Source organism: Mycobacterium simulans, from assembly GCF_900232995.1.
Lineage (GTDB): Bacteria > Actinomycetota > Actinomycetes > Mycobacteriales > Mycobacteriaceae > Mycobacterium > Mycobacterium simulans.
In genome coordinates this window covers 3,392,180-3,449,850 of sequence record NZ_OCVX01000003.1, presented here as the reverse complement: position 1 = coordinate 3,449,850, position 57,671 = coordinate 3,392,180, and the positions used below count along the sequence as shown (strand labels likewise).

Here is a 57,671-nt window from a genome sequence, read left to right as displayed (position 1 = left end):
GGCAGCCTCCGCGACCGCGTACGCGGCCCCCGCACCGGTCAAGTTCCGCATGAATTGGTCGCCAACCGCTGCGACCTGCCTGGCCACCGCCTGGTAATCGCCCGCGTGCTGGGCGAACAAGGCCGCGATGGCCAACGACACCTCGTCCTGGGCCGCCGCGATTACGCCCGTCGTCGCCGGTAGTGCCGCAGCAGTACCCGCGTTCAACGCAGAGTTGATAGCGCTGAGACCAGCCGCAGCGTCCGCCAGTGCTTCCGGTGCGGCGAAGACGAACGACATAGATGTCCCATTCTCAAGGTGCGGAATCGGCGATTACGGAAGCCTATACCATAAAGTATGTTATGGTCCTTGCTTAGCCCAAACAGATGGTCCCTAGTCGGCCCAAATGTTAGAAGCCAGTCCGCCGTTCGTCCTCGCTGCGAAAGCGGAGAAGCCCGCCGCGACCCGCAGGAGTGTTGTGCGATGAACTTTCAACTTCTACCGCCTGAGATAACTTCGATGCAGATGTTCAGCGGTTTGGGCCCGGAGCCGCTGTTGGCGGCCGCGGGGGGCTGGAGCGATCTGGCCAGCGAATTGAATTCGGCGGCAGTTTCTTTCGAGTCGGTGACGTCCGGGCTGGTGACCGAGGCCNCCGTTCGTCCTCGCTGCGAAAGCGGAGAAGCCCGCCGCGACCCGCAGGAGTGTTGTGCGATGAACTTTCAACTTCTACCGCCTGAGATAACTTCGATGCAGATGTTCAGCGGTTGGGGCCCGGAGCCGCTGTTGGCGGCCGCGGGGGGCTGGAGCGATCTGGCCAGCGAATTGAATTCGGCGGCAGTTTCTTTCGAGTCGGTGACGTCCGGGCTGGTGCCCGAGGCCTGGCAGGGTGCGGCGGCCAGTGCGATGACGGCCGCCGCCGCTCCCTACCGAGCGTGGCTGAGCGCGGCCAGCACGCACGCCGATACGGCGGCGAACCTGGCCCGCGCGGCGGCGACGGCGTTCGAGGCTGCCCAGGCGGCCACGGTGTTCCCGGCCGCTATCAGCGCCAACCGCAACCGGCTGGTATCGCTGATGATGTCGAACCTATTCGGGTTCAACGCCCCGGCCATCGCGGCCGCCGAGGCCGAATACGAGTTGATGTGGGCCCAGGACATCGCCGCGATGCTGGGCTATCACGGCGAGGCTTCGGCGATCGCCGCGGCATTGACGCCGATTGTCCAGCCGTTAGCCAACATCGCCAACGCGCCGGCCCAGGCGGTCGGCGCACTGGCTTCGGCCGTGGCCCCGCAGCCGTCCGGGCCGCAGCCCGCCGTTGCGGTGAGCCTGCCCGAACTGACCATACCGCCGATCCAGATCCCTAATTTCCAGCTGCCGTCAGTCAATCTTCTGAATTTGAATTTCTCCGACCTTACGTTGCCCGGGATTAAAATTCCGCAGATAAGTGTGAGTGGTTTTTCCTTGCCGCCGGTGTCGCTAAACATGTCGGCAAGTTCGTTGACAATACCGTCATTCACCTTCCCCGGATTCACGTCGCCGGGGATAACTCTCGGTGGATTCAGTACGCCGCAGCTGGCCACGGCCCCACTCGTGCTGCCCTCGGTCGCCATACCCGCCGGCGGATTCTGGATCCCGTCGGGCGGCGCGAACATACCCGCCAATATAGGCCAGCTGACGAGTCATCTTCCCTCGCTCAACTACATGAGCGTGGTAATACATGGCGTGCCGCAGATACTGTTCGATACGAAAATATGGCCAGTCAATGTTATCGACCTGGAACTACCGTCCACCATCTATATCAACTTCGCCCTCCAGGTATTGGGACCGACGGCGACACCCGGCATCTACATAGGCGACTTCAACCTGAGCACCGGACAATTCACCGGAAATACCGGCTTCGTCCTGCCCCCGATCCAGGTTTCCGGGTTGAGCATCCCGGAGATATCCATTCCCGCGTTCCAAACCCCAGAGATCACCCTGACGAATCCCGGTCTGACGATCGACATCGGATCGATCGGTATCTCGGAGAGCACGCTGGGACCGATTATCGTTCCCCCGATCAGCATCGGGCAATTCCAGATCCCGCAGATCTCCGTCCCCGGCATCGAAATCGGCGCGTTCACCACCCCGGGCCCGATCGTCGGCACCGGCTCGCTGGACATCGGCCTGTTCGACCTGATCCCACGTATCGGCATCGACTGGACGAATCCGTTCGAGGGGATCATCAATCCTCCCCCCAGCGGCCCCTACCTAGGGCCACTGGAGACGCCGGAAATCAGCGTCGCTATCGACGTGCCCCAAATAAACATTCCGCCGATCGCGATACCGCCGATGAGCCTCGGCGCGGTATCCATACCTCCGATAAGCCTGTCACCGTTCAACTTGGGTCAGATTTCGATACCCAACATCCAGGTGAACGGTGTCACTATCGGTGAGATCAGCGTGCCCAATGTCACCATCACCCCAACCCTGCCCAGCATCTCGGTCGGCCCCTTCACAGTGCCCTCGGTCTCGGTGAGCAACTTCAGTCTGCCCACGATCAGCTTCCCGAAATTGACGACGCCCGCGATATCGATCTACAACCCGTCCAATCCAGTGAACACCTTCGGAATCACCCTCGAGTCCTATGCATTCGTCGACCTAACCGGGTCAAGAATTACGATCGTCCCCAATCCTTTCACCACACTGATACAGTTCGGGGTTCCCGCAACCCAAATCCCGCCTCTGCAAATAGTGAACCCGGTCAATGCCAGCAACCCGGTCAGCTTTGTGATCGACGGCGCGGTCAATGCCATGACCCTGGGGCAGATCACAGTGGACGGTTTCAACCTGGCACTCAACGGCCCGGCCATACAGTTGGCAGACATCCTCGTCAGCCCCATCAATTTGGATGCCTTCAACACTCCGCCGGTGACCGTGTCACCCATTGCGGTCGGACCGGGCACCGGCTTCAATCTGCCGCAAATCGGCCTCAGCGGTATTCAGCTCGGCGGCTTCACCACCCCCGGCATTGCCATTCCGCCCATCAACGTGGCCCAGACAATCCTGCCAAGCTTCACCTTGATTCCGGCCATACCTCTGTAGCCAGTCTGCGACCCGCAGGAGTGTTGTGCGATGAACTTTCAACTTCTACCGCCTGAGATAACTTCGATGCGGATGTTCAGCGGTTTGGGCCCGGAGCCGCTGTTGGCGGCCGCGGGGGGCTGGAGCGATCTGGCCAGCGAATTGAATTCGGCGGCAGTTTCTTTCGAGTCGGTGACGTCCGGGCTGGTGACCGAGGCCTGGCAGGGTGCGGCGGCCAGTGCGATGACGGCCGCCGCCGCTCCCTACCGAGCGTGGCTGAGCGCGGCCAGCACGCACGCCGATACCGCGGCGAACTTGGCCCGCGCGGCGGCGACGGCGTTCGAGGCTGCCCAGGCGGCCACGGTGTTCCCGGCCGCTATCAGCGCCAACCGCAACCGGCTGGTATCGCTGATGATGTCGAACCTATTCGGGTTCAACGCCCCGGCCATCGCGGCCGCCGAGGCCGAATACGAGTTGATGTGGGCCCAGGACATCGCCGCGATGCTGGGCTATCACGGCGAGGCTTCGGCGATCGCCGCGGCATTGACGCCGATTGTCCAGCCGTTAGCCAACATCGCCAACGCGCCGGCCCAGGCGGTCGGCGCACTGGCTTCGGCCGTGGCCCCGCGGCCGCCCGGGCCGCAGCCCGCCGTTGCGGTGAGCCTGCCCGAACTGACCATACCGCCGATCCAGATCCCTAATTTCCAGCTGCCGTCAGTCAATCTTCTGAATTTGAATTTCTCCGACCTTACGTTGCCCGGGATTAAAATTCCGCAGATAAGTGTGAGTGGTTTTTCCTTGCCGCCGGTGTCGCTAAACATGTCGGCAAGTTCGTTGACAATACCGTCATTCACCTTCCCCGGATTCACGTCGCCGGGGATAACTCTCGGTGGATTCAGTACGCCGCAGCTGGCCACGGCCCCACTCGTGCTGCCCTCGGTCGCCATACCCGCCGGCGGATTCTGGATCCCGTCGGGCGGCGCGAACATACCCGCCAATATAGGCCAGCTGACGAGTCATCTTCCCTCGCTCAACTACATGAGCGTGGTAATACATGGCGTGCCGCAGATACTGTTCGATACGAAAATATGGCCAGTCAATGTTATCGACCTGGAACTACCGTCCACCATCTATATCAACTTCGCCCTCCAGGTATTGGGACCGACGGCGACACCCGGCATCTACATAGGCGACTTCAACCTGAGCACCGGACAATTCACCGGAAATACCGGCTTCGTCCTGCCCCCGATCCAGGTTTCCGGGTTGAGCATCCCGGAGATATCCATTCCCGCGTTCCAAACCCCAGAGATCACCCTGACGAATCCCGGTCTGACGATCGACATCGGATCGATCGGTATCTCGGAGAGCACGCTGGGACCGATTATCGTTCCCCCGATCAGCATCGGGCAATTCCAGATCCCGCAGATCTCCGTCCCCGGCATCGAAATCGGCGCGTTCACCACCCCGGGCCCGATCGTCGGCACCGGCTCGCTGGACATCGGCCTGTTCGACCTGATCCCACGTATCGGCATCGACTGGACGAATCCGTTCGAGGGGATCATCAATCCTCCCCCCAGCGGCCCCTACCTAGGGCCACTGGAGACGCCGGAAATCAGCGTCGCTATCGACGTGCCCCAAATAAACATTCCGCCGATCGCGATACCGCCGATGAGCCTCGGCGCGGTATCCATACCTCCGATAAGCCTGTCACCGTTCAACTTGGGTCAGATTTCGATACCCAACATCCAGGTGAACGGTGTCACTATCGGTGAGATCAGCGTGCCCAACGTCACCATCACCCCAACCCTGCCCAGCATCTCGGTTGGGCCCTTCACGGTACCCTCGGTCTCGGTGAGCAACTTCAGTCTGCCCACGATCAGCTTCCCGAAATTGACGACGCCCGCGATATCGATCTACAACCCGACCAATCCAGTGAACACCTTCGGAATCGACATCAGGACCTATGCATTCATCGACCTATCCGGGTCAAGGCTAGCGTTTGTCCCCACTCCTTTCACCACACTGATACATTTCGGGGTTCCCGCAACCCAAATCCCGCCTCTGCAAATAGTGAACCCGGTCAATGCCTCCAACCCGGTCAGCTTTGTGATCGACGGCGCGGTCAATGCCATGACCCTGGGGCAGATCACAGTGGACGGTTTCAACCTGGCACTCAACGGCCCGGCCATACAGTTGGCAGACATCCTCGTCAGCCCCATCAATTTGGATGCCTTCAACACTCCGCCGGTGACCGTGCCGCCCATTGCGGTCGGACCGGGCACCGGCTTCAATCTGCCGCAAATCGGCCTCAGCGGTATTCAGCTCGGCGGCTTCACCACCCCCGGCATTGCCATTCCGCCCATCAACGTGGCCCAGACAATCCTGCCAAGCTTCACCTTGATTCCGGCCATACCTCTATAACCAGTCAGCACCGGTCGACTCCTGCCGACACGATCGAGAAGCGGCCGCCCAGCGGAAGCTCCGGGCTGATGCTCGCGATGGGGCCCGGATTCTGCGCCGAGCTCGTGCTACTGCGCTGGCACTGAATCGCGGACTTCGACCGTCAGGCCTGGCCGCGGGCTGAGCGCGGCGAAGTTGGCGGCCCGGATACGTTGAGCGGGCAGCCTTAATGTGGTTCGCGCGACCAGCCGGGCCAGCATCGCCGTCATTTCGGTGATGACCATCACCGACCCGATGCACCGGTGCGAACCGCCGCTGAACGGAATGAATTCATGGGGTGCGGGTTTGTGGTAGTCCGGCGCTGCTGAGTCCCATCGCTGCGGACGAAATTCGGTTGGCTCCGGCCATAACTCGGGAATCCGGTGGGGACGTAGGCGCTGAAGGCGATCATGCGCCCCGCGCGGATCCGGTGCCCGTTGAACCGAAGATCGCGCATTACCCGGCGGCCCGAGATGACCCCGGGTGGGTAAGCCGAAGTGTCTCGTGCACAATGCCGTTCAGATACGTCAGGGCGGGGAGGTCTGCGGCGGTCGGAGTTCGACCGCTGAGCACCCGTGCCACCTCGGCGGCCGCGGTGTCCCAAGCGCCGGGCAACAGCGTGTAGGTGGCCCAGGCCAGTGCGCCGCTGTTGGTGTCATGGCGAACGGACGACGGAGCTGTATTCGACTGAAACACAACGATACTGGTTGGTTACTCCGGCTCACTTGTCCGCAATCAAGATTCCAGCGAAGGTATCTCTCTTGCCTGACTCCCCCTCTATGTAGGCCTCTCCGAGGATTACCGAGATGACGAAAGCGAGGCGCATTTCGAGAGAACCTCAGCGGGCCCGCTTGGAGCCTTCCGCAGCCTACGAGTGCACCATATAATGCGCTTGTTTATGCACTTAATAGCAGTGTAGGATATGTGTCATGAGTAAGCGAGTGAGCCTGATCCTCAAAGACGCCGATGAAGCAGTGGTCGCGCCGTATCTCAGCGAAGGCTCCGCGTCGTTCGAGGTGCTGCGCCAGTGGGCGAGTCAACGAGGCGGGAGCGACATCAAATCCGAAGCCGGCGCGCTTCGCGCACTGCTCCAGGCCGGGGCTGAAGCGCTCCGTGAACGCGTCCTCGACGCCGGATACGCCCAACTGGCCGCGGAGTTCAACAGCGAACCCGCCCGCGCCGAGCGGCAGGCGGCACGGGACCGCTACGCGCGCAGGACCGAGGCCGGTCTGTGAATCGCGGGATGCGGAGCCAGACATACCGAGTGGACCTCGGGCACGGCTCGAAGCCCTGGGTGGTCCTCAGCAACAACTCGCGGAACAGGAATCTGGACACGGTCTTGGCGGCTCGGATCACGACGACGAGCAAGAATGCGCACGTACCTACAGTGGTGCCCTTGATCGACGCCGACCCTCTCGTCGGGTTCGTCCTGGTCGACGACATCGTGCAGCTCTACCACGATGAACTCACCGAATCCCTCGGCATCCTTTCTCCACCGACAATGCAGGAAATCAGTAGAGCTCTCCGGATAGCACTCCCCTGAATGCACAGTCCGGAGGGAACGTACGACCCCAGAAGCACAGGAACAGGGGCATGAGCGACTACCACTACGATGCCTTCCCGGCGCAGCTCGAAGGCGCGACCGGGAAATAATTGGTGAGTCCCCGTTACTGGTTCCACTTGATCTGTCCCCGCCGTTCGAGCCGTGGTTATGCGAGTTGAGGGATCGAATAGGTGGAACCTGCGGTGATGATGAGCTGCGACTGCGCCGAGGTAGGGCCGACACGCCACGAGATAGTCCGGGCTGGGTCCACGAACGGTTCACCGCGACCTCCACCGAGCTCGGGTTCGGCCCTGTGGTGATCCGCCTGCAGTGGTCGGCGCTGGCCAAGGTGGCCGCGCTGGCCGGGCTGGCTGCCGAGCGGCTGACCCATCCGGTGATCGATGAGCAGCGAAAAGCGTTGATGGCCGCGATAACTCGTTACCGACCCGGCAGCCACGGCACCAAGGCGCTGAGCGCGGCGCTGTTCGGTGCGCAGACCACTTTGTTCCACCTCGGCGTCCTGGACACCGCGCCCCGCAAAACAGCCCAGACCGCTCGGCCGAGCGGGTCGCCCAGTGGGCAGCGGTCCCACCCAGGCTGGGGCCACCCTCACCGGCTACATCGCCCAGACCCGGCTGTCTGCCGCGGGCCTCGACAATGGTGCGCGTCGAGGGCGTGCTGCGCGAGTTCGCCGGCTGGCTGGCCGTCAATGCCCCCGAGGTGCTCTGCGTCGCCGACCTGCGTCGGGCGCACACTGAGGCCGCTGCACCTGTCTACCCGGCCCACCGCCGATCCGAATCGATGACAATTACCGTAACGAACTAATGGCGCGGGACATTAGTTGGCCACCAGCTAGGGATCGCCTGTTGAACTCAGCGCGCGCTATACCATACGTTTTGGTATTCTATTGGGGCTTAGGCGCGCCTACCACGATATGCGGATCCACTCGGCCCTCCTTGGAGTGCCCAACCTTGCGCAGCGCAGTCTTCCTTATCTGGGGTGCCCCTGATGGTGGACACGTAACTGGTGGGACTGCTGGTCCCGCGGGAAGGATGTCCGTATGTCGGGCCAAAGCGTCGCAAGTACACCCCGCGTCGCAAGTACACCCCGGAGTTTCCGTCATCCGCCGACGGCCGCCGTAAATCAGTTCGCGACCAACTGCGGAGGTGTTACTACGACGTCGCGTTGTCAGCAGACCCGGCGGCACTGCGCCTGGCCGCCGACGTTGTCGGGCCAGATCGACTGCTCTACGGGAGCGATTTCCCTTACTCCTGGGAGTTTCATTGTTCGCAACCGGAAGAACTGGGAAGGACCATTGGTGTCGGCGACCGATGACAAAGCGGCTCGGCTTTTCGATTCCCGGTCTGATTGCATGTAAGGATGCCAAAGGAGCAGAAGCGGACTTCGACCGCTACGACGAAGGACGCGTGGTTGCGGGTCGGCTACGCGATCCTGGCCGACGAAGGCTTCAAGGCCCTCAAGATCGATAACCTCACCGCGCAACTCGGGGTGACCAAAGGTAGCTTCTACTGGCACTTCACCGACATGGCTGCCTATAAGGCGGCGCTGGTGGCGAATTGGGCTCAGTGGCGAGACGACGACCACCAACAACTCAAGGACCTGGCGGCCCTCGAACCTCGGGCGCGGCTGATCGAGATGATGTCGTTCTTGGTGAGTCCACGCTTCTGGATGCTGGAACGCGCCATGCGCGAGTGGGCACGGTCGAACCCGCAAGCTGCTGCCAGCGTCGGTTCGTCCGATCGTCGCACTCGCCTTGCCGTGCGTCAGGCGTTCCTCGACCACGGGTTCGACGCACAGACAGCCGAACAACGGGCCAACTGGACGTTCGCCTTCGGAATTGGCGCGCTGCACCTGTCAAAATCCATACGCTCGCATGTTGCGGTCGCCGATCGCGAAGATCTTGTCGAATTCATGCTGCGCCCCTGATTCTCTGAATCCCATGTGCTTACGCGACTGATCCCAAACGCTGCCCTCCGGATCGGGCCCCGCAGTGGCAACATCATTTTGTCGGGTAGGACATGCTAGTTCGGCTTTTCTCCGCTAAGTCATTCGACGGTGTTGCGGGAGAGAGCTTTTCGGCACGCCTTCGGCCGGCTAGTGCGGGCCGACCAGTCGGATTCGCAGTCAGCGGCTCATCGATGCCGCGCTGTGCTCTCGGGTGTCGGTGGCTAGCTCGGCCTGCATCGAAACTTCCGTTATGCCAGGTTGTAGGTTGGTTTTTCGCAGGTGATGCGAATACCTCTGCTTATGATACTGCCCTGCTCGTGGAGTGATTTGCGCTGTCGTACAGGGCGATTCGTTGGTGGTGACGGGCGTCGGCCAGCGCTAGCGGTTCGACATCGGGCGCATTTGTGGGCACGTCTCCGAGTGGTTCTGACCTGCGCGTTTTGGGGCTCCAGTTCCGGTCCGCCGATGATGGCGTGCAGCGATCGCCGCCCGATGTTCCCGGTGGTCGACTGGATCACCCGCAGGGGACTGTCTGCGCTGGTTGTGATCCTCAATGCTCCTTTGCGCCGGTGCCGACCACCTGCTGGGGAGCCACTATCGCTGCAATGGTTTATTGCAGCTGTCGCTGGTCAGTGGTTGCCCTGACCCAATGCAAACATGGCACCGGAGAGGATCTGCGAAAAAGGATCGGCGCCGCCGCCAAAGGTGGCCTGAGTCGCCGGTGCAGTGACGGCCGCGGGATCGAAGCCTCGCACCGGGTCCACTTCAAGCGGAGCGGTCAGCGGATCGTCGTTTCGCGAATATCCCGCAGCCACCATGGGCGTCAGTTCAGCATCGAGCTGATTCAGCACGTCTTCCGGCACCCCGAGATAGCTGAGGGGCAATATCAGCGGGAGATGTCGTTGGGGAATCAGATATGTCGTTGTCGACGCACCCCTGGAGTTAACGGTTGTTCGGATGTTTTGCGGCGGAACCATGCTCGGGTTGGTGAAGGCAACCGCAGTATGACCAGTAGCGAGGCCCATGAACGTGTTGGCGAGGGCTACCAGGTTGTCCGGCCGGTCGGGGAAGTCGGCGATCGAGTCGTATGCAGCGATGAACATCTTGGTGTCGTATTGGCTCTCCACCGGAGGCGGGATCCGGTAGTCGAGTGCAGGAACGACGGAGCCAACGGGAAACATCGCGGTGAGGAAACTCTCACCGAAGGCGTGGCGCGCGATTGGGTCACCAAATGTGGCGAAGGTCAACTGATCTGGCGGTGGAGCGGTGGGATCATTGGCAAGCCCGGCCTGCACTGCGTCGAGCACGAGCGAGCCCTCGGATAAGCCAATCGCGGTACCCCGACCACCTCTGCGGATCGCCGCATCCAGATTGTCTGCTCCGGCGACGACGGACTCGCCGACGCTGGGGCCGTCCATACCCAAGCCTGGAAAGCTTTCATCCAGTCGGCCGATGCCTGGGAAGAGTCGTTCTAGCACGTGGCCCTGAACCTGCCCTGCGGGGTAGTTGACAATTTGTCGATTCAAGTTTGGGAACCATTCGGCACCCTCGCGACGTATGTACTCGTCGTAGGGGATACCTAAAACGCGCGCGCCCCCCAGCGCGTATGCCGTCCCGCCGCCCGCCGTCCCGTCTCCCGGAGCCTCGCCGATTGGCGTCTCGACAGCTGGCGTCTCGTCGGCTGTCGCGATCCCAAATCCGAAACATCCTGTGGCGCTGACAGTTACCAGCGCGGTAACTCCTGCGAGTAGTTTCTTCATTCCTACTCCCCCGCCCGCCCGCTCGCTTGGTCTCGTAGTTTTGCTTACATCACGCGTCCGAACTAACCCGGACCTTACTCCGCCGGCCCGGCCGGTGACCGCGACCGCAAGCTCGGCCGTGACGGCCACCAGTTCGCCCGCCCGACCAGCGTGGCGATGGCGGGCACCGTTACGGTGCGCACCACGAAGGTATCCAACAAGATTCCGACACCGATCACGAAACCGGCCTGGATCACGGTGCCGATGCTGGAGAACAGGAGACCGAACATCGACGCGGCGAAGATCAGACCTGCCGCGGTAATCACACCGCCGGTCGAGGTCAAGGTGCGGATGACGCCGTAACGCATGCCGTGCGGAGACTCGTCACGCATTCGCGAGATGAAAAGCAAATTGTAATCGGCTCCCACCGCGACTAACACCACGAACGCTAATGGAGGCACACTCCAATGTAAGTGCCCGCCAAGTACGAATTGAAACATCAAGACGCCAATACCGAGCGCCGACAGATACGAAATCACGACCGAACCGACCAGATACAGGGGAGCGACAACCGCTCGCAACAGCGCCATCAAGGTGAGTAGCACAACGACGATGGTCACCAGGATGATGAATCGGATGTCGTGCTCATAATAGTTGCGCGTGTCCCGCAGCGTAACGGGATATCCAGCCATCGATACCGAGGCATCGTTCAATGCGGTGTTCGGTAGGGCTCCCCGGGCGGTATCGCCGATTGTATTGACCTGATCCATCGCTTCGGCGCTAAACGGATTGAGTTTTGTTTGCACCAAGTACCGCACCGAGTGGCCATCCGGCGAAATGAACATCTTTGCGGCCTTCATGAACTCGTCCATGTGCAGTAGCTGACGTGGAATATTCAACCCCGCCATTGACGGCCCTGCCGCGTCGTGTTTCATCGCCAGTAGGAACGCCGATGCCTCGCCGAGCCCCGCACCCAGCTGTCTGATTTGGTCGACGAGTTGTTCCACGCCGTCAGCCACCTGCCGACTGCCGCCGGCGAAGCGGTCGGCGCCTTGTTGGACGTTGGTCAGGCCCGCCTGTAGCCCTCCGGGTCGGTCCAGCCCCAAGGAATGTAGCGCCTTAACCAAGGTGGTGAGCGCAGCACGCAGACGGTCTACCGTTGCGTTGAGGGTTTGCCTGTCTTGGAACGCCTCCAGTTGTCGAGACAGATCGTTGATCTGGTCGAGGCTTCCGTCACCACGCGCACTGACCAGCCGCTGAAAGTGGTCGCGGGTAGTGGTGCAGGAGGGATCGGCGTCGCAGACCGGGTTGGCCTGCAGTGCCGTCAACACCGGGGCTATCCAGGCGAACATGTCCTTGACGGCCACGAAGTTCACGCCCATGGTGGCGCCTAGCGAATTGATGCTGCTTACCAGCTTGGCCGCGGTGGTGACTTCTTTGACGAGCTTGTCTCCACCGTATTGGCTTTTCATTGAAGAGAAAGCATCGATCAGACTCTGGATACTGGAAACCATCTGGTTGACTTGGCCGCGCGCATCGACAAGGTTGTCGGCCAGCGTGTTGGCCCCTTTGACCAGTCGGTTGAGGTCATCGTCGTGGTCGCTGATCACACCGGATGCGCCGCCCAGCCGAGCGCCGATAGTGCCCGCCTGATAGGTGGCTCTGAACTGTTCCGGCACAACTCCCATAGGTCGAGTGATGCCACTGACCAGAGCGATATCCGGCAGTTGGCTCACTCGGTCGGCCATTTGCTCCAAGTCTGCAAGGGCCTGCGGTGTGCGCAAGTCGTGCGGTGACTGGACGAGGATGTACACCGGAATGGACTGATTCACCGGGAAATGATGTTCGAGCGCGGCATATCCGACCGAGCTCGGGGCGGACGATCGCAGGACCTTGCGATCGTCGTAGTTGAAGCGCACCAAGCCGGCGCAGCTAGCCAGAATGATCAACACAAGCGCACTGGCAACCAAATGAACCTTGGGCCGGCGCACAATGCGTATCCCCGAACGCCGCCAAAATCGAGCGGTGAGTTCGCGCCGCGGCGTGACCCAGCCGCGTGGCCCGGCTATTACCAGAATGGCCGGCAGCAACGTGATCGCGGCAAGGAATGCCACACCGATCCCAATCGCCGACGACACGCCTACCGTCGAAAACACCCCCATCCGGGAGAAGCTTATTCCGAGAAAGGTGATTCCCACCGTGGCTGCGGAGGCGGTGATAACTTTTCCGATCGAGATCAATGCGAGCTTTACCGCTTTATCGAAATCTGCGCCGAGTCGCAAATGGTCGTGATAGCGGCTAATGAGAAAGACCGCATAATCCGTGCCCGCGCCGGCTATCATTGCGCTCAGAAATACGATGGACTGGTTCGAAACGGCGAAGCCGGTCAGTTGGGAGAATCCAGCTACCACGGCCTGTGCGATCAGCAAGGACAGCCCGATCGCTATCAACGGCAGCAGCATGGTGACGGGATTGCGGTACACCAACAGCAGGACCACGAGCACCAGGACGGCGATCGCTAGCTCAATCGGAAGCCGATCGCGTTCGCCCGCGGCGGTGAGGTCGGCGACGGTGGCCGCGGGCCCGGTGAGGTTTGCTTTCAGCGACGTTGCCGCAGGGGTTCGTTCCAGGGTGTGTTTGACGACGTCGGCAACCCTCATAAAGGCGGCGTAGGACCGTGGCGTGCCCAACTCACCCGAAATGCCGACGGGCAGCACCCAGGATTTGTGGTCCTGGCTGGTCAAGGCCGGACGCAGGGACGGTGTGCTGAGGAAATCCTGCAACATCACGACATCCCGCGTGTCCTGGCGGAGCGCGTCCACCAGCTTGCGGTAAGCGGCTTCGTCGGCCGGACCAAGCCCGTTCTCGTTGGTCAGGACCACCAACAGGAGGTCGTCTGTGCCCGATTCGTGAAACGCTGCCGTCATTTGTCGGGCGGCAACGCTCGACGGCGCGTCGCTGGGCAAGATGGCGAGCGGATGTTTCTGGGCCATCGCGTTCAGGGACGGGGAAGTCACCGGCAGTGCGACCGCAATCGCGACCCAGATCCCGATCACTACCCAGGGCCACCGCACCACAAAGTCGGCTAGTCGTCGCACAGCAGCCTCACCACCCTCATCGTGCGGACTCGCCATCGTGTGCGCCCGCCCGCGGCACTCGTTGATGCCCTGTCGAAACCGCGCAATTTTCCTACCCCGCCGGCCCGGAAATTACGCATTTCAGAAGCGGCCATCGAATTACTCCACCCTACGCAACGCGTCCCCAATGCCCGCTGTCAGCGACCCGCACACACACAGACTTCATCGCCGCTATATAGCGGGCAATTGATTTCTGGGCAACCGGATTGTCTGGAAACATTATCGCCATTGCCGTGCCCTCTTCGGACCTGAATATGTAGATGGTTAGTTGGTATGAATATCTTCCATCGGAGTAGATCCCGATGTTCTTCGCATAACCCAACTCGGCCGCCGCGAACACAGCATTAAGGGGGGCGGCGCCGCCATGCAAGAAGTTCGATACCGGAAAGTTCGGACGAGGCCTGCTCAACCACGGTGCCAATTCCAATACGCGGTAATACGGCACTTTCGCCATGTCCAAACCTGAATCGAAAGAAGCCTGCGCTGCCCACGCGGCATCGCCGAAAGACGCTGCGGCTATCGGGACAGTGATCGGAACCAAGCCGGTAAACCAACCCTGAGTCATAAAATTATCCGACGTTCTGCGTGTATCTCTGGGAGTAAGTCCGAAATATGTGGGAGCTCCGGTAAATTCATGTTCCACCAGTGCGATGCAGGCAAACAGGCCGCCAATGAAGCGGGCTCCGGCCACCGTGCAGGCTGATTCGAATCTCGCTGTCTGCTCCGCATCCATCAAGAATTCTTTGACCATGTGGCTGTCACTCGGCTCCCATGGGTTGCCCAGTGGAAGTGGGAACTCGGGAAGGCTTCCATCGTTATTCTCGGCGAAGTCAATCCACGCGCGTACCTGCGGCGAATCGACGGTTAAAGTTGACGTGTACTGGCGCTCCTGGACACAGTAATCGTCAAAGCTGCCGGCATCGGGCAACGCGAGGGGTTTGCCGTCTCCCGTCAACGCTGTATACATTCCATGGGACTCCAACATCGTAATCCCAATTAACGCAGCGTCCCCGTGGATATGATCAATACACGCATAGAATGTGAAATTGCTCTCGCTTTGGATAATTCCGAAGGTGAAGCAATCCCACTGTAGCGGATTCCGGTTTTGCACTACATGGTTGTGTAATTCTTCAACGGTCATTTTACCGTGATTGATCGGCTCAAATTCGATATCAGCAGGATCGTTGATGGTATGCCTGATGATGTCTCCGGTATCGGTGTACTCGAACCAACTGCGGTATGTATCATGCCGACGCAAATATGCGTTGAGCGCGTTATTCATGGCAGGAATATCGCACTCGCCGGGTACTTCACAGGTCGCGATGATTTCCCGTGAATAGTCGAGCCCCAAGGCTGTTCGTTCGTAATAACCCCGAAGATGTTGGGCCTGCATGTAGCTGATTGGTACAGAACTGACCGGCGCTTGCCGGGCCTTTTCCCGAGCCGCAATTGTGGGGTGCCAGGATGTGACTACGCCTGGGCTCAGCGTCCATTCATCAATTGAGCCGATCGTAATTTTTCCGATACGCAATATCGTCCTCCCCCGCTCTGGACAGCTGCTGTCCGGCCACGCTGGCAGCGAGATCAGGGTAACTCTTCCGTAATCACCGTCTCCGACCTGCGCCGAATCGTCCGCAACGGCCCACGGTTGCGGCAGGCGGCTATGGTGATAGAACAGTCTTTGAAAACGGACGCGTGCGACGCAGGCCGGAGGCCGCAGTCGTGGCAATTTTGGCTGTACCGGCACGGGGAACTATTCATAGTTGCAATACTCGTGCCGACTGGCGGCCGAAGACGTGGTTTGGAGGTACCACGGCCCCGACGCAGGCATCGAATCTTCGCCGGCCGAGGCAGGGAGGGACAACTGCATGGCAACCGTCGAATATCGGACGGCGCGGGCATCGGGTTTTGCGATAGTGGGCTACGCGGCGCGATTTCCGGGCGCCGCCGACGCGGACGAGTTCTGGGATGTGCTACGGCAAGGCCGGGACGCGGTGTCGGACGTACCTCGGGAACGGTGGGATGTCGAGGAGTTCTTCGACCCAGAGCCCGGGGCGCCCGGGAAGATTGTGACTCGCCGGGCAGGCTTCATCGACGACATTGCGGGGTTCGACGCTCCGTTTTTCGGGGTGTCGCCGCGTGAGGTCAGGCTGATGGATCCGCAGCATCGGCTGTTGCTGGAGACGGCGTGGCACGCGCTGGAGCATTCGGGCACTGCACCAGCGGCTTTGGCGAACACCAAGAGCGGCGTCTACATAGGTTTGTCCACCCATGACTACCTGGGAATGATGTCGGATGAGCTGAGTTACGCCGAGATCGAAGCCTATATGGCAATTGGCACGGCGGCTGCCGCCGGAGCGGGTCGGATCAGTTATCGGCTCGGGTTGCAGGGACCGGCGGTCACAGTCGATACGGCGTGCAGCTCCTCGTTGGTGGCAATCCATCAGGCGTGCCAAGCGCTGCGGTTGGGCGAGTGTGACCTCGCGCTGGCCGGCGGCGCGAACGTTCTGATCAGCCCTGGCACCATGATCACTTTTTCACAGGCGCGGATGTTGGCGCCGGACGGCCGGTGCAAGACGTTTGACGCGGCCGCGGATGGCTATGTGCGTGGCGAGGGTTGCGGTGTCGTCGTCGTGAAGCGGCTCGATGACGCGATCCGCGACGGCGACCGGATTCGGGCCGTGGTCCGGGGCAGCGCGGTCAATCAGGATGGCGCATCGGGCGGTCTGACGGTGCCGAACGGCGTCGCTCAACAACGGGTCATCACCGAGGCGCTGGAGCGTGCCGGTGTCGTAGCCGGTGACGTCGGATACCTGGAGGCGCACGGAACCGGGACATCGCTGGGTGATCCGATCGAAGTCCAGGCCGCGGCTGCGGTACTCGGCGACGGGCGCGACCCCAGCCGGCCGCTGCTGATCGGATCGGTGAAGACGAATATCGGTCATCTGGAGGCGGCCGCGGGGATCGCGGGCGTCATAAAGGTCATCCTGTCGCTCGAGCATGAGGTGTTGCCGAAGCACTTAAACTTTCGGAATCCGTCACCGCACATTCCTTGGGATCAGCTTCCGGTGCGGGTCGTGGCGGAGGCCACCGCCTGGGAACGCGACGGTCGACCCCGTGTTGCAGGGGTCAGTTCGTTCGGGTTCTCCGGGACCAACGCGCACATCATTCTTGAGGAAGCGCCTGATGTAGTAGGTCAGGTTGCTGCGCCACCGGGCCCGGTCGAGGCGCCCGCGGACCGACGGTTCAACCTGCTTCCGCTATCGGCAAGCAGCCCGGCCGCATTGGTGCAGATCGCCGATCGATACCGCAGGTGGTTGAGCGCGCATCCGGAGGCCACCTTGTCGGATGTTTGCTTCACCGCCGGGGTTGGGCGATCCCACCTCGAGCACCGGGCGGCATTGGTGGTGAATTCGACGGAATCGGCCATTGAGTTACTCGGTGCGCTCGCCGACGATCGCCCGGCAACGGGCTTGGTGCGGGGAGTATGCGCCGACAAGCCGAAGACAGCGTGGTTGTTCCCAGGTCAAGGCAGCCAGTTCGCCGGCATGGCCCGGGAGTTGTTCGGGACCGAGCCGGTGTTCGCCGAGACGGTGACCCGGTGCGCGGCGGCCGTTGCCGGCGTGCTCGAAAGACCAATGCTGGACGTTATTTTCGATGCGGATAGCCCGGATGGCTCGGATCCTCAAGACACCTTGCGGCAGACGCGCTACGCCCAGCCGGCCTTGTTCGCGGTGGAGATGGGCCTGGCCCGGCTCTGGCAGTCGTGGGGCCTGGAGCCTGACGTGGTGCTCGGCCACAGCGTCGGCCAGTATTCGGCTGCCTGCGTCGCAGGCGTGTTAACTCTCGAGGACGGAGCGCTACTGCTCGCTGAGCGCGGCCGCCTATTCAGCAGTTTGCCAGCCGGCGGTCGGATGGTCGCGGTTTTCGCCGACGCCGAGCGGGTCGAGAGCCTCACCGACGAGTTTCCGCAGTTGTCGGTGGCCGCCTACAACGGTGCCAATACCGTGCTGTCGGGACCCGCGCAGGATCTGGACCGGGCGGTGGCCGGGTTGATAGCCGACCGTGTCCGGTGTGACTGGCTGGAAACCAGCCACGCCTTCCATTCGGCGCTGTTGGATCCGGTCCTCGACGAATTCGAGTCGTATGCGAGCCAGTTCGAGTTCGGCTCGCCACAACGGGTTTTGGTGTGCAACCGGACCGGCACGGCCCTGGGCTGGCACGCGAAACCGGATGGCGCCTATTGGCGCCGCCATGCACGGCAACCGGTCGAATTCGCAAAAAGCGTACAGACATTGGCCGATCTCGGCTGCGCGGTGCTGCTGGAGGTCGGCCCGCAACCGGTGCTCACCGCCGCAGCCCTGCGGGCGTGGCCTGACCCGGCAACCGCACCGCGGGCGACCGCGTCATTGCGGCGAAACGGCGCTGACCATCGCCAGATCACCGAAGCCCTTGCCGACGCTTACATCTTCGGCCACCTGCCCGACTTCGGCGCTCTCCAGCAGGGGCCGACGCGCAAGCTCGACCTGCCCACCTATCCATTCCAGCATCGCCCGTTCTGGTTCCGGGATAAGCGGGTCCGGCCGACCCAGTCTTCCGCTCAGTCCGATGCCGTGCGTACCAAAGCCGTCCGGCTTCTAGAAGACGGCCGCATCGAGGAACTCGCTGCGCTGCTCGACGGTGCGAGCGGCAATCAACAGACCGTCGACGTGCTGACAAGGTTTGCCGGACAACACAACCAACAGCGTGAGGCCCAGAGCGTGGCGGACGCCCGCTACGAGATTCGTTGGGAGAAATCCACCGTCTCGGATGCGGAAGCCGACGAGCCGTCTGCCTGGCTCCTCGTTGGCGACAACGCCGCGGTCGTTGCGCCATTGGTCGACGCGCTGACCGCACGCGGCCACCGGTACCGGATCCTCGGGCTGCCGGTGTCCGATGCGGACTCCGAGCGGCTCGAAATCGAGTTGCGCGCTGCGGTGGCCGACGAACCGACGCTGCGTATCTTGTATCTCGCGGCCCTCGATGACAGTGCGCCGTCGATGCGGTCGCTGTTGGCGATGCAACACCGAGTCCTGGGCGGAACACGGCGACTCTTCCGCGCCGCGGTCGCCGCTGAACTCCGCACACCCATCTGGCTGATATCCCGTGGCGCACAACGGGTCACCAGCACCGACACCGTGTCGCCGGTGCAGTCCTGCCTGTGGGGGTTCGGTCGCGCTGCCTCGCTGGAACATCCGCAGCTGTGGGGCGGACTGGCGGATCTTTCCGAAGGCGGCGCTGACGAGTGGTCGGCGTTGATCGATCAGTTGGTGGCAGTCCCGCGCGGCGCGGCCAGCAGGGAGGACCAAGTCGCGCTGCGCGATCATGCGGTCTATGTTGCCCGGCTGTCGCGATGCGCGGCACAGCCGACTTCGACACCGCTGGCACTGCGTGGTGACGCGACATATTTGGTGACCGGCGGGCTGGGCGCGGTCGGACTGGAGATCGCCGGATATCTCGCCGCGCACGGCGCCCGGCAGCTGGTGCTGACCGGCCGACGCTCACCCAGCGATGCGGCGCAACAGCGCATCGACGCGCTACGCGAACAGTCCGGCTGCGAATTCCGGGTTATCGCGGCCGACGTTGCCAACCCGCACGACGTCGCTCGTCTCATCGCCACTGTGCAGTCCGAGCTACCGCCGCTGGCCGGCATCGTCCATGCCGCAGGCGAGATCGGTACCACCGGGCTGCGCACCCTGGACGACGCCGAAGTAGATCGAGTGTTCGCCGGGAAAGTTTGGGGCGCTTGGTATTTGAGTGAAGCAACGGCGGACATGCAATTGGACTTCTTCCTTTGCACCTCCTCGATCGCCGCGGTATGGGGCAGCTTCGGCCAGACCGCCTATGCCGCGGCCAATGCCTTCCTCGACGGGCTGGCCCGGCGGCTGCGTGAGCAGGGTGTTTCCGGGATCAGCGTCAACTTCGGTCCGTGGATGGCGGGGATGGCCGACGAGGACGCCCGTGCGCAACTAGATCGGCGCGGGGTCAAGACATTGCCGCCCGCTGACGCACTGGCGGGGATGGCCCAACTCATGGTGGCTTCTTCAGCACAGGGGGTTGTGGCCCGGATCGACTGGGCCCGCTTCCTGGCGCTCTACCAGCAGGCCGGAAAGCGGTCATTCCTGGCGGATTTAGAGCGTGAGGTGCCCGAGTCCGCTCCGACACCGACGGCGTCGGGGACCACCCGATTGGTCGAGCAGCTCACCCTCGCTCCAGCGCAGCGCCGGAAAAAGATCGTCGTGGAGTTTCTGCGCAACGTCGTAGCGGAGGTGACACGGATCGATGGGGCGGAGATCCGCGACGAGGCCGGATTCTTCGACCTCGGCATGGATTCGCTGATGGCCGTCGAACTGCGGCGCCGAACCGAGCAGGCAGTGGGCAGGGAGCTGCCGGCGACGCTCGCGATGGACCATCCACGCCTGGTCGACGTCGCGGATTACCTGCTCGGCGACGTGCTCGGCCTCAGCGGACAGCCATCTTCTGGTTCGGGGGCCCGGCCGGTCTCGGTAATGACCTCGGAAATGACCCGGCCGTCGGATGAACCGATCGCAATTATCGCGGTTGCCTGCCGTTTTCCGGGATCGCCCGATCCCGACGCTTATTGGGAGGCGCTGTCCGGCGGTGTCGATGCGATCAGGGAGATCCCGGATGACCGCTTCGACGTAGACGACTATTACGACCCGGATCCCGAGACACCGGGCAAGATCTACAGCCGCTGCGGTGGATACCTCGACGAAATCGCCGGATTCGATCCGGAGTTCTTCGGTATTTCACCGCGCGAGGCCGTGTGGATGGATCCGCAGCAGCGGCTGATGCTAGAGGTTGCGTGGGAGGGCCTGGAACGTGCCGGGTATTCGCCTGCTACGTTGCGCGGCAGTCGGAGCGGCATCTTCGTGGGGGTGGCTGCCAACGAGTATTCGCATCTACTGTCCGCCGACTCGGTCGAGACCATCAAATCGCACTTCATCACCGGCAATGCGCTCAATGCCATCGCGGGTCGGGTTGCTTTCGTGCTGGGACTGGAAGGACCGGCGGTGGCGGTGGATACCGCGTGCAGCTCGTCGCTGGTGGCTGTCCATCAGGCCTGCCAGGCATTGCATTCCGGTGACTGCGATTTGGCGCTGGCCGGTGGGGTGAACGTCTTGTTGAGCCCGGCATCCATTGTTGCCGCCGCACGCGCCAGGATGCTGTCCCCCGACGGAAGATGCAAGACCTTCGACGCCGCCGCCGACGGCTATGTGCGCAGTGAAGGATGCGGGATTTTGGTGCTCAAGAGGCTGAGCGATGCGGTGCGCGGCGGCGATCGTATTTGCGCGGTCATCCCGGGCAGCGCGGTCAATCAGGACGGCGCTTCCAGTGGTTTGACCGTGCCCAACGGCGGTGCACAGCAACGGCTTATCTCCGCGGCGCTAGCTCGTGCCGGCATTGGCGGTTCCGATGTTGACTACCTTGAAGCGCACGGGACGGGCACCTCGCTGGGGGACCCGATCGAGGTACAGGCCGCCGCGGCCGCCTATGGCGGCGGCCGTGACCCGAACCGGCCGCTGTTGCTCGGATCGGTGAAGACCAACATCGGCCACCTCGAGTCGGCAGCGGGGGTAGCCGGTCTGATCAAGGTCGTGTTGTCTCTGCAGCACGACGTTCTGCCGCCCAACCTGCACTTCGAGAAACCGTCACCGCATATTCCATGGGACTTGTTGCCGGTGCGGGTCGTGGACAAAGCAATTCCCTGGCAGGCCGACGGCAGGCCACGCCGTGCCGGAGTGAGTTCCTTCGGGTTCACCGGCACGAATGCACATGTCCTGATCGAGGAGGCGCCACCACGATCGGCGACCGCTGACGAACACTCGGCAGACGACGTCGCCGCGAGACCGGAGTCGGACGCCTCAGCTGGACCGGTCAGCGTGTTGCCGCTGTCGGCGCGCTCACCGGAGGCGCTGGTGGCGGTGGCGCAGCGATATGCGACCTGGCTGGATGCGCACCCGAAGGTCGACATCACCGATGTGTGCTTCACGGCCGGGGTCGGGCGTTCGAAATTCGAACACCGAGCCGCGCTGGTCGTCGATTCGGTACCGGGCGCACGGGAGCTACTGGCCGAGTTGGCCGAGAACAAGCTGCGACCGGGTGTAATACGTGGCGAGTGCGCTGACCCGCCTACGACGGCGTGGTTGTTCACCGGGCAGGGCAGCCAGTACCCAGGGATGGCGCGCGAGCTGTTCGACGCCGAGCCGGTGTTTGCCGATACCGTGACACGATGCGCGGACGCGGTCGACGGTATGTTGCCGCTTCCGTTGCTGGAGGTGCTGTTCGCCACCGACAGGGACACCGGCGGCGAAGCCGGAAAAACACTGCGGCACACCTCTTTTGCGCAGCCTGCACTTTTCGCCGTCGAGATGGGCCTGGCCCGGCTGTGGCAGTCGTGGGGCATCGAGCCCGATGTGGTGCTTGGGCACAGCGTGGGCCAATACGCGGCGGCGTGTGTGGCCGATGTGTTCAGTCTCGAAGACGGTGCACGGTTAGTGGCCGAACGCGGCCGGCTGTTCGGCAGTCTGCCTGAGGGCGGGCGAATGGTGGCGGTCTTCACCGACGCAAAGGACGTGGAGGGCGTCGCCGAAAAATTTCCGCGGGTTTCGGTTGCCGCTTACAACGGTCCCAACACGGTGCTGTCGGGCCCGGGCGCGGATCTGGAACAGATCGTCGCCGCGTGCAGCGATGACGGGATCCGTTGCTCGTGGCTAGACACCAGTCATGCTTTCCATTCCGAGTTACTCGAACCGGCGCTCGACGAATTCGAGTCGTACGCAGCGCGCCTGAAGTTCGCCGTCCCGACTCGACCGCTGGTCTGCAACCGCACCGGGGCGGTGCTCACGGCGGAAACCCCGCTGAACGCCCAATATTGGCGGCGGCATTCCCTCCAGCCGGTGCAGTTCGCCGAAAGTATGCGCACCGTTGCGCAGCTCGGATGCTCGGTGTTGATGGAGATTGGTCCCCAACCGATTTTGACCGCAGCTGCGGTGCAAGTTTGGGAATCCTCGGCCGCGCCGCGTGCGATCGTTTCCCTGCGCAAGGGCGCCGATGCCCGGCGTCAGATGGCAGAAGCGCTAGCCGCGGCGTATGTCGCCGGGCATCGGCCCGATTTCGCTGCGCTGCACCAGCTACCGCGCCGCAGACTCGAACTGCCGACCTATCCATTCCAGCGCCGTCAGTTCTGGCCCAAAACTTCCGCCATCGCGGGCATAGGCGGTGAGGGTGTTGCCGTAGCCGAAATCCTAGGTAGTGCAAAGGATCTCGCTTCCGGCGACGTTGTATACACCAGCCGGCTGTCCGTCAAATCGCAGCCGTGGCTGTCCGATCACGTCATCTATGGCACCGTTGTGGTTCCGGGTGCGACGTACGCGACGATGGCCCTTGCCGCGGTCGGGCCGCCGGCGCGAGTACAAGAAGTCTTCTTTTATGAACCGATCATCCTGGGCGACAAGAGTTCCCGGGAAGTGCAGCTCACGTTGCATCCGACCGACGACAGCCGAGGTGGCACATTTCAGGTGCACAGCCGCCCGTACGGTGCTCGCGATGCCGAGTGGTCGTTGAACGCCGATGGCACAGTCGTCACCGGTGTCGACGATGAGCCGTCATCCGATTCGGCGGATTCCATCGATGTCGTATGCGAGCGGTTGAATCGCACGCGCCCGCAGCAGCTGTTCGACACCTTCGCCGACATGGACCTGGCCTGGGGACCCACCTGGTCCACTTCCCTGAAATCGCTGTGGGTCGGTGAGGGTGAGGCGGTCGGCGATGTCGTCATCGGCGACGAACTCGCCGAACAGCTCGGAAGCGAGCCGATCCATCCGGTCCTGCTGGACCTGTGCACCGGAATCGCCTTCCCGGCCTTCCCGGCGCTTCTCGCGGCGACCGAACAAGGGATGGTGGCCGATCTGTTCCTGCCGCTGCGCTACGGCCAGGTCGTGCTGCGCAAGCGAATGCCACGGCGGTTCTACTGCCGCGCGAGGTGGCAGGCTGGCGGTCTGGACAGCGAAACCCAAGTCTTCGATCTGGATTTCGTCGATCGGGATGGTCACCAGCTGGGCGGAATCCGCGAGTTCACGGTGAAACGCGCGCCCCGGGAGGCGCTGTTGCGCGGGCTTGGCGGCGATGCCACTCGGCTCCTCTATACCCTCGGCTGGAACGAGGTGCCGCCGCCGGCGTCGAGCAGTGATATCGGGGCCCCCGACAACCCCGACGGGACATGGCTGATTGCCGGATTCGAGGAGCTGGCGGCCGAGCTGCCAAGTTGCATCCGCTGTAATGGCACTCCGGATCCGGAGCACTGGCAGCGGCTTTCCGCACAGGCGCAGGAGCGCGGTGCGCCGATCAGCGGCATCGTCTGGCGCAGCACCGGGCAGCCGAGCGCAGAAGAGTCGAGCGCTGAATTCGCCGCGCGGCTGGAGACCGAGATCGCCGGCCTAGTCAGTGCCGTGCATACCCTGCTGGCTGACGAGACGGTGAAACTCGTTGGCGGACTGTGGATCATCACCGAAAGGGCTGTGGCGACCGAGCCCGGCGAGCCGGTTGACCCGGTGCAGGCGGCGCTGTGGGGGCTCGGACGCACCATCATCGCCGAGCAGCCGACCCTGCGGTGCAGGTTGGTCGACCACGACGGATCCGACGACACCGTGCCCTCGCTAGCCAGCCTGCTCGGCGCACCCCGCACACCCGTTCCGGAACCCGAACTCGCACTGCGACAAGGAAAGTTCCTGGTATCGCGGCTACTGCCATGGGCGCGCAGCGGGCAGCTCGCGGTACCACGCGCGAATGACTATGTCTTGGCACCGACCGAACGCGGTGCTATCGATAACCTGCGTCTGGCTGAGACGGAAGTGCTGCCGCCGATTGCTGGCCAGGTGCAGATCCGGGTGGAGGCCGCGGGTCTCAACTTCCGGGATGTGCTCAATGTGCTGGGCCTCTACCCGGGCGATCCGGGGCCGATCGGCGGTGACTTCTCCGGCATCGTCACCGAGTTGGGTACTGGCGTCGCCGGATTCGAGGTTGGCCAACGCGTCATGGGCTTCATGCAGGGGGCGTTCGCCAGTCGGGTCAATGTGCCTGCCCAGTTGCTGGCGCCGGTGCCCAAAGGGCTGAGCGCGGTAGCCGCGGCGAGCATACCCGCTGCGGCACTTACGGCCCGACTCGCGTTCGACTGGGCGAAGCTGCGACCCGGTGACCGGGTGCTCGTCCACGCCGCCAGCGGCGGCGTGGGATTGGCCGCGATCCAGTTGGCACAGCAGTGCGGTGCGATCGTCTTTGCTACCGCCAGCACCTATAAACGCGCGACGCTGCGCAGGATGGGTGTGGAAAACGTCTACGACTCGCGCAGTACGGACTTCGCCGATCAGATTTTGACGGATACCGGCGGCTCGGGTGTGGATGTAGTCCTCAACTCCCTGACCAATGAAGGATTCGTCGAGGCGACCGTGCGGGCCACCGCCCGGAATGGCCGGTTCGCCGAGATTGCCAAGCGAGACATCTGGACGCACGCGCAGATGGCGGCGATCCGTCCCGACATCGACTACGAGATCGTTGCGCTGGACGGGACCATCGCGCAAGACCCTGAGCGCATCCGGGGCTTGTTGGCCGAGGTGTCGGACGGGTTGGCAAGCGGCGAGTGGGCGCCGCTGCCTGCCGAGCTCTACCCGCTAACGGAGGCGAGGATAGCGTTTCGCCGTATGCAGCAAGCGCGGCATATCGGGAAGATCGTGCTTCAGGTGCCGAACCCGCTACAGCCTCGCAGCGGTCGGAGCTATCTGATCACCGGCGGTCTCGGCGCGCTCGGCCTGCACACGGCGGCGTATCTAGCCCAACTCCGGGCCGGTGACATCGTGTTGACCAGCCGGCGCCCGCCCGATGCGAACGCGCAACGCGCAATCGCCGACATCATGGAGCGCTACCGGTGTCGGATACATACCTTCGCGGCCGATGTCGGCGACGAGTCTCAGGTCGCAGAGCTGCTGAGCCGGATCCGGGCGGAGTTGCCGCCGCTCGCGGGGGTGGTACACCTGGCGGGCGTGCTCGACGACGCGCTGCTACCACAGCAGAGCGTGGAACGCTTCCGGACGACCCTGCTGCCAAAAGCGTTGGGTGCCTGGCATTTACATCGGCTGACCAGGGAGGACGAGCTCGAGTTCTTCATCGCCTACTCGTCGGCCTCTAGCGTGCTCGGTTCACCCGGCCAGGCCAACTACGCCGCCGCCAATGCGCTGCTCGACGGGGTTGTTGCGTACCGCAAGGCGCGAGGCCTGCCTGCGACCAGCGTTAACTTCGGTCCCTGGGCGAAGGGCGGCATGGCCACTTCGCACGCCGCGCGCGCCAATCTTGGTGCGCAAGGCATGGTTTCGCTGGAACCCACGGCCGCCCTCAACGCGCTAGGTGAGATTGTCGCTCACGGCACAGGACAAGCAACCGTCATCAAGGCCAATTGGCAGCGTGCCGCGAAGGTGCTGGGCGGTTCTCGCCCACCGATTCTCGACCACGTGCTGCCCAGCGCTGTCGCGGCGACAGACGGCGACAGTGAGTTGCTCCGGCAACTACACGAGGTACCCGAGGCGCAGCGCGCCAATTTCCTGACCGAATTCCTGCAGCGCGAAGTGCAAAGTTTCCTGCGCCTCGCCCAACCGCCGTCCGCAACCAGCCGGTTCCTGGATCTGGGTACGGATTCTCTGATGGCGGTCGAACTGCGTAACCGGTTGCTCGGCCAGTTCGGTGGCGCGTTCGCGATCAGCGCCACCGCGGTGTTCGACTACCCGACCATCAGGTCGCTCGCTGAGTACCTGGCCGGTCAATTGCCGGAGCTGGCCGCACCGTCGGACGCCGTGGAATCCGTCGGTGCTCTTGAGTCGGGCTAGCTCGGCGACGAGCGACTGACCCCCGACTTCGACGAGACGAAAGCGACGATTGCGGTCACGGGAAGGTGGTGCGCGTAGCCGGAGTGGGCTTACAGCGGATCGACGGTATGAAGACTGACGCCGGCCGGCGCACGATACCGTTGCCAGACTTCGCCGTCACCGCACTTCAAGACCGCCGCACACGCCCGTACTTTGGCGAATCGACTGTGATCTTTCCGTCGACGGCAGGCACCCTTCGCGACCCCAACAACCTTGGCAAGCAGTGGCGGAAAGTGCGCGACCAACTCGGCGTGCCCGGCGTTACCACCCACTCGTTCCGCAAGACTGGCGCGACGTTGATCGACGAGGAAGGCCTGTCGGCGCGCGTCGGCGCCGATCACTTGGGGCATTCAAAGGTGTCGATGACGCAGGACCGTTATATCTCTCGCGGGCGCATGCACACCGAGGTCGCCGCCCTGTTGGACCGTGCCATAAAGTACAAATAAAGGTCGGATCCTGCGCTTAGGTAAGCTAATTACCGGCTCTGAGGTGGGGCGGGCGGGGCTCGAACCCGCGACCAACGGATTCGGTTTTGGCGGTTCTCGACAACTCGTCTGAGATCCGGTTATTTCCCAGTGCCACAAGGGATTACGACGCTTCTCGATTCCCAACAAAATCTGCTGATTCCCGTCGAATCCCATTCATAACCGATGAATAAAGGATGACGAAAATGCGTAGGGACATAACCACATAATGCGGGTCATACTTCGGGGTCGCGGGAAAGGTTGACAGTGCGGAGGCAACTTTGACAAGACTCCCCGCCACGCATCCGTTCCGGCCCGATAGAAATGCGGTCGCCGATCAGCTTGTCGTCTGGTTCGTGCGTGGGATCAGCCGTCAGTAGTTGTCGGGAATGGTAACGCCGTCGCACATGGAGTTCTCATGGAACTGGACCGAGCGATACGCCCTTTGGACCAGAGCCATGGCTTGGTTATAAGTCATGTCCGGGTACCGCTGGAGCATGTTGACGGTGTAGTTGTCGCTCGGATTGTAGGGATTGACGCCCAAAGCCATCACCGCTCGGCAGACCTCGGTATTGATGCCATCAGCGTGTGCTGTCGGCGCGAGCCCTGTAGCGAGACCTGCGACCACCAACGCTGCAGTAATCAGCTTCTTGCTCATGTGTCGTTCCCCTCGGACCCGGCGTCCTCATTCATGCCTTTTCCCACCGGGGGATGCCACCGACCAGCGTGCACTTCAGCCCCACCGCCCCAGCGAATACAGCGGCGATCGCCAACCACTTCATTTCGACCCCCGGCGACTGCGGCGAGTTCGAGCAGGCTTTGCTCGTCGTCGGAAACCGTATCGCCCTGGTGCTACGTGGGACACGCAAACGATCGAGCTTCGACCAGGATGCAGGATCCCGACATGATACGAAACGTCTACAGCTAGCATTATCTGTATACGTTTCGTATCATGGTCGCTGAGAGAGGAGGTGGCACGAGTGGATGCCTTCACCCCGAGCACGGCGGATCGGGCTGGCCTGTCGCGCGTCGGGCTCTACCGCGGCGCGCGCGCCGGTCGGTTCGACCGGATCGCTCGCGGCATCTACCTGCCCGCCGAAGCGTCGGCAGCCGACTGGGATCAGCTTGAGGCCGCGACACGGCGCCCCGATGCCACCATCTGCCTCACCTCAGCACTCGCCCATCACGATCTCACTGACACGATCCCCGCCGCGCTGGACATTGCGATCCCCCGCGGATCGCGAACACCAGCGAGCACCGGTGCGATCGCGTGGCATCACTTCGACCGGGCCACCTTCGAGATCGGACGCGAGCAGATCACTATCCCGGGGTCGGCCCAGACAATCGGGATCTACTCACCTGAGCGGTCGATCGCCGACGCGTTTCGGCTGCGCGGTGAGGTCGGCTACGAACTGGCGCGCGATGCGCTGCGGGAGTGGCTGCGCCGAGGCGGCAAACCGGCCCGTCTGATCGAGATCGCCTCCCGGCTGCCACGCGCGAAGTCCCCAGTCCTGCAAGCATTGGACATCCTAGGGTGACCTCCGGCGACGCGGTCTTCCGTCGGATTCAGTCCGCTGCCCGGTCTACCGCGGCGAAGTGCGGGACCAGCGCGCCGACGCAGGAGTACCTGATCCGGCATACTCTCGAATCGTTTCTCGACCGGCTCACCCGAACTTCCCATGCCGGCGACTTCGTTCTCAAAGGCGGAATTCTGCTAGCCGCCTATGGGGTGCGGCGCCCGACGAAAGACACCGACTCCAACGCCATCAGCTCCGACGTCAGCGCCGAACGTCTCGCCCAGGTGGTCCGCGACATCGCTGCAATCGACGTGGCCGACGGCGTGGTGTTCGACGTCGACACGATCACCGTGCAGGAGATCCGGGAGCAGGCCGACTACCCGGCTTTGCGCGTGCGAGTGGCGGTGTCGATCGGGCCCTGGAAGGGCAATGCGGCCTGGGATGTATCCACCGGAGACCCCATCGTGCCGCCGCCCCGACAGGTGACCCTCGACCGAATCCTTGGCGACCCGATCACGCTGCTTGGTTACGCGCCCGAGACGACCATCGCCGAGAAGGGCGTCACGATCCTCGAGCGCGGGATCACCAGTACGCGCTGGCGCGATTACGTCGACATCGTCGCGCTCGCACGGGCCGGCATCAACTCCGACGAGCTTCTCCGCTCGGCGCGAGCGGTCGCCCACCACCGCGGCATCACCCTCGAACCAGTCGCACCACACTTGGCCGGCTACGGCGCAGTCGCACAAGCGAAATGGGCCGCGTGGCGCCGCAAGGAACACCTCGAATCCGCATGCGAGGAGAACCTTGACGACCAGATCACCCTGGTCGCCTCTTACCTCGATTACGTGTTTGCCCGCGGCATGGAATAGGCAACATCACCGCATTCGTCCTGCAAGCCGCTAACCGCGCTGCCGACGACGCGCCGGCTGAACGCCAAGCCGCTCACCTCTCGCCCGACGCTGAGGCGGCTTCTACCGAGGCACTCGACCGCCCCGCCGGGGTCAACGAACGGCTAGCGAAGGCGCTGCAACGGCTGGCAAAGTTCAGCGCGGACGCGAACCAGAATGTCGTCTGCTACGACAGCTTGCCGATGACCTCAGTTGATCGCACTCCAGAGCGCGACACCACTGTGTAAGGATGCGCCACAGCAGATTACGGCGTTGACGGGACCCCGATGTATGACCAGCGGCGCGGCGTACGGTTACGGGGTCGTGGTAATTGGCACGTCAATGTGATCCCGCGCAACAACCACACCGTTCTTGATGGCGTAACACTCGACGTAATGCTCACCACGGAACTTCGTGGATTCGCGGTGTGTTCGACTGTCTTCGTTGATTATCTGACCCCGAATCTCGTTTCGCTTCTCTGCTTCATCGCCGCGATTCAAGACCTTCCACTTGAACTTGTACGGTTGCGGCACATCGCACTCCGTAACCCTGAACTCCAACGTCTTTTGCGGTCTGAGCCAAACACGGCGGGCGAGCATATTGCGCAGTGTGTCTGGGCGGAAGCCATTTTGGGTGACGGTGCAGTCGATAACAAGGCTGTATCGAACATCCACGGGCAACGCGTCTTCAATGAACTCTTCAGTGTTGTCGAACGCGTAGGTGCTCGCAGCTTCCTTGGTGGTGCTTGATGCGGGAACAGGCTTGCCGAAGACCTTCTTCCACTTGGCGTTTGCCGTCGTCTTGCCCGCAGAGTCAATCGCCCTGAGGCACAGCTCGTGGGCGGTCTTCGCCTTGCGCTGGAACTTCTTCTTGACCTTCACGTCCTGTTTGCTTCCCAGCGCCTGGTAGTGGTCGTGGTCGTCCTCTTCGGTCAGGAACTTGAAGAAGTCGCGGACCATCAGGTCGTATGTCGCCGTGGTTGCGGAGTGATGGTCGGTCGTTTTCTGAAAGAAGTTGTACGCCAAGGTGTCCATCAACAGCCCACCCATGACCACGCCGTGCTTGTTCTTCCACGCCCTTGCCATCTTGCACAGCTTGCGCAGATTGCCATTCGTAATGCCGTCGTAGGTACTGACCTCTTTGATTTCCTCGCGCGGCTTGGTCACCTTCCACGACTTGGTTTTCGTGTCCGGGTACTTGAATGAGTCGTCCTCTTGCTCGAAGACTGGCTGCACCTCGAATGTAAAGCTTTGGAACGTCACGACGACAACCAATCGGTCCACCTTCACGCTGGTGTTCGGATAGCGCGCCTGTATGGCAGTACTTGCGCGCGACAGCACATCGGAGGGACCGTTCTCACCCTTGTACCTGTCCCACAGCGACGACGGCAAGATATAGAGCATGTCCAGGTCGGAGATGCCCCGAATCGCCGTGAAGCGCCCGTAGGAGCCGACCATCAGCTGGTTATTCGTGGACCCGTCGAGGTCGCGGAACTCCTTGTTAAGAACCTTCGTGATTTCATCGCGGCGGGCAGCAATGGTGTCGTTGTTGTCGACCTTCAGGTTGGTCAGCAGACCATCGAAAATCTCACTTGTCTTCATCTGCTGACTTCTCTCCCTGGCGAAGCTGGACTGGAAGCAGCAGGTCGATTTCGCGTTCCGTGAACGTCAAGTCTTCTCGGTTCTTCAAGCCGTCCTGCGCTGCCTCGTAGGCTTTCGGTGTGGTACGGGGCGCATCAACGAGAACGGCGAAGTACCTCTCTTGCAGATCGTTGCGTCGCGCAATTCCGTCGCCCATGGAACAAGCTCCGGCTTGAAGGTCAACAATGAGCGACAGGTAGGACTCGCGGACATCCCACACTTTTGCCGCCGTGTCACGGTGCTGCTGCATCTCTTCGCCGTGCTTGAAGTTCTTGGTGCCAAGATTCAACGCGGTGACCACCAGAGCGATGAACGAAGTGACCAGCGGGGCCCACTGCTCGCCCATTGCCAGTCCGAGCAACGACGCGACGAACGTGGTCGAGCTAACGGCTGTCATCACTAGGAGCCCACGGCGCTGCCACCAATACTTCTGGTAGCAAATATCTGCTTGCTTCTCATGGGTTTTATGCGTGTACGCGGCGCGTCCGTACAACTCACGGATCTGAGCGAGCAACAGTTCATGGTCGCCTTCCGCGGCTGGAGTCTCTTCCTTTGGCTCTGCCATTCAGACCCTCCCCTTGAAGCTATCGACAGCGGCGCGCGGGTTTGCCCGCCCTTCGCCAGACGATAACGGTCACCTCCGACATTCCGTGCCCGTTGAATGTCGGCCGACAGCCCAAACCGCCCTGATCATGAGGGAGCGAGAGGCGGTTGCAGTGACCGGTTATGTAGGAGATTCGCGCACCCACCCACCAACTACGCCGGCTTCGCCCGATCACAAATCAATACCGTGGTCCGGATTCGAGCTTCGGGTGAGGTGGTGTTTACTCCATCGTTCATTACCTGACGAGGCGGCGTACGTCTGCTCCTGCCACTTCAGATAGTTCTTGCGCCGGTGTTCGGCTGCTTTAGCGCGTCGGTCGACGAACGAGCCAACCCGCTCGGGAACAGGGTCGGATTTAGAGGTGGCACTGACATCGTGAGCGCTGCGGGCGCGCTCACCGCGACTAGCGATCATGTCGCGCAGTAGATGGGCAGCATCGCGGCCGTTGCCGCGACGCGCCACGTGGATGTCGTCGCCCTCGCGGTGCTGGTGATCACCCTCACCCGCCACGCGCTGACAGAGGTAGGCGGTGTTAGTGTCGCGGCCGCGTGTCATGGCAACGTACAGCATTGCGCGGGTGGTGTTTTCGCCCAAGACGGCGTGGGTGGTGTCGGCTGTGACACCTTGGGCGGAGTGCACCGTGACGGCGTACCCCTGCGCGATGTGCTCGGTAAGGTAGTCGCCGGTGAAAACGGCGCGGGCGTCGTCGTCGAGGCGGCGCGCGGCGATGCGGTTGTTCTGGGGGTCGATGGCGTAGACGCGCCAGCGGTTGCCGTTGCGCACCGGGTCAGCTGCCGGTGCGCTGCCGGTGGCGTCCAGGACAGGGATGCTGGGGTCGTTCCGCCGGCTGATGATCAGGTCTCCGACCGCGACGCGCTGTCCCCGTGCGATACCAATTGTGGGGGCTGTCGGGTTGATGGCCTCGGTGTGGATGCGACGGTTGAGCGCGTCGGCCATTTCCCTTGTGCTGCATAGCAGCAGAGCGTCCTTGCCGCCAGCGATGTCAGATCTGTAGGCGGCAAGCGCATCGCTCGCCATGGCGATTTCGTCACCGGTGTGCAACCGCTCATGCTTGCGGTACCAGTCGATCGCGCGGCGCACCGGTGCGGGACCGCCGTCGCGTAGGGCGAGGGAGGCGGCGCGTTCTTCGCGGTCGTGCATGCGCCAGACTTCGGAGAGTTTTTGTGTCCACGGTAGATCGGTGCAGAGTTGGGCAAACATGCCGCCGCGGGCCTTGACCGGGGCCAGCTGATGGGCGTCACCAACGAGCACGGTTTTGGCATTGGCTTTCGTTGTTGCGGTGAGAAGTTGGCGGAGATCGTTGGTGCCGACCATGCCGGCTTCATCGATGATCACCAAGTCGAGATGGCCTAGTTTCAGGGTGCCGGTCTGTAAGCAGTGCAGGGCATTGACGATGGTGAAGCCGGTGTCGCCGGCGCCCTCTCGGACCGCGACATCGACGGCCTTACCGGTCGGCGCGAGCACCAGAACCTGCCCGTGGCGACGTCGCGCCACCGAGGCGAGGGCACGCATGGAGGTGGTCTTGCCGGCCCCCGCCGGCGCGCTCAACGGCTGCACCAACCATGGTGACTGCGCGACGTTCTCGACAGCGCGTTTCTGATCCGGCGACAGCCCTGTCGTGTCAGTGTCTTTGGTCCACATAGCCGCCCGTACATCGTGGGCGTCGATGAGGTCGAGCAGCGCGGCTTCCTCCGTCAGAATGGCGTCTAGTGTGAAGCGTTCATGGCCTTCCCGCTGGTGCGGTTGACGGGTCGCGGTGAGCCGGACTGCGACGTGATCGATAGCGCTCTCCACGAGCGTGCGGGGACTGTCTTCGGTGTCGACGGGCAGCTGCGAGCCGACGATCTCGATCAGGTCGGCGCGGGTGAATGCGGCCGTCTCGATGCGCTGCGCGGCGGCGACCAACCAGTTCCGATTCAGCGGTGTCCGCGCGGCTTGTTCGCGGGTCTGGCGGGCTTGGCGCCAGGCGGCGCCATCGATCGCCAGGCCGCGCTCATCGGTGCGCCAGTGAGCTCGCAACTCGGCCCAGGCGAGCTGTTCGGGTTTGGCCGGGCGGGTCGCCTTTTGGGCGGTTGCGAGCTGGGCTGGCGTGAGGTGGCGGGCGTCCGCCACGGCTAGGTTTCCCGCTGCCCACTCACGTAGTTGGGTGGAGCGTTGCGACCACGCGGTGATGGTCTCGCCGCTGATGCCGGCAACCTCGGCCATGCCGGCGGCGGGGTCCGCCACGTTCCATTCCACGCCCAGAGAACGGTGTAGTTCACGGCGCAAGGTGGCTTGGTAGATGACCCCAGCGGCGCGGGCTTCGTGATACAGCGAGGTGCCATCAATCGACACGAGTTGGCCGTCGTGGCGGGCCTGGCGGTTGGGCACGATCACGTGGGTGTGCAGGTGCGGATCGCCCGCCCGTGACGTCTCATGCTGGTAGGCGATCGCCACCAAGCCGGGCAGCTTCACTAGATCCTTTTTGTCTGTGACCGGGTTGTGAATGCGGGTGTATCCGGCATGGGCGGCAAGGTATTCCATCGCCTCGCTGATAGCAGTGGCGTGTGCGGTGGAGATCGCTTTGTCGGCCACCTCGTCGGCCAGCAGAGCGCGAATCAGCGAAACAGTTTTGGGAGCGCAGAATGTCAGGTCGAAGCCGTGCACGCCGCGGGGTCCGAACGCGCGTCCGCATTCGCCGTTGGGCGCTACACCATCGTCGAGCCAGCGCGCCACCACCTCGGTATCGGCCTCCGCACCGGCACGTTGGATGTCGGTTAGGCCGACGAGTTTGGCGGCGGTGTGGGTGTCGCCGGCGCACAACCAGTCGGGGGTGCGGGTGTCATGTTCGGTGTAGTACTCCCCCAGTCCGCCGCCCGCTTTTTGGGCGTCTATGGCGGCCTGGCCGACGGCGTTGGCAGTGTCGTTGTAATAGTTGATCGACCAGCGTGAGAGCTTCGCGATCGTCAACACGTCGATCACCACCCGAATCGAGATCGCCTGGCGCACAGCGCTTGCGAGGCAGCACACGGATGTGTGCTGCCTCAAACGTCGCACACGCTGTGCAAATGTGCCATAGCGAAATTGGGCTGTTGAGAATGAATTGCTCTGTACTCCAGATTGCTTGGTGCGCTGAGTGGAGATTTGGCGGTAATTATCGGGAAATTGGTTAAAAGATAGCAATGCTGGATCTCTGGTGAGTCGAGAGTGTCGGTGAGGAACTTTGAGAGCTGCGACGTAGTGTCGGTCGCGGCCGTCAGACACGAAGACGTACATAGACTCGCGCAGCACATGCAAAGGTGATCTGTCCGATAGCGATGGAATCGTAGCCGTTTCGGTGCGGGAGACGCCCGTTGATTTCGTCTAAATCGAAGCGGTTGGACAGCGGTCCGGGAGATGGACGTCGGTTGCACGTTCGCGTGCCCTCGACTGTCCCGGGATTGGCAGGATTGGCGGACTGTCCGACCGGACTCCGCGCCGGTGCACGGATAGTCTCACGGCGTGCAAATTGGTGGACGGCCGACTCGCGCGGAGAACTACGGTACGCGCGATCTCAGTTGACTGTTTCGCTCTTGCAACTGGGGCACAGATACACACTGGTGATTCGCGTTGAGGGTCGCGCCCTCCATTCATGGCGGCAGTCAGGGCATACCCACCAGAAGTACTGGTTTGACCCTGCCGCAACGTCGGCGGGAGTAAGCGGGCTGTTGCGGTCCGCGTCCCACTGCTTCGCCATCGCGGGGAAACGTTCTTGGAGCGAACGGCCCGGAGCGGGCTTCGATTGCGCGACACCGACTTTCTTCATGCTGCATGGGCGACAACCCGGTCTGCCCGGCCTGGCTTGCCATTCATGCCCACAGTCCGGGCACAACCACCAAACGCGCGTGTGGCTGTTCGGCTTCAGGTCATACGGGCTGATGCCGTCGTTGCGCGTCGAATGCCACATCCTCATGAGTCCGGGCTTGACGTCGGCAAGTGATCGCCCAGGCTTCGGACGTCTCTGTGTCACGCTCAATTGCACTGAAGCGCATCGCTTGCATCCATGGCCACGTAGCGCACGGGTGTCGATCCGCGCTTCCCACTCGTGACTGCACTCCGCGCATCGCCACCAAGCCCGCTTCAAGCTGTTCGCTTTTAACGCCACCGGCGAGGAGCCAGGATTCTTCTCAAAAAGCCACTCTGCTGCCAGCTCCGGGTGAGTATCGGCCAAGGACTCTCCTGGCGCGGGGGTCTTTCGGGCAGCACCAACCTTGCCCGCCGCACAACGTCGGCACCCTGACCCGTTCGCTACCCGCGCTCCTGGGCTGCGTCGCCACTCACGGCCACAGTCTTGGCACAGCCACCAAACCAACTTCGCGTACCCTTCTCTGACTTGAGAGGGCAGTAGAGCGCCGTTTTTGGTTGGATGCCACTGGGAAGCGATGTCCGGGTGAAGGTCCGCCAACGAACGTCCGGACTCTGGAGTCGCGATTTTCTCCCCGCGCCTCTTAGCGCCACATGGCCGGCAACCTGAGTTTCTTGGCGAGGTGGTGTGCCATTCGTGATTGCACGCAGGACATTGCCACCATATTCGCCGAGTCGTCCCTGCGTTCACCTCACGCAGATCAAGGTCACCGTTCTTGGTTGGGTGAAAAATCTTGAGCAGATCCGGGTATACCTCGGCTAGCGAGTTGCCCGGTTTCGGAATTCGCCTTCGAATACCGCTCATTCGTGCGGCGCAGCGCGGACACCCGGTGCCCCCATCTCGCGTTCGATGTCCTGGCCTCACCCGCCATTCATGTGAACACTCCGAGCACAGCCACCACGCTGGAATTTTGCTGCCCGGGTTGACATCTCGGGGTGTCCGCGCGCCATTACGAGTCGGGTGCCATTCAGCAGCGACGTCGGGAAACTCGTCGAGCAAGCTTCGCGACCTTAGGTTCAGCACGGCGCGGTCCGCTTCGGCGCTAGCCCACAGTTCGGAATCCCTAAGATAAGCATCGAGTTTCGAGGGTGGATGCCCAAGTGCGGCCATCTTGGCCAGCGCAGCGGATGCGATGTTTTTGATTGAGGCGTTATTGGCGATCTGAACGCAGTTGAAATCGATCGGTTCAAGCGCTTGTGGGCGCAGCCGTATGACCGCCCACCCCGCGGCAGTCAACGCATCGGTCTGCCGCCGGTCGCGGTCGAATGCTTCTGCGGCGGCGTGGTGTTGACTCCCGTCGTATTCGATCACGATCGACATGTCCGGGATTACGATGTCCGCGGCAACTGGACGCCGTCCTGGGACCGGAATCTTCGGATGGTCAAGCACCACGGGTACGCCGGCGGCAATTAGCTCGTGCGCGATACGGATCTGAGTCGCCGACGTCCCCCACATACTGCACGTCGGGCAGGCCGACGCTCCTGCGCCATTGCGGTTCGCGAGCGACACCCGCCATTCGTGGCCACGGGCCAGGCACCGCCACCAGGCCCTGAACGCGCTGCCCGGCTTGAACTCAGATGGAAGACGGTCCCCGTTTCGGGTCGGATGCCATTCCAGCGCAATTTGCGGGTTGGCGTCCGCGAACGACTGGCCCTCGTCGGGAAGGTGTACGCATGCAGGGCACCCAGTCTGTTCCTTGCCGGTCCTCGCATAAACATGGGCTTTCCAACGGTGGCCACGGCGCTTACATCGCCATCCCACGATGAGGTCGCTTCCCGGCCTGAGCGCCTCGGGATCGATGTCCGGGTTGGCATCCCAGTCCCATTCGGCAACAACATCCGGGAAGAGGTCGGCCAAGGAGCCTTGCGCTGCCGGTGCGCGCCGGAGTTGTCCACGCTTCTTGTAGCTGCACGGAGCGCATCCCGTGCCTGCGATGGCCCGCGCTGCGATGGTGGCTTCCCACTCATGCCCGCATAAGTTGCACATCCACCACGCGGCAACCGAAGACCCCGGCTTGATTCGCGAAGGATCGAGCGCGCCATTGAGTGTGGGGTGCCATTCTGCTACCAGCTGCGGGTGCAGGTCAGCGACCGACTGTCCGGGTTCTGCCAGGTGCTGATCGGCTCTGCTACAGACGGGACAACCCGTGCGCTTGCCCGTTGTCCGGTTCGCCACGGCCGTGCGCCATTCGTGTCCGCATTCGGTCCGGCCGCACTTCCACCATGCGTGGTACCCGCTGGCGTGCGTGATCTGTTGAGGAGTCGTCGGTTGATTGAGCGTCGGGTGCCACTCGCGGGCGATGTCAGGGTTTCGTTCGAGAAGCGACGCCCCCGGCCGTGGTGTGCTGAGCTTCTCGCCGACGCGACGGTAGGAGCATGGAGGGCATCCGCTGAACGGTGCTGCGGTGCGGCGTCGCGGAGCCATTTCGAACTCATGGCCACATGTCGAGCAAGTCCACCACACCTTGGTGTGGGAGCCGGGGTGAATTACAGTCGCCTTCTTGTTCCCATTTCGCGTGGCGTGCAGCTCCGCGGCAAGGTTGGGGTGAAGGTCGGCGAGCGACTGCCCCTCACGCGGAGCATGCACGGTTTGGGCGATCCGCTTGCGAGTGCACGAGCGGCAGCCCAGCGACTGTTTCGTTGTTCGGTTGTTAATGACCGTCTCCCAGACGTTGCCGCAGAACGAGCACTGCCACCAAACTTTGCGGTTGCTGCGGGCGCTGACGTCTGCAGGCGTGAGGGCGCCGTTCAGGGTCGGATGCCATTCGGCCGCCTGCAGTGGAAAGCGCTCTGCCAGCGTGTCCCCCGATCGTGGTCCGCCTCGCCCCACCCACCGCCTCCTAAAGTCTTGAACTGGCGTCGATGATAAGACTAGAGACCGACATTGCTGAGGGCCTCGCGGATCGATCGCGACAGTCAGAAACGCGGTCGGTTCCGCTGGATGGTCGGCGAACCGTCTAATCGGGTCTCAATGCAGCGCCGTCGACAGAACGTCGGCAGAAATGCCGAGAAGTCTAAGTCGACTCTCCAAACTAAGTGCGTCAGTTCGTTGCCATCATCAACTGCGCCGCGCACCAGCTCAGCAAAGGCCCGCGAATCACTGGATTAGTCGGTCCCGACGTCTACCCTGCTGGCCATGGGCACGCTCGGCGATTTGCTGGACCGGTTAGACCCCGAGCCGAATAGGCGAGGCAGGCAGTTCGAGCGCATCTGTCAATGGTTCTTGACCCATAGCCCGGTCCACGCTGCTCTGCTTCGACCCGATCGGGTATGGCTGTGGGATGAGTGGCCCGGACAGTGGGGCCCGGATGACGGCATCGACCTGGTGGCCGAGGCCAAGGACGGCGACTTGTGGGCGATTCAGGCCAAGGCCTACGCCGCATCAACGTCAATCACCAAAGCCGACGTGGATAGCTTTTTGTCGGCATCCGGACGTCCGCAGTTCTCGTTTCGGCTGCTGATCGCGACTACTGACTTAGTGGGTCCAAAGGCGACCAGCACGATCGGGGGGCAGGAAAAGCAAGCGCAGGTTCTGGGCCGGGCGGAGCTCGAAGAGTTCGACATCGAATGGCCAGACTCCCCGGACGATTTGCAGGCCCCGCAGGCCGCACCCAGTGCACCTCGTCCGTACCAGCGCGAAGCGATAGACGGTGTGCTCTCAGGTTTTGACCGCACGGATCGCGGTCAGTTGATCATGGCGTGTGGTACAGGGAAGACCCTGACCGGGTTGTTCATTAAGGAGCAACTCGCCGCCGAACGCTCACTGGTTTTAGTGCCGTCACTGTCACTTCTTGGTCAAACGGTGCGCCAGTGGACGGCCAACAAGACGATGGACTTCGAGCCGCTCCCGGTGTGCTCGGACAAGACAGTCGCCGATCCCGATGCCGCCATCGGCGACACGAAGGACCTCGGCTTCCCCGTCACGACCGACGAACAGGACATCGCGTCATTCCTCCGACGATCTGGTCCGCGTGTTGTGTTCGCGACATATCAGTCATCCCCGCGGGTCGCGAAAGCACTGACGCACGGTGACGTACCTGGTTTCGATCTGGCCATAGCCGACGAAGCGCATCGCTGCGCCGGGCGCACCTCATCTGACTTCGGCACCATCCTCGACAGCAGTCTGATACCGGCGCGGCGGCGCTTGTTCATGACGGCCACCCCCCGCTACTTCACAGGGCGAGTAGTCCGGGAAGCGGCAGAGGCCGACTTCGAGGTCGCCTCCATGAACGATGAGGTCGCCTTTGGACCCGTCTTTCACAAACTGGGTTTCGCCGAGGCCATCGAACGTGAACTACTCACCAGCTACCAGGTCGTCGTCGTCGGCGTCGACGACGCCACATACCGGGGTTGGGCACAGCGTGGACAGTTCGTGACCATCGACGGCCAGGAGGTGAGAGACGCTCGCACATTGGCCGGACAGATCGGCATCGCTAAAGCGATGAATCGTTACGACCTGCGCCGCGTGATTACTTTTCACTCACGCGTCAAGAGCGCTGAGCAGTTCGCGCGGTCGCTGCCTGAGGTGATTGCCTGGATGCCCGCCGAGCAGCAACCTGCCGGCCAGCTTTGGACTGCTCATGCATCGGGTGAGATGACTGCGCGGCAGCGTCAAGTACGACTTCACCGTCTGGGCAAGATCGGTCAGGGCGAGCGCGGACTGCTCGCCAACGCCCGCTGTCTTAGCGAAGGAGTCGACGTCCCCACCCTCGATGGCGTGGCGTTCATCGACCCTCGACGATCCGAGGTCGACATCGTCCAGGCCGTCGGCCGCGCGATCAGGCTAGCCCCAGACAAGACCGTCGGCACGATCGTCATCCCGGTGTTCATCGACACAGAGCGAGACCCCGCCGTCGCGCTCGACGACTCGGCGTTCAAACCGGTCTGGGATGTGATCAAGGCACTGCGGTCACATGACGAGGATCTGGGAGACGAACTCGACGAACTACGCCGACAACTGGGGCGGACCGGTCAGCCGGCGGGGCTGCCCGGCAAGATCCACCTTGACTTGCCCGTAAGGATCGGTACGGCCTTCGCCGAAGCATTCGACGTACGCCTCGTCGACGAGACCACCTCATCCTGGGAATTCTGGTTTGGCATGCTGCAGGAGTTCGTCGAACTCAATAGCCACGCCCGTGTGCCGCAGTTGTACGCAATTAATGGCTTCTCGCTAGGCAAGTGGGTCAATAAGCAACGCGCACGGCGATCTTCGCGCACTTTTCCTCTTGATCGGCAGCAGCGTCTAGAGGGCTTGCCCGGCTGGACATGGGAGCCCAAAGCCGAACTGTGGGAGGAAGGGTTCAGCACATTACTGAAGTACATCGAGCGTCATGGTCACGCTCTTGTACCTCAATCCTTCATCGGCGACGGATACCCACTCGGCCGTTGGGTCAGTAAGCAGCGCGCCCGGTATGCCGAAGGCACTCTCGATGCTGATCGACGGCGCCGCTTGGAGGCTGCATCTGGCTGGACGTGGGACCCCTCGGTTGACCAATGGGAGCAGGGCTTCGGGAGGCTATCGGACTACGTCGATAGCCACGGTGACGCGCGCGTTCCTCGGTCGTACAGAGTCGATGGCTACAAGCTGGGGCAATGGGTGATCACACAGCGCACAAAACACTCCCAGGGCACCATGGAGGCAGAACGAGCAGACCGCCTGGAGCAATTTCCTGGCTGGACATGGGAGCCGTTCGCCGAAAAGTGGGAGGAAGGATTCAGTCACCTACTGGTGTACGTCGAACTGAACGGCCATACCCGCGTCCCGGCCTCATACACCGTCGATGGATTCAAGCTCGGCCAATGGACAACGCTGCAACGTCAAGAGCACAACAAGGGAAAGCTTGACTCGTCCCGGGAACGTCGGCTCATTGATGTCCGCGGGTGGACATGGGACCCCGTCGCGGACCTGTGGGAGGAAGGCTTCCGCAGACTGCTCAGCTACGTCGAGCTTCGCGGCGATGCGCTTGTCCCGCAGACCTATTCGTCAGATGGATACCAGCTCGGCGCGTGGGTCAACACTCAGCGAAGAAGGCACGCGAAGGGGACTCTTGAGCCCGATCGCGCACGCCAACTACAGGCGCAGCCGGGTTGGACCTGGGCCGCGCGCACCGACCAATGGGAGGACAACTTCCGCTGTCTACAGGCTTACGTTGAGGTCCATCGCAATGCTCGCGTCCCAAGGACTCACACTGTCGACGGCTTGAAAATTGGTCAGTGGGTCATCAATCAACGCGCTAAACGGGAAACCCTCGACGCGCACCGCCGACACCGTCTCGAGGCTCTACCCGGCTGGACGTGGGACACCCACGCCGACAAATGGGAGGAGGGCTTCCGCCATCTCCAGACATACGTCGAGACTTACGGCGACGCACGCGTCCCGCGGCCTCACACGATCAACGGCTACAAGCTTGGCTCGTGGGTCATGATTCAACGCGGCAGCTACAACAAAGGCACATTGGACGCCGACCGCCAGGTTCGCTTACAAAATCTTCCCGGCTGGGTTTGGGATCCCCACGCGGACCGCTGGGAACAGGGCTTCAGTCGGCTTGCCGAATACGCCAAAACTGAAGGACACACCAAAGTTCCGCAGGGGCACACCGCTGAGGGCTATCGACTGGGCGCATGGGTAGCCCAGCAGCGCTTCAAGCAGACCGAAGGCACTCTGACTGCTGACCGTCAAGAAAGACTCGAAGAACTGCCAGGCTGGACGTGGAGAGCATCGCCGACATAGTCGCATCGATGTCAATGCGAAACCGCCTCATATCGCTGCGACTTGGCGTGACGGTCAGGACACTCGACATGCACCGACGTGCGCATTTAGGACTCCTCGAACACCGGAGAACGCAGGCCGCCTAGCTCATAACCCAGAGGTCCCAGCTTCATCAGGCCGCACGCCCCAGGACCGTAGAAACCCGCGCTTGTCCGGCTACCACTGTCACGGCGTTGTCACAACCGCGCCAAACTAGGGGGTCGCCAGCGGACTTACATGGATGTTCTTACCCAGGCCAGCAACGTCTACAACCTATATGGGACCGCCTAGAACGCGCCGAATCGACTTCCCAAGCTGAATACGGGGACTTTGCACTACGAAGCGCAGAGCGATCCGCACTTGGAGATGGGTACCAAAGAATTCGAACTGGACGAGCTTGGGTGTCGCACAAGGCCAGTCGGCGTCGGAGGATGAGCAGAGGCCAGCTCTCGATGGGCAGCGGAGGGAAGTACGCGATGGAGGAGATCACCGACGACAGGTGGATCACCCGCCAGGAGCTCGCTGATCGATATGGCGTGCCGGTCAAGACTCCGGCCCAATGGGCGTCGAAAGGTACCGGTCCGCCGTATGCCAAGTTCGGACGTCATGTCCGGTATCGACTGCGCGACGTTGTCGCTTGGGAGGCAAAGCAACTCGACGAACACAGCCGCGACTCCGCATAGCTGCCCGGTTGTCGGTTGCCAGGGATACTCTGCGAGAACGGTTACAGACTGAGCACAAGCCCCGGGCGATTGAGGATGATGGCCGGCAGACCACAATTGCGGATCGCCACCCATGGCAAGATCAAACGCATCTACCAGGGCGGCGGTGTATGGCTGGCCCGATGCCGCTACCGGGACGCCGACGGCGTCACCCGCATCGTCCAAAAGCTCGGTCCCGCAGACGAATACGACAAGCACGGCAAGCTGGCCGAGGATGCGCTAATCGCCGTTCTCGCTGAACGTAAACGCGCCGGGATTCACGGCGAAATCGGGCCGGACACCAAGGTGGCTGAACTCGTCGAGCAACACCTCGCGCGGCTGGCCGAGGACGGCCGTTCGCCAGTGACGATGTCGACCTACCGCTTCACCAACACGAAGCTGAAGAAATTCGTCGGCGGACTACGGGTGCGCGAGGCGACGCCCGCACGCATGGACGCCGCCCTGCGATCCATGCGGAATGCTCACGGGGCGACGATGGCTCGTCAATCCAAGTCGATTCTGCGCGGCGCTCTACAGCTCGCAGTTATGGCCAGCGTCATCAACGCAAACCCGGTGCGGGATGTGCAGCCCGTGCGGTCCAAGAGCCAGCCCAAGGGCGCCGTCGCATTGACCGCCGACCAACTACGCGGTCTTCTCGTCAACCTGCAGACGTCTGAGTTCTGCGAAAAGCACGATCTCGTCGATCCGATCACCCTTCTGATCGCCACTGGCATTCGCCGATCGGAACTTCTCGCGCTGCGCTGGTCGGACTTCGACGAGAAGACCGACATGCTCACCGTCGCCGGCAAGGTCATCCGGGTGCCCGGCGAGGGCCTGCTGCGAGTGGACGAGACCAAGTCAGCCGCCGGCCGTCGCACCATTCCCCTGCCCCGGTTCGCCGTCAAGATGCTGCAGAAGCGTCGGCACCTGCCCTACTTCGGCGAGCAGACCGTGATCTTCCCGTCCACGGCCGGCACCCTTCGCGACCCGAACAACTTCCTGAAGCTGTGGCGCACGGTCAGAGAGGAACTAGGCGTCCCGGACGCAACCACCCATAGCTTCCGCAAGACCGTTGCCACCCTCATCGACGACGAAGGGCTCTCGGCCCGAATCGGGGCCGATCATCTCGGCCATAGCCACGTCAGCATGACCCAGGACCGCTACATGACCCGCGGCCGAATCCACACCCAGGTAGCCGACCTGTTGGATCGCACGGTCCGCATAAACGATGAAAAAACGATGACTCAAGATGAGTGATCTTGAAAAGCACTTTCTGAAGTGGGGCGGGCGGGGCTCGAACCCGCGACCAACGGATTATGAGTCCGCGGCTCTAACCAACTGAGCTACCGCCCCCGCGGCGCCATACGACCAAAACACTAGCGCGAGGGCACCGAACCCGAGCGATGCGGTGGGTACGGCAAGCCACGACCTCACCCACCAATAGGCCGCAACCGAAAAACCCTGATCTCCCGCGGCGCGCAACTGACCCGGTAGCTGTCGTAACCCTGGTAGAAGTCGACGGCGGTAGCCCACGCCGCGGCGCGAGCATCACCACTCAGCAATTCAGCCCGGTACTTCCGCGACGGCCCCTTGAACTGGACCGTACATTCGGGATGTGCCAGCAGGTTGGCACTCCACGCCGGATGCTGCGCGCGCCCATAGTTAGATCCGATCGCGAGCAGCCCCTCGGAGTCCTCGATCAATGTCAACGGATTCGTGCGTGGCTGTCCGGATTTGGCGCCGGTCGACGTGACCAGACCGACCTTGTCGAATCCCACGGCGCTCAGCCGGCCGTTGGTCCGAGGGATCAGCACCTTGTCGATGCGCGGCGCCACATGCAACGCGAACAGGTTCCCGGCCCGGCTCATCGCGAAGCGCTCACCGACCGCCTCGTAGAGCCGCAGTCGCCGTCCCCGGAACGGACTTTCGCGCCGAAAAGACACAGACCGACGGTACCCGCCCGCAGACGCCTAGTACACGTAGACGACGGCGCCGTTGCCGCCGTTGCACACGACGAATGACCCGTTGGCAGCACAGGTCATCATGTAGTGCTGGCCGGTCACCGGACTCCCCGCGTCGATCTGTCGGGGTGTCACGCTGGCGGGCCCGCTGGCGGCGTACGCGAGCCGTACCTGTTCGGCGAACGGACACGACGTGTCCGGCGACCCGACCGCGGACTTGGTGAAGCTGCCCGCAGGCCCTGCGGAGGGAGGACACGCCCGGGCACCCGACGGAAGCGTTACCGGCGCACTAGACGTAGACGTCGTCGTGGTCGTGGTGGTAGCCCCCGCAGATTGCCGGGTCCAGGGGGCGCACTGTTGCGTTTTGAAGGCGGCGTCCGTTGGCGCGATCGTCACCACCTGCGGCCCATACCCGGCGCCGTTGGCGATGATGTCTGCGACGGTTCCGCTGAGTCCGCGCAGCCGCTCCCAGTAGCAGGAATCGCCACCTTCCGAGCGATAGGTGCCGGACTGGATGTCGACTCCCATCCGGAATGTCCCATTGCCCGGAATGGTGCTCGGAACCCCTGATGGCGGAGCCGCCGACGACGAAGTAGTAGTAGAAGACGACGACGGCGGAATCGACACCGTGGTCCCTGGGTAGATCGGCGGTAGCCGGGAGGTGATGTCGTCATGACCCGTCACCGTTGGCCGGGCTGACTTGCCACCGCCCCCAAAACAGCCGGCCACCAGACCAGCCGCCAGCGCAGCCACCGCGATCGCACGAGCCGCTCTACCCGCCATGACCCCCTCGTCAGCCAAACACTGTCTGACCGTCGGCGCCGATCAGGTAACGCTCGGTGCCCTGCTCAACGCGCGGCGCGTCGGCACCCAGCGACACGGCAATCTTGTTGCTGGCGTTACGCATGATGTCAAAGGTCAGCTCAACGGCCTCATCGTCCGAAAACCGGGCGCGCACCTCGGCGGCAACGTCGACGACGAGGTGCGCAGGGCTCCAAATTAACGCATCCGTATATCGCAGGGCGGCTTTTGCGCGAACGTCGAACAACTCCGAGTTCTCGAAGCGCTCGACGGCGCTGTACAGCGTCTCCGAACCGCCGGCATCCAGTGCGGTGCTCTCCCGCAGCGACTTGCACAATCGGCAGTTGTGTTGAGCCGCGCCGCGCAACCGAACCAGCTCGGACGTGACCGGGTCCAGTGAGCGCATCCGCGCCACCGCGGGCAGCAGGTCGTTGAACAGCGCATCCGACGGATCGCTGGTGTGATCCCACGAGATCGGCTCCCGCATCCACCCCAAGTACTCCGAGCCAACACCCAACGCTTCCAACCCGGCCCGCACCCGCGGCACGAAGTCGGCAATATACATCGCCACCACAGCGCCAAATGTGCTGTCCCCCAGCTGCTTCCACAATCGAGACCGCTGATCGTCGGTGATCGCGGCGACGTCAACGCTGAACTGCTCGGCGAACTCGGCGACCACGACCTCGGCCTCCGACTCCGGCTGGTCCACCACAACGTCACAAGGCAGAGCAGGCAACGACGACGCCTCAGCACACACCCGCCGGACCAGCCCGGTAACGCGGCCGTCAGATAACGCCACCAACCGCGAGAGATCCGGAACCGCCATCCTTCATACGCTAATGCGCCTGGCTCACCGACGACATGTGGAAATCCGGTATCCGCAGCGACGGCATCGCCGCCCGGGTGGCCCACTCGCTCCATTCCCGCGGCAAGGTCTTCTCGCTGACACCGGCCTCGGTGGCCCGTCGCAGCAAATCCAGCGGGCTCTCGTTGAACCGGAAGTTGTTAACCGCTGCAGTCACCTCACCGTCTTCGATGAGGTAGACGCCGTCGCGGGTCAGCCCGGTCAGCAGCAGCGTGGTCGGGTCGACCTCGCGGATGTACCACAGCGTCGTCAGCAGTAACCCGCGTTCGGTCGCCGCGATCATGTCGGCAAGATCGGCCGACCCGCCAGTCATCACCAGGTTGTCCGCGGCAACCGCGACCGGAGCATCGAACTTGGCGGCCGTGGCCCGCGGATAGGCCAGTGCGTTGATCACCCCGTCGCGGATCCAGTCCACCTGCGCGATGTCGATCCCGTTGTCGAACACCGACACCGTCTCCGAGGAGTTGCTCACCGCGACGAACGGCGTGCACGCCAGGCCCGGCGCCGCCGGGTCGGTAAACATGGTCAACGGCAAGTCGGTGAGCCGCTCCCCCACCCGGGTTCCGCCTCCAGGCGCCGACAATGCGGTCCGCCCCTCCTGGGCACCGCGGCCAGCCATCGACCATCCTAGGAAAATCATCATGTCGGCCACCGTCGACGGCGGCATGATCGTTTCGTACCGCCCTGCGGGCAACTCGACGGTGCGCTGCGCCCACCCCAACTTCATCGACAGCTCCTCGAGCAGCGAATCGGTTGGCAGGTCAACGAAATCGGCGGTGCCCATGCCCGTCCAGACGCTGGCATCACCACGTTTGGCATTGATCTCAATCGCACCGCTGGGCTGGGTATACCGCCGGCGCAGCCCCGTTGACGACGCCAGGAACGTCGTCGCCACGCTGTGGTGTGCATAGCCGTACAACCGGTCAGTGCCCCGGAAACCACGGTTCAGCCGGCCGACGACGCCGGCGAAAACTTCGGCCCCGGTGCCGGGTATTGGGGCGTCCCAATCGACCGGCTCCCCGGAATCGCCAAGCAGCGGCGCGGCGTCCCCGGCCTCCGGCGCGGAACGGGCCGCCTCCTGCGACGCTGCCACCAGCCCGGGAATCACCGACGGGTCCACTTCGGCGGATACCACCGTGCCGACATAGGCGCTATCGCCTTGGCGCACAACCGAAATCACGGTCAAGCTGCGGTTGACCGCGACACCATTGGTGGTCATCGAATTGCCCGCCCAGCGCAGCGTTGCGTGCATCCGGTCGGTGACCAGCACCATGGTCTCGTCGGCCCGACCAGCCTTGGCCGCCTCCTCCAGCACGACGTTGACCAGGTGCTGTGGTGTGATCATCGGCCGCCCTCGGTACGGGTGTTGAGCACATTGACGCCTCGGAACAACGCCGACGGACAGCCGTGGCTGACGGCGGCCACCTGGCCGGGTTGGGCCTTACCGCAGTTGAACGCGCCGCCTAGCCGCCAGGTCGACGGGCCGCCCACGGCCTCCATCGAATTCCAGAAATCGGTGGTGGTCGCCTGATAGGCGACATCGCGCAACTGCCCGTACACGGCCCCGTCTCGGATGCGGAAGAACCGTTGGCCTGTGAACTGAAAGTTGTAGCGCTGCATGTCGATCGACCATGACTTGTCGCCGACGATGTAGATGCCGTCATCGACACGGCCGATCAGGTCCTCGGTGGTGAGGCCGTCGGCCCCCGGCTGCAGCGAGACATTGGGCATCCGCTGAATCGGGACGTGGTGCGGCGAGTCGGCGTACGAACACCCGTTGGAGCGCGGCTGCCCCAGCCGCGGGGCGAACACACGGTCGAGCTGATAGCCCACAAACACGCCGTCACGCACCAGATCCCAGCTTTGCGCGGCCACTCCCTCGTCGTCGTAACCGATAGTGGCCAAGCCGCATTCGACGGTGCGGTCGGCGGTCACGTTCATTACCGGCGAGCCGTAGCGCATGGTGCCGAGTTTGTCCGGCGTTGCAAACGAAGTTCCGGCGTAGGCGGCTTCATAGCCGATCGCGCGGTCGTATTCGGTTGCATGGCCAATGGATTCGTGAATGGTCAACCACAGATTGGTCGGGTCGATCACCAAATCGGTGGGCCCTGGCATCACGCTGGGCGCCCTGACCTTCTCGGCCAGCAACGACGGCAATTCGTCGAGCTCCTCGGTCCAGTTCCACACTTCGTCGCCCGCCACCACTTCCCAGCCTTGAGCCGTCGGCGGCGCCAGCGTACGCATCGAGTCGAAGCTGCCGGCGGCCGCGTCGACGGCCACCGCCTCCAGGGACGGCATCACCCGCACCCGCTGCTGCGTGATCGACGATCCGAAGGTGTCGGCATAAAACGTCTGCTCCTTGACCGCGGTCAGACCGGCCGAAACATGGTCTATGCCGTCGGCGTCGAGCAACCGCCCGGAGTAGTCCTCCAGGACCGCGATCTTGTCCGCCGCGGGGATGCTGAATGGGTCGATCTGGTAGTTCGATACCCAGGCGGCATCGACGTATACCGGTTCGGGCGCCAGTTTGACGCGCTCCTTGTTCAGCGGCGCCAGCACCGTCGCGACGTGCACCGCGCGGCGCGCGGTGGCCGCCGCGACGTAGGGCGACAACTCGGCATGGGAGGCAAATCCCCACGTACCCGCGACGATGACCCGCACCGCAAGACCAACCTCCCGGCTGACGACGGCGGTCTCCAGCTCGCCGTCGCGCAACTGGATGATCTCGGTGCTGATGCGGTGAATTCGCAGGTCGGCATGACTAGCGCCAGCCGCAACCGCCGCCGACAGCGCGGCGTCGGCCAACTCGTGGCGCGGCAGGCCCAGGAAGTCGTCATCGATCCCCCGATTGGGTGTCACGGCTACACCGTAACGACCGGCTTTAATACTCCTATGAGCCACGCCGGCGACGATGCAGAGCGCAGCGATGAGGTGAAGCGGCGCATATGCCCGGCGCCACGCCGAACCACTGCGCTGGCGTACGCCCTGCTAGCACCCAGCCTGTTCGGCGTGATCGCGTTTTTGCTGCTTCCCATCCTCGTCGTGGTCTGGCTGAGCCTGTATCGGTGGGACCTGCTGGGTCCCCTGCACTACGTCGGCCTGGCCAACTGGCGGTCGGTGCTCTCCGACGCCGGCTTCGGCGATTCGCTGGTGGTCACCGCCATCTTCGTGGCGATCGTGGTGCCGGCGCAGACGGTGCTCGGACTGGTGGCGGCGATCATGCTGGCCCGCGGGCTTCCGGGCACCAATTTCGTCCGGACGTTGTACGTGCTACCGTGGATCTGCGCCCCGCTGGCGATCGCGGTGATGTGGCGCTGGATCCTGGCACCCACCGATGGCGCGGTCAGCACCGTCCTGGGACGCCGCATCGAATGGCTCACCAATCCCGACCTTGCCCTGCCGCTGGTTGCGGCCGTCGTCGTCTGGACCAACGTCGGCTATGTGTCGTTGTCGTTCTTGGCGGGCCTGCTGGCTATCCCCGACGACATCCACAACGCCGCGCGCACCGACGGCGCCAACACCTGGCAGCGATTCTGGCGCATCACCCTGCCAATGCTGCGGCCGACGATGTTCTTCGTCCTGGTCACCGGAATCGTCAGCGCCGCACAGATTTTCGATATCGTGTACGCGCTGACCGGGGGCGGACCGGAGGGCAGCACCGACCTGGTTGCCCACCGCATCTACGCGGAGGCTTTCGGCTCGGCGGCCATCGGACGGGCCTCGGTGATGGCGGTGGTGCTGTTCGTGATCCTCATCGGCGTCACCTTCGTTCAGCATCTGTACTTCCGGCGGCGGATCAGCTATGACCTCACGTAGCTTCTCTACCCCGGCCATCTACTTCGGCCTGCTGCTGGGCGCGGTGATCACATTGCTGCCATTCGTACTTGGGTTACTGACGTCATTCACGTCCGCGCACCAGTTCGCCACGGGTACACCCCTGCAATTGCCGCGGCCACCCACATTGGCCAACTACACCGATCTGGCCGGCGCCGGCTTCGGCCGAGCGGCGGCGGTGACCGCGCTCATGACGGCGGTGATTCTGCTGGGCCAGCTGACCTTTTCGGTGCTGGCAGCATACGCGTTCGCGCGGTTGCAATTTCCCGGACGAGACGTGCTCTTCTGGGTCTACATCGCGACCCTGATGGTGCCGGCGACGGTCACCGTGGTGCCGCTGTATCTGATGATGGCCCAGCTTGGCCTGCGTAACACGTTCTGGGCTTTGGTGCTGCCCTTCATGTTTGGCTCCCCGTACGCGATTTTCTTGCTACGCGAGCACTTTCGGCTCATCCCGGACGACTTGATCAACGCTGCGCGCATCGACGGCGCCAACACGTTGGACGTGCTCGCACATGTGGTGATCCCCTCAAGCCGCCCGGTCCTGGCCGCGATGACGCTGATCACCGTGGTCTCACAGTGGAACAACTTTATGTGGCCGCTGGTGATCACCAGCGGTCGCAAGTGGCGGGTGCTGACGGTGGCCACGGCCGACCTGCAGTCGCGGTTCAACTCGCAGTGGACACTCGTGATGGCGGCGACGACGGTCGCGATCGTGCCGCTGATCGCACTTTTCGTCGTTTCGCAGCGGCACATCGTCTCGTCGATCGTCGTCTCGGGGCTCAAGTGAGGGCTCATCGCGCCGCCGAGACTGCAGTGAGCGCTACGCTTTTCGGCGATCCGCCACGCTCACCGCAGTCTCGGCGCACGAGGGGGCCCCGATGAGGCCTCGCTTCTCCACATTGGCCGCTGGAGCGCTCATGCTCGTCGCGGTGCTGCTGGGTGCGACGGCGGTGGTCATGAACCGTTCGGGCGAACCTACTGGCGGCAAGATCGTCGTGACCGTGCGGCTGTGGGCCGAACCGATCGCATCGGCGTACCGGGAATCCTTCGCCGCGTTCACCCGCACACATCCCAACATTGAGGTGCGCACCAATCTGGTCTCCTACTCCACATACTTCGACACCCTGCGCACCGATGTGGCCGGCGGCAGCGCCGACGACATCTTCTGGCTGTCCAACGCATATCTCGCCGGCTACGCCGACAGCGGCCGATTGATGCAAATCATCCCGAGCGCGGAGTGGGAGCCCGCGGTCGTTGATCAGTTCACCCGCTCGGGTGTGCTGTGGGGCGTGCCGCAGCTGACCGACGCCGGGATCGCGATGTTCTACAACGCAGACCTGCTGGCCGCAGCCGGTGTCGATTCCGCTCAGCTCGATAACCTGCGGTGGAGCCCCGACGGCAACGACACGTTGCGGCCACTGCTGGCCCGGCTCACCGTCGACGCGGACGGACATCGCGCGGGCACAACGGGTTTCGAGGCCCGACGAGTCCGCCAGTGGGGCTATAACGCCGCCAACGATCCACAGGGCATCTATCTCAACTACATCGGCTCGGCCGGCGGCGTGTTCCAACGCGACAGCCAGTTCGCCTTCGATAACCCCGGGGCCGTAGACGCCTTCCGATATCTCGTCGGCCTGATCAACTACGACCACGTCGCACCGCCGGCCTCCGACACCAACGACAACGGCGATTTCTCCCGCAACCAGTTTCTGGCCGGCAAGATGGCGCTGTTCCAATCCGGCACCTACAACCTCGCGGCCGTGGTCCGCGATGCCACCTTCCACTGGGGTGTAGCGATGATGCCTGCTGGCCCCAAAGGGAGGGTCAGCGTTACCAATGGTATTGCCGCAGCGGGCAACTCGGCATCCAAACACCCGGACGCGGTGCGCCAAGTACTGGCATGGATGGGCAGCAGCGAGGGCAACGCCTATCTAGGCCGCGAGGGCGCGGCCATTCCCGCGGTGCTCTCCGCCCAGCCCAGCTACTTCGCCTACTGGAAGGCCAAGGGTGTCGACGTCACGCCGTTCTTCGCCGTGCTGAACGGACCGCGCATTCCAGCGCCCGGCGGTGCCGGCTTTGCTGCCGGCAACGAGGCGCTGCAACCCTATTTCGATGAAATGTTCCTCGGCCGCGGCGATGTCGTGACGATTCTGCGGCAGGCTCAGGCGGCCGCCAACGCCGCCGCGCAGCGGTAGTCGCTGGCGCCGGCCGCCACGCTGGCGTGACGCTCGGCGCCGGCCGCCACGCTGGCGTGACGCTCGGCCGCGTGAGGACGCCCAGCGCTAGCCGGGCAATACCATCACCGGCACCGGACTGTGGCGGATGATCTTGCCGCTATGAGACCCGAGGAAAACCCTGGCGATATCGCCACGCGGTGAGGTGCCCAACGCCAGAATCTCGCCGTCCTCCCAATCCGTCGCGTCGAGCGCCTGCTGCCAGCCGTTTCCGGTAACCACCTGCAGCACAACGTCTTCATCGACAATGCCTTCAGTTCTTAAATTTTCCAGCATTTCTCGCGCTTGGGCCGCCCACGCCTCCAAGACCAGCGCCTCGGCGTGCAGCCCCACCTCCGGCGGATACATGGTTCGGCCACGGGCCGCGAAAGTGATCACCCGCAACGGAACCCGGTAGCGCCCGGCCAGGCCCGAGCATCGCCGCACCACGTCCGCCGATTCCGCCGTTGTCGAGTAGCCACATGTGATCCGTGTCAACCGGCTTGTGCGGGAACGGTATTGGCGCGGGCTGAGCACTACCGGCACCGGCGACGAATGCAAGAGCCAGTCGGCGGTCGAACCGATCAACACCCGCGCGCGTCGCCCATCGGGAAACGAACCCAGCACCACAAGCTCGGCGTTGAGTTCATCGACCAGCTCGATCAACCCACCCGACACCGAACGATACGCAAGATGGCGATAGCTGACCTCGATCCCGTCGGCCAATGCGCGCAGGTAACGCTGGGCCTCCCGCGCCGAGTCCGCGGCAAGTCGTTCCGCCCACTCCTCGTACTCGGCGTCAACACGTGCAAGCGATGGCGTCAGCCAGGGCTTCGGCACCACGGTCGCCACGGTGAGCGAGGTGTTCAGCGTGCGCGCGGCACGGACGGCCAGCTGCAACGCCGAAAGCCCCACTCTGCCGGACCGATATCCGACGACGACAGTCACAGCGTTTCCTCGCTTAGGCCTTCCATGGGCCTATTAAGCGCGCTGTGGTGGCGCCCCCACACCAGGTAGTAGCTCAGGGCCACCGCAAGCCATCCACCGAACGCGATCCAGGTGTACCAATGCAGGCTGTAGAGCAGATATCCGCACGCCAGCACCGAAAGAACGGGCGTGACAGGGTAACCCGGCACCCGGAACGCGCGCGGCAGATCGGGCTGGCGCACGCGCAGGATGATCACCCCGACCGACACCACGATGAACGCGGTCAAGGTGCCGATGGACACCATGTCCGCCAGGTGGTTCAGCGGTACAACGGCGGCCAGGATCGACGCCGCGATCCCGACGATCACCGTGTTGTTCACGGGAGTCATCGTGCGCAGGTTCACCGTCGCGAACCGCGTCGGCAGCAGGCCGTCGCGGCCCATCGCGAACAGGATCCGGGTTTGGCCGTACATGGTGACCAGCGTGACCGTGAAGATTGAGATGACCGCGCCCGCAGCCAAAATGGTGCTGGCCCAGGTGCCGCGGGTGACGTTGTCGAGAATGGTGGCCAGCCCGGCTTCTTCCTGACCGCCGAACACCTGCCAGGGCTGGGTGCCCAGGGCGGCGAACGCGACGAGCACATAGACACCGGTGACGATAAAAAGGGCCGCGATCAGCGCGCGTGGCACGGTCTGCTGCGGATTGTTCACCTCCTCGCCCGCCGTCGACACCGCGTCCAGGCCGATGAACGAGAAAAAAATCGTGCCCGCCGCCGCACCAACGCCGGCGACACCGAAGGGGGCGAAGTCCTTGAAGTGATCGCTGCTGTATGCGGTTAACGCGATGATCACGAACATGCCCAGCACCCCGAGCTTGATCAACACCATGACCGCATTGACCTTCGCCGACTCGCTGGCGCCCCGGATCAACAGCAGCGCACACAATCCGATCAGGATGATTGCGGGCAGGTTCACATAGCCTTGTGGTAGGCCGGGCTCTGAGTCCCACGGGGCCAACGACAATGCGCGGGGCAATTGCCATCCGAACACGTTGGCCAACAGCTTATTGACGTAACCGCTCCAACCGACCGCGACCGCGGCGGTTGCCACCCCGTATTCCAGTAGCAGACACGCCGCCACACAGATCGCGACCGCCTCACCCAGCGTGGCGTACGCATACGAGTACGACGAGCCCGAAACGGGTACCGCCGAAGCCAATTCCGCATAGCAGATCGCGGCGAGCCCGGCCGCGATGCCGGCAATGATGAACGAAACGATCACGCTGGGACCGGCCTCGGGCACCGCCTCGGACAACACGAAAAAGATCCCCGTGCCAATCGTCGAGCCGACCCCGAACATGGTCAACTGAAACGTGCCGAAGCTTCGCTTGAGACTCCCTACCGCCCCATGTGCCACGGGAGCGCCGCCCACTGGGCGGCGCCGCAACATCTGCTCTCGCAGGCCGATCGAAGTAGCCGGCAATTGCGCCTCCCGTCGCCAGATCGGCTAATTATGAGCCTCCCGGAGCACGGCCGCGAACTGGCCCACCGCCCAGTCGATCTCTTGCTCGGTGATCACCAGTGGCGGCGCGAACCGCAACGTCGAGCCCTGGGTGTCCTTCACCAGGACACCGCGATCGACCAACCGCAGGCTAATCTCCCTACCGGTGCCCAATGCCGGCTCGATGTCGACACCCGCCCACAGCCCCAGTCCGCGCACCGCCACCACTCCGTCGCCAATCAGCTCCGCCAGCCGCCCATGCAGATGTGCACCCAATTGCGCCGAGCGCAGCTGAAATTCACCCCGCGCCAGCATCGACACCACCGTGGTTCCGATCGCCGCGGCCAACGGGTTGCCGCCGAACGTCGAGCCGTGTTCGCCAGGATGCAGCACGCCGAGGACCTCGTCGTCGGCGACCACCGCCGACAGCGGAACCACACCGCCGCCAAGTGCCTTGCCCAGTAGGATGACGTCGGGCACCACCCCCCAGTGGTCGCAGGCGAATGTGTAGCCGGTGCGAGCCAGCCCCGACTGAATTTCGTCGGCGATCATCAGCACGTTGTGCTCCCAGCACAGCGCACGTACGTCCGGCAGGTAGTCGTCGGGTGGGACGATGATGCCCGCCTCACCCTGAATCGGCTCCAGCAGCACCGCGACGGTGTCGTCGTCGATCGCTCGAGCCAGCACTGCGGTGTCGCCGAATGGCACCGAGCGGAATCCCGGTGTAAACGGCCCAAAGCCGTTGCGCGCAACCGGATCGGACGAGAAGCTAACAATGCTGATCGTGCGGCCATGGAAGTTGTTGTCCGCCACGATGATGTTTGCCCGACCCTCAGGGACCCCCTTGATGTCGGCTCCCCACTTGCGGGCGACTTTGAGAGCGCTTTCCACGGCTTCGGCGCCCGAGTTCATCGGCAGCACCATGTCCTTCCCGCACAGCTGGGCAAGTGCGGCGCAGAACGGTCCAAGACGGTCGGAATGGAACGCACGGCTGACCAGTGTGACGGTGTCGAGCTGAGCGTGTGCCGTCGCGGTGATCTCGGGGTTGCGATGGCCGAAATTGACCGCCGAGTAGGCGGCCAGGCAGTCCAGGTAGCGGCGGCCGTCGATATCGGCGATCCACGCGCCCTCGGCACTAGCCGCGACTACGGGCAGCGGCGAATAGTTGTGTGCTGCATACCTTTCCATCAATGCGATCGGCGAAACAGAAGATTCGAGAATCGTCATGGGTGTAGCTCCAACGTGCAGCATTTAATGGAACCGCCGCCCTTGAGTAGCTCGGAGAGATCCACGCCGACCGGCTCAAAGCCGGCTTCGGCCAGCTGCGTCGCGAAACCCGTTGCGGCAGCGGGAAGCACGACGTTACGTCCGTCGGAGACCGCGTTGAGCCCGAACGCGTACGCGTCAGCACTGCTCACCAATATCGCGTTGGGAAACATCCCGTGCAGTTGTAGTTGGGTTGCCGCGCTGAACGCCGGCGGGTAGTACGCAATCGTGTGGTCATCGAGGACCGCCAGCGCGGTGTCGAGGTGATAGAAGCGGGGATCCACCAACTCGAGGGAGATCACCGGCATCGTCAACGCCCTGCCAATTTCGGCGTGTGCCCGCATATCGGTCCGAAAGCCGTAACCCCCCAACACCATTTCGCCGACCATCAGCAGATCGCCCTGGCCCTCGTTGACGTGCCGGGTGAACACCGGCCGATATCCAACGGACGACATCCATTTCGCGTAGGCATTCGACTCGCCGGCACGCTCGGCGAAGCGGAATTTGGCGACCACGGCAACGTCGTTGGCGATGAACCCGCCATTGGCCGCATAAACCATGTCCGGCAGCCCAGCCATCGGCTCGACCAGGTGCACGGCATGGCCCAACCGCAGATAGGTCTGCCGGAGCTGCTCCCACTGCGCGGTTGCGACGTCGACGTCGACCCGCGTGCCGACGTCCATCCAGGGGTTGATCGCGTACTCGACGCCGAAGTAGGTCGGCGGGGTCATGGCGTAGCGCCGGGTCCGGGACGTGCGACGTTGCTTCCAGGCGCCTTGCGATGACGGGGTTGCGACAACACGGTAATCCGTCATGAATCAAAGATATTTTCCCCATGTTTCACAATCAAACGCCGATTATTGCGCATTTATACTCGATACGTTGCGCATAACTGGAACTAGCAGCGATTTATTGCGTCGAGAGTAAGGGGATAATGATGGACCGCTTGGATGACACCGATGAGCGCATCCTCGTCGAGCTGGCCGAACATGCTCGGGC

36 protein-coding genes, 1 tRNA gene and 5 pseudogenes (2 of these 42 running past the window's edge) are annotated in these 57,671 nt (G+C 63.1%); 21 read left to right on the top strand and 21 right to left on the bottom strand.

Annotated features, from left to right (window positions below):
- Positions 1 to 279, bottom strand: part of the annotated coding region (locus MSIMFI_RS16225) for a PE family protein (RefSeq protein ID WP_191497953.1) (this coding region is incomplete at its 3' end). 150 nt of the annotated region lie to the left of the window's left edge; 279 of its 429 annotated nt are in view.
- A 57-nt stretch (positions 280 to 336) separates the two neighbouring features.
- On the opposite strand from MSIMFI_RS16225, the pseudogene MSIMFI_RS30040 reads away from it, so the two are divergent.
- The 4 pseudogenes from MSIMFI_RS30040 to MSIMFI_RS28225 form a co-directional block, all read left to right on the top strand.
- Positions 337 to 615, top strand: a pseudogene (locus tag MSIMFI_RS30040) (PPE domain-containing protein); the annotation flags it as partial.
- 75 nt (positions 616 to 690) lie between these two features.
- Positions 691 to 1,260: pseudogene (locus MSIMFI_RS30035) on the top strand (PPE family protein); the annotation flags it as partial.
- Between the two features lie 1,830 nt (positions 1,261 to 3,090).
- Positions 3,091 to 3,660, top strand: a pseudogene (locus MSIMFI_RS29710) (PPE family protein); the annotation flags it as partial.
- Between the two features lie 1,826 nt (positions 3,661 to 5,486).
- Positions 5,487 to 5,585 (top strand): annotated as a pseudogene (locus MSIMFI_RS28225) (hypothetical protein); the annotation flags it as partial.
- Here MSIMFI_RS28225 and MSIMFI_RS16210 read toward each other — a convergent pair.
- Positions 5,568 to 6,138 (bottom strand): annotated as a pseudogene (locus MSIMFI_RS16210) (cytochrome P450); the annotation flags it as partial. The pseudogenes MSIMFI_RS28225 and MSIMFI_RS16210 overlap by 18 nt on opposite strands.
- A 269-nt stretch (positions 6,139 to 6,407) precedes the next feature.
- On the opposite strand from MSIMFI_RS16210, the gene MSIMFI_RS16205 reads away from it, so the two are divergent.
- Together MSIMFI_RS16205 and MSIMFI_RS16200 are read left to right on the top strand one after the other, a co-directional pair.
- On the top strand, positions 6,408 to 6,713 hold the full coding sequence (locus MSIMFI_RS16205; protein ID WP_224770213.1) for a hypothetical protein: 306 nt from the start codon (positions 6,408 to 6,410) through the stop codon (positions 6,711 to 6,713).
- Positions 6,714 to 6,721: 8 nt separating this feature from the next.
- On the top strand, positions 6,722 to 7,021 hold the full coding sequence (locus MSIMFI_RS16200) for a type II toxin-antitoxin system PemK/MazF family toxin (protein WP_224770212.1): 300 nt from the start codon (positions 6,722 to 6,724) through the stop codon (positions 7,019 to 7,021).
- A gap of 166 nt (positions 7,022 to 7,187) precedes the next feature.
- Here MSIMFI_RS16200 and MSIMFI_RS16195 read toward each other — a convergent pair whose 3' ends face one another.
- Positions 7,188 to 7,532, bottom strand: coding sequence for a hypothetical protein (locus tag MSIMFI_RS16195; RefSeq protein ID WP_191497949.1), 345 nt, complete (start codon positions 7,530 to 7,532; stop codon positions 7,188 to 7,190).
- Positions 7,533 to 7,678: 146 nt separating this feature from the next.
- Here MSIMFI_RS16195 and MSIMFI_RS16190 point away from each other — a divergent pair, with 146 nt between their 5' ends.
- From MSIMFI_RS16190 to MSIMFI_RS16180, 3 genes are all read left to right on the top strand, one after another.
- Positions 7,679 to 7,846: a hypothetical protein gene (locus tag MSIMFI_RS16190; protein WP_191497948.1), complete on the top strand. Its 168-nt coding sequence runs from the start codon at positions 7,679 to 7,681 to the stop codon at positions 7,844 to 7,846.
- 201 nt (positions 7,847 to 8,047) lie between these two features.
- A complete protein-coding gene (locus MSIMFI_RS29280) occupies positions 8,048 to 8,356 on the top strand; it encodes an amidohydrolase family protein (RefSeq protein ID WP_318187398.1) in 309 nt (102 codons plus the stop codon).
- Between the two features lie 45 nt (positions 8,357 to 8,401).
- On the top strand, positions 8,402 to 8,968 hold the full coding sequence (locus MSIMFI_RS16180) for a TetR/AcrR family transcriptional regulator (RefSeq protein WP_191497947.1): 567 nt from the start codon (positions 8,402 to 8,404) through the stop codon (positions 8,966 to 8,968).
- A 650-nt stretch (positions 8,969 to 9,618) separates the two neighbouring features.
- Here the strand turns inward: MSIMFI_RS16180 and pe are convergent.
- From pe to MSIMFI_RS16165, 3 genes are all read right to left on the bottom strand, one after another.
- On the bottom strand, positions 9,619 to 10,749 hold the full coding sequence (gene pe / locus MSIMFI_RS16175; RefSeq protein WP_191497946.1) for an acyltransferase PE: 1,131 nt from the start codon (positions 10,747 to 10,749) through the stop codon (positions 9,619 to 9,621).
- A gap of 74 nt (positions 10,750 to 10,823) precedes the next feature.
- On the bottom strand, positions 10,824 to 13,826 hold the full coding sequence (locus MSIMFI_RS16170) for an MMPL/RND family transporter (RefSeq protein ID WP_263597418.1): 3,003 nt from the start codon (positions 13,824 to 13,826) through the stop codon (positions 10,824 to 10,826).
- A 148-nt stretch (positions 13,827 to 13,974) separates the two neighbouring features.
- Complete coding sequence (locus tag MSIMFI_RS16165) at positions 13,975 to 15,396, bottom strand: condensation domain-containing protein (protein ID WP_318187397.1); 1,422 nt, start codon at positions 15,394 to 15,396, stop codon at positions 13,975 to 13,977.
- Positions 15,397 to 15,733: 337 nt separating this feature from the next.
- On the opposite strand from MSIMFI_RS16165, the gene MSIMFI_RS16160 reads away from it, so the two are divergent.
- Together MSIMFI_RS16160 and MSIMFI_RS16155 are read left to right on the top strand one after the other, a co-directional pair.
- Positions 15,734 to 26,800: a type I polyketide synthase gene (locus tag MSIMFI_RS16160; protein WP_191497945.1), complete on the top strand. Its 11,067-nt coding sequence runs from the start codon at positions 15,734 to 15,736 to the stop codon at positions 26,798 to 26,800.
- Positions 26,801 to 26,907: 107 nt separating this feature from the next.
- Complete coding sequence (locus MSIMFI_RS16155; protein ID WP_191497944.1) at positions 26,908 to 27,285, top strand: site-specific integrase; 378 nt, start codon at positions 26,908 to 26,910, stop codon at positions 27,283 to 27,285.
- A gap of 391 nt (positions 27,286 to 27,676) precedes the next feature.
- On the opposite strand, the gene MSIMFI_RS16150 is transcribed toward MSIMFI_RS16155, so the two are convergent.
- A complete protein-coding gene (locus tag MSIMFI_RS16150) occupies positions 27,677 to 27,961 on the bottom strand; it encodes a hypothetical protein (RefSeq protein ID WP_191497943.1) in 285 nt (94 codons plus the stop codon).
- 313 nt (positions 27,962 to 28,274) lie between these two features.
- Between MSIMFI_RS16150 and MSIMFI_RS16145 the strand changes: the two genes are divergently transcribed.
- Genes MSIMFI_RS16145 through MSIMFI_RS16135 form a run of 3 tightly spaced genes read left to right on the top strand, consistent with a single transcriptional unit; the run spans position 28,275 to position 29,955 of the window.
- The gene (locus MSIMFI_RS16145; protein ID WP_224770211.1) at positions 28,275 to 28,841 is read left to right on the top strand and encodes a type IV toxin-antitoxin system AbiEi family antitoxin domain-containing protein; all 567 of its coding nucleotides are present in this window, start codon (positions 28,275 to 28,277) and stop codon (positions 28,839 to 28,841) included.
- Positions 28,838 to 29,689 carry a nucleotidyl transferase AbiEii/AbiGii toxin family protein gene (locus tag MSIMFI_RS16140; RefSeq protein ID WP_191497941.1) on the top strand — a complete coding sequence of 284 codons (852 nt, stop codon included), beginning with the start codon at positions 28,838 to 28,840 and terminating at the stop codon, positions 29,687 to 29,689. The genes MSIMFI_RS16145 and MSIMFI_RS16140 overlap by 4 nt, the downstream gene beginning before the upstream one ends.
- Positions 29,686 to 29,955: a type II toxin -antitoxin system TacA 1-like antitoxin gene (locus MSIMFI_RS16135; RefSeq protein WP_191498231.1), complete on the top strand. Its 270-nt coding sequence runs from the start codon at positions 29,686 to 29,688 to the stop codon at positions 29,953 to 29,955. Before MSIMFI_RS16140 ends, MSIMFI_RS16135 begins: the two co-directional genes overlap by 4 nt.
- Before the next feature lie 66 nt (positions 29,956 to 30,021).
- On the opposite strand, the gene MSIMFI_RS16130 is transcribed toward MSIMFI_RS16135, so the two are convergent.
- The 4 genes from MSIMFI_RS16130 to MSIMFI_RS29705 all read right to left on the bottom strand — a co-directional run bounded on the left by MSIMFI_RS16130 (position 30,022) and on the right by MSIMFI_RS29705 (position 38,684).
- Positions 30,022 to 31,308, bottom strand: a complete 1,287-nt coding sequence (locus tag MSIMFI_RS16130; protein ID WP_191497940.1) for a nucleotide-binding domain-containing protein — start codon at positions 31,306 to 31,308, stop codon at positions 30,022 to 30,024.
- Complete coding sequence (locus tag MSIMFI_RS16125) at positions 31,295 to 31,912, bottom strand: SLATT domain-containing protein (protein ID WP_191497939.1); 618 nt, start codon at positions 31,910 to 31,912, stop codon at positions 31,295 to 31,297. Before MSIMFI_RS16125 ends, MSIMFI_RS16130 begins: the two co-directional genes overlap by 14 nt.
- A gap of 210 nt (positions 31,913 to 32,122) precedes the next feature.
- The gene (gene mobF, locus MSIMFI_RS16120; protein ID WP_191498230.1) at positions 32,123 to 34,924 is read right to left on the bottom strand and encodes a MobF family relaxase; all 2,802 of its coding nucleotides are present in this window, start codon (positions 34,922 to 34,924) and stop codon (positions 32,123 to 32,125) included.
- Between the two features lie 580 nt (positions 34,925 to 35,504).
- Entirely contained in the window at positions 35,505 to 38,684 is a 3,180-nt protein-coding gene (locus MSIMFI_RS29705; RefSeq protein ID WP_191497938.1) for a zinc-ribbon domain-containing protein, read from the bottom strand.
- 306 nt (positions 38,685 to 38,990) lie between these two features.
- On the opposite strand from MSIMFI_RS29705, the gene MSIMFI_RS16110 reads away from it, so the two are divergent.
- From MSIMFI_RS16110 to MSIMFI_RS16100, 3 genes are all read left to right on the top strand, one after another.
- Positions 38,991 to 42,584, top strand: a complete 3,594-nt coding sequence (locus MSIMFI_RS16110) for a DEAD/DEAH box helicase (RefSeq protein ID WP_191497937.1) — start codon at positions 38,991 to 38,993, stop codon at positions 42,582 to 42,584.
- A 449-nt stretch (positions 42,585 to 43,033) separates the two neighbouring features.
- On the top strand, positions 43,034 to 43,285 hold the full coding sequence (locus MSIMFI_RS16105; protein ID WP_224770209.1) for a helix-turn-helix transcriptional regulator: 252 nt from the start codon (positions 43,034 to 43,036) through the stop codon (positions 43,283 to 43,285).
- A 78-nt stretch (positions 43,286 to 43,363) separates the two neighbouring features.
- Positions 43,364 to 44,560 (top strand): site-specific integrase, encoded by a 1,197-nt coding sequence (locus tag MSIMFI_RS16100; protein WP_191497936.1) that lies wholly within the window; start codon positions 43,364 to 43,366, stop codon positions 44,558 to 44,560.
- A gap of 22 nt (positions 44,561 to 44,582) precedes the next feature.
- Here the strand turns inward: MSIMFI_RS16100 and MSIMFI_RS16095 are convergent.
- The 6 genes from MSIMFI_RS16095 to MSIMFI_RS16070 all read right to left on the bottom strand — a co-directional run bounded on the left by MSIMFI_RS16095 (position 44,583) and on the right by MSIMFI_RS16070 (position 49,789).
- Positions 44,583 to 44,656: transfer RNA gene (locus MSIMFI_RS16095), tRNA-Ile, on the bottom strand.
- Positions 44,657 to 44,733: 77 nt separating this feature from the next.
- Positions 44,734 to 45,246, bottom strand: a complete 513-nt coding sequence (locus tag MSIMFI_RS16090) for a nitroreductase family deazaflavin-dependent oxidoreductase (RefSeq protein ID WP_224770208.1) — start codon at positions 45,244 to 45,246, stop codon at positions 44,734 to 44,736.
- 27 nt (positions 45,247 to 45,273) lie between these two features.
- Complete coding sequence (locus MSIMFI_RS16085) at positions 45,274 to 46,047, bottom strand: hypothetical protein (RefSeq protein ID WP_191497935.1); 774 nt, start codon at positions 46,045 to 46,047, stop codon at positions 45,274 to 45,276.
- A gap of 10 nt (positions 46,048 to 46,057) precedes the next feature.
- Positions 46,058 to 46,891 carry a carboxymuconolactone decarboxylase family protein gene (locus MSIMFI_RS16080; protein WP_191497934.1) on the bottom strand — a complete coding sequence of 278 codons (834 nt, stop codon included), beginning with the start codon at positions 46,889 to 46,891 and terminating at the stop codon, positions 46,058 to 46,060.
- A 10-nt stretch (positions 46,892 to 46,901) separates the two neighbouring features.
- Entirely contained in the window at positions 46,902 to 48,275 is a 1,374-nt protein-coding gene (locus MSIMFI_RS16075; protein WP_191497933.1) for a TldD/PmbA family protein, read from the bottom strand.
- A complete protein-coding gene (locus MSIMFI_RS16070; RefSeq protein WP_191497932.1) occupies positions 48,272 to 49,789 on the bottom strand; it encodes a TldD/PmbA family protein in 1,518 nt (505 codons plus the stop codon). The genes MSIMFI_RS16075 and MSIMFI_RS16070 overlap by 4 nt, the downstream gene beginning before the upstream one ends.
- Before the next feature lie 84 nt (positions 49,790 to 49,873).
- Between MSIMFI_RS16070 and MSIMFI_RS16065 the strand changes: the two genes are divergently transcribed.
- The 3 genes from MSIMFI_RS16065 (at position 49,874) to MSIMFI_RS16055 (ending at position 52,962) form a co-directional block, all read left to right on the top strand.
- On the top strand, positions 49,874 to 50,746 hold the full coding sequence (locus tag MSIMFI_RS16065) for a carbohydrate ABC transporter permease (protein WP_191498227.1): 873 nt from the start codon (positions 49,874 to 49,876) through the stop codon (positions 50,744 to 50,746).
- Positions 50,733 to 51,554, top strand: coding sequence for a carbohydrate ABC transporter permease (locus MSIMFI_RS16060; RefSeq protein WP_191497931.1), 822 nt, complete (start codon positions 50,733 to 50,735; stop codon positions 51,552 to 51,554). The genes MSIMFI_RS16065 and MSIMFI_RS16060 overlap by 14 nt, the downstream gene beginning before the upstream one ends.
- Before the next feature lie 91 nt (positions 51,555 to 51,645).
- The gene (locus tag MSIMFI_RS16055) at positions 51,646 to 52,962 is read left to right on the top strand and encodes an ABC transporter substrate-binding protein (RefSeq protein WP_191497930.1); all 1,317 of its coding nucleotides are present in this window, start codon (positions 51,646 to 51,648) and stop codon (positions 52,960 to 52,962) included.
- An 87-nt stretch (positions 52,963 to 53,049) separates the two neighbouring features.
- Here the strand turns inward: MSIMFI_RS16055 and MSIMFI_RS16050 are convergent, their stop codons facing one another.
- The 4 genes from MSIMFI_RS16050 to ddaH are packed head-to-tail and all read right to left on the bottom strand — an operon-like array spanning position 53,050 to position 57,487.
- Positions 53,050 to 53,928, bottom strand: coding sequence for a universal stress protein (locus MSIMFI_RS16050; protein WP_191497929.1), 879 nt, complete (start codon positions 53,926 to 53,928; stop codon positions 53,050 to 53,052).
- On the bottom strand, positions 53,925 to 55,388 hold the full coding sequence (locus tag MSIMFI_RS16045; RefSeq protein ID WP_191497928.1) for an amino acid permease: 1,464 nt from the start codon (positions 55,386 to 55,388) through the stop codon (positions 53,925 to 53,927). Before MSIMFI_RS16045 ends, MSIMFI_RS16050 begins: the two co-directional genes overlap by 4 nt.
- A gap of 24 nt (positions 55,389 to 55,412) precedes the next feature.
- Positions 55,413 to 56,633 carry an ornithine--oxo-acid transaminase gene (gene rocD / locus MSIMFI_RS16040; protein ID WP_191497927.1) on the bottom strand — a complete coding sequence of 407 codons (1,221 nt, stop codon included), beginning with the start codon at positions 56,631 to 56,633 and terminating at the stop codon, positions 55,413 to 55,415.
- Positions 56,630 to 57,487, bottom strand: coding sequence for a dimethylargininase (gene ddaH, locus MSIMFI_RS16035; protein ID WP_191497926.1), 858 nt, complete (start codon positions 57,485 to 57,487; stop codon positions 56,630 to 56,632). The genes rocD and ddaH overlap by 4 nt, the downstream gene beginning before the upstream one ends.
- Before the next feature lie 122 nt (positions 57,488 to 57,609).
- Between ddaH and MSIMFI_RS16030 the strand changes: the two genes are divergently transcribed.
- A protein-coding gene (locus MSIMFI_RS16030) for an Lrp/AsnC family transcriptional regulator (protein WP_191497925.1) crosses the window boundary here: on the top strand, positions 57,610 to 57,671 show its start. It continues 385 nt past the right edge of the window; only the first 62 of its 447 coding nucleotides appear in the window; the start codon lies at positions 57,610 to 57,612; the stop codon falls past the right edge of the window.

Bases quoted from the DNA above. Each gene is read 5' to 3' on its own strand.
- MSIMFI_RS16125 (WP_191497939.1), bottom strand. From the start codon at position 31,912: ATGGCAGAGCCAAAGGAAGAGACTCCAGCCGCGGAAGGCGACCATGAA.
- MSIMFI_RS16180 (WP_191497947.1), top strand. From the start codon at position 8,402: ATGCCAAAGGAGCAGAAGCGGACTTCGACCGCTACGACGAAGGACGCG.
- rocD (WP_191497927.1), bottom strand. From the start codon at position 56,633: ATGACGATTCTCGAATCTTCTGTTTCGCCGATCGCATTGATGGAAAGG.
- MSIMFI_RS16075 (WP_191497933.1), bottom strand. From the start codon at position 48,275: ATGATCACACCACAGCACCTGGTCAACGTCGTGCTGGAGGAGGCGGCC.
- ddaH (WP_191497926.1), bottom strand. From the start codon at position 57,487: ATGACGGATTACCGTGTTGTCGCAACCCCGTCATCGCAAGGCGCCTGG.
- MSIMFI_RS16205 (WP_224770213.1), top strand. From the start codon at position 6,408: ATGAGTAAGCGAGTGAGCCTGATCCTCAAAGACGCCGATGAAGCAGTG.
- MSIMFI_RS16110 (WP_191497937.1), top strand. From the start codon at position 38,991: ATGGGCACGCTCGGCGATTTGCTGGACCGGTTAGACCCCGAGCCGAAT.
- MSIMFI_RS16130 (WP_191497940.1), bottom strand. From the start codon at position 31,308: ATGAAGACAAGTGAGATTTTCGATGGTCTGCTGACCAACCTGAAGGTC.
- MSIMFI_RS16200 (WP_224770212.1), top strand. From the start codon at position 6,722: ATGCGGAGCCAGACATACCGAGTGGACCTCGGGCACGGCTCGAAGCCC.
- MSIMFI_RS16190 (WP_191497948.1), top strand. From the start codon at position 7,679: ATGGTGCGCGTCGAGGGCGTGCTGCGCGAGTTCGCCGGCTGGCTGGCC.
- MSIMFI_RS16060 (WP_191497931.1), top strand. From the start codon at position 50,733: ATGACCTCACGTAGCTTCTCTACCCCGGCCATCTACTTCGGCCTGCTG.
- MSIMFI_RS16085 (WP_191497935.1), bottom strand. From the start codon at position 46,047: ATGGCGGGTAGAGCGGCTCGTGCGATCGCGGTGGCTGCGCTGGCGGCT.
- MSIMFI_RS16150 (WP_191497943.1), bottom strand. From the start codon at position 27,961: ATGAGCAAGAAGCTGATTACTGCAGCGTTGGTGGTCGCAGGTCTCGCT.
- MSIMFI_RS16055 (WP_191497930.1), top strand. From the start codon at position 51,646: ATGAGGCCTCGCTTCTCCACATTGGCCGCTGGAGCGCTCATGCTCGTC.
- MSIMFI_RS16160 (WP_191497945.1), top strand. From the start codon at position 15,734: ATGGCAACCGTCGAATATCGGACGGCGCGGGCATCGGGTTTTGCGATA.
- MSIMFI_RS16080 (WP_191497934.1), bottom strand. From the start codon at position 46,891: ATGGCGGTTCCGGATCTCTCGCGGTTGGTGGCGTTATCTGACGGCCGC.
- MSIMFI_RS16155 (WP_191497944.1), top strand. From the start codon at position 26,908: ATGAAGACTGACGCCGGCCGGCGCACGATACCGTTGCCAGACTTCGCC.
- MSIMFI_RS16105 (WP_224770209.1), top strand. From the start codon at position 43,034: ATGAGCAGAGGCCAGCTCTCGATGGGCAGCGGAGGGAAGTACGCGATG.
- pe (WP_191497946.1), bottom strand. From the start codon at position 10,749: ATGAAGAAACTACTCGCAGGAGTTACCGCGCTGGTAACTGTCAGCGCC.
- MSIMFI_RS16100 (WP_191497936.1), top strand. From the start codon at position 43,364: ATGGCCGGCAGACCACAATTGCGGATCGCCACCCATGGCAAGATCAAA.